This window comes from Colwellia sp. F1 (genome assembly GCF_056238625.1).
Map to the genome: position 1 here is coordinate 9,286 of NZ_JBWDLI010000005.1, position 57,671 is coordinate 66,956.

General features: G+C 39.6%; 47 protein-coding genes (1 of these 47 running past the window's edge). 18 read left to right on the forward strand and 29 right to left on the reverse strand.

The window, feature by feature from the left end:
* From AC0UA9_RS05820 to AC0UA9_RS05855, 8 genes are all read right to left on the reverse strand, one after another.
* The coding region (locus AC0UA9_RS05820; protein WP_475658232.1) for an HvfA family oxazolone/thioamide-modified RiPP metallophore at positions 1-481 on the reverse strand (481 nt) is incomplete at its 3' end.
* A 159-nt stretch (positions 482-640) separates the two neighbouring features.
* A complete protein-coding gene (locus AC0UA9_RS05825) occupies positions 641-1,945 on the reverse strand; it encodes a tetratricopeptide repeat protein (protein WP_475658235.1) in 1,305 nt (434 codons plus the stop codon).
* 2 nt (positions 1,946-1,947) lie between these two features.
* Complete coding sequence (locus AC0UA9_RS05830) at positions 1,948-2,565, reverse strand: energy transducer TonB (RefSeq protein WP_475658237.1); 618 nt, start codon at positions 2,563-2,565, stop codon at positions 1,948-1,950.
* A 3-nt stretch (positions 2,566-2,568) separates the two neighbouring features.
* A complete protein-coding gene (locus tag AC0UA9_RS05835) occupies positions 2,569-2,973 on the reverse strand; it encodes an ExbD/TolR family protein (RefSeq protein WP_475658240.1) in 405 nt (134 codons plus the stop codon).
* A gap of 12 nt (positions 2,974-2,985) precedes the next feature.
* Positions 2,986-3,510 carry a MotA/TolQ/ExbB proton channel family protein gene (locus tag AC0UA9_RS05840; RefSeq protein WP_475658243.1) on the reverse strand — a complete coding sequence of 175 codons (525 nt, stop codon included), beginning with the start codon at positions 3,508-3,510 and terminating at the stop codon, positions 2,986-2,988.
* On the reverse strand, positions 3,510-4,859 hold the full coding sequence (locus AC0UA9_RS05845) for a MotA/TolQ/ExbB proton channel family protein (RefSeq protein WP_475658245.1): 1,350 nt from the start codon (positions 4,857-4,859) through the stop codon (positions 3,510-3,512). The genes AC0UA9_RS05840 and AC0UA9_RS05845 overlap by 1 nt, the downstream gene beginning before the upstream one ends.
* Positions 4,859-5,638, reverse strand: a complete 780-nt coding sequence (locus tag AC0UA9_RS05850; RefSeq protein ID WP_475658247.1) for a DUF3450 domain-containing protein — start codon at positions 5,636-5,638, stop codon at positions 4,859-4,861. The genes AC0UA9_RS05845 and AC0UA9_RS05850 overlap by 1 nt, the downstream gene beginning before the upstream one ends.
* A gap of 522 nt (positions 5,639-6,160) precedes the next feature.
* Positions 6,161-6,535, reverse strand: coding sequence for an MGMT family protein (locus AC0UA9_RS05855; RefSeq protein ID WP_475658249.1), 375 nt, complete (start codon positions 6,533-6,535; stop codon positions 6,161-6,163).
* An 88-nt stretch (positions 6,536-6,623) separates the two neighbouring features.
* Between AC0UA9_RS05855 and AC0UA9_RS05860 the strand changes: the two genes are divergently transcribed.
* Together AC0UA9_RS05860 and AC0UA9_RS05865 are read left to right on the forward strand one after the other, a co-directional pair.
* Complete coding sequence (locus AC0UA9_RS05860; RefSeq protein ID WP_475658251.1) at positions 6,624-7,085, forward strand: YaiI/YqxD family protein; 462 nt, start codon at positions 6,624-6,626, stop codon at positions 7,083-7,085.
* Positions 7,086-7,304: 219 nt separating this feature from the next.
* A complete protein-coding gene (locus AC0UA9_RS05865; protein ID WP_475658254.1) occupies positions 7,305-8,105 on the forward strand; it encodes an ion transporter in 801 nt (266 codons plus the stop codon).
* A gap of 35 nt (positions 8,106-8,140) precedes the next feature.
* Here AC0UA9_RS05865 and AC0UA9_RS05870 read toward each other — a convergent pair whose 3' ends face one another.
* Positions 8,141-10,603 carry a PilZ domain-containing protein gene (locus tag AC0UA9_RS05870; RefSeq protein WP_475658257.1) on the reverse strand — a complete coding sequence of 821 codons (2,463 nt, stop codon included), beginning with the start codon at positions 10,601-10,603 and terminating at the stop codon, positions 8,141-8,143.
* Between the two features lie 238 nt (positions 10,604-10,841).
* Between AC0UA9_RS05870 and radA the strand changes: the two genes are divergently transcribed.
* Positions 10,842-12,212 (forward strand): DNA repair protein RadA, encoded by a 1,371-nt coding sequence (radA, locus tag AC0UA9_RS05875; RefSeq protein ID WP_475658260.1) that lies wholly within the window; start codon positions 10,842-10,844, stop codon positions 12,210-12,212.
* Positions 12,213-12,358: 146 nt separating this feature from the next.
* Here radA and metH read toward each other — a convergent pair whose 3' ends face one another.
* Together metH and AC0UA9_RS05885 are read right to left on the reverse strand one after the other, a co-directional pair.
* A complete protein-coding gene (gene metH / locus AC0UA9_RS05880; protein ID WP_475658262.1) occupies positions 12,359-16,051 on the reverse strand; it encodes a methionine synthase in 3,693 nt (1,230 codons plus the stop codon).
* A 53-nt stretch (positions 16,052-16,104) separates the two neighbouring features.
* A complete protein-coding gene (locus tag AC0UA9_RS05885) occupies positions 16,105-17,052 on the reverse strand; it encodes a homoserine O-succinyltransferase (RefSeq protein WP_475658264.1) in 948 nt (315 codons plus the stop codon).
* A 419-nt stretch (positions 17,053-17,471) separates the two neighbouring features.
* Here AC0UA9_RS05885 and AC0UA9_RS05890 point away from each other — a divergent pair, with 419 nt between their 5' ends.
* From AC0UA9_RS05890 to AC0UA9_RS05940, 11 genes are all read left to right on the forward strand, one after another.
* Entirely contained in the window at positions 17,472-18,953 is a 1,482-nt protein-coding gene (locus AC0UA9_RS05890) for a phospholipase D-like domain-containing protein (RefSeq protein ID WP_475658266.1), read from the forward strand.
* 58 nt (positions 18,954-19,011) lie between these two features.
* A complete protein-coding gene (locus AC0UA9_RS05895) occupies positions 19,012-19,659 on the forward strand; it encodes a MarC family NAAT transporter (protein ID WP_475658267.1) in 648 nt (215 codons plus the stop codon).
* Between the two features lie 353 nt (positions 19,660-20,012).
* Positions 20,013-20,918, forward strand: coding sequence for an urease accessory protein UreD (locus AC0UA9_RS05900; RefSeq protein ID WP_475658269.1), 906 nt, complete (start codon positions 20,013-20,015; stop codon positions 20,916-20,918).
* A 98-nt stretch (positions 20,919-21,016) separates the two neighbouring features.
* On the forward strand, positions 21,017-21,319 hold the full coding sequence (gene ureA / locus AC0UA9_RS05905; protein WP_475658271.1) for an urease subunit gamma: 303 nt from the start codon (positions 21,017-21,019) through the stop codon (positions 21,317-21,319).
* Positions 21,320-21,330: 11 nt separating this feature from the next.
* Positions 21,331-21,666, forward strand: coding sequence for an urease subunit beta (locus AC0UA9_RS05910; RefSeq protein WP_475658274.1), 336 nt, complete (start codon positions 21,331-21,333; stop codon positions 21,664-21,666).
* On the forward strand, positions 21,663-23,366 hold the full coding sequence (gene ureC / locus AC0UA9_RS05915; protein WP_475658278.1) for an urease subunit alpha: 1,704 nt from the start codon (positions 21,663-21,665) through the stop codon (positions 23,364-23,366). The genes AC0UA9_RS05910 and ureC overlap by 4 nt, the downstream gene beginning before the upstream one ends.
* A 22-nt stretch (positions 23,367-23,388) precedes the next feature.
* Positions 23,389-23,931, forward strand: a complete 543-nt coding sequence (ureE, locus tag AC0UA9_RS05920; RefSeq protein WP_475658280.1) for an urease accessory protein UreE — start codon at positions 23,389-23,391, stop codon at positions 23,929-23,931.
* Entirely contained in the window at positions 23,915-24,628 is a 714-nt protein-coding gene (locus tag AC0UA9_RS05925; protein WP_475658282.1) for an urease accessory protein UreF, read from the forward strand. Before ureE ends, AC0UA9_RS05925 begins: the two co-directional genes overlap by 17 nt.
* Before the next feature lie 31 nt (positions 24,629-24,659).
* Positions 24,660-25,283: an urease accessory protein UreG gene (gene ureG, locus AC0UA9_RS05930; RefSeq protein WP_475658284.1), complete on the forward strand. Its 624-nt coding sequence runs from the start codon at positions 24,660-24,662 to the stop codon at positions 25,281-25,283.
* 87 nt (positions 25,284-25,370) lie between these two features.
* Positions 25,371-25,955: a HupE/UreJ family protein gene (locus AC0UA9_RS05935; RefSeq protein WP_475658287.1), complete on the forward strand. Its 585-nt coding sequence runs from the start codon at positions 25,371-25,373 to the stop codon at positions 25,953-25,955.
* Between the two features lie 116 nt (positions 25,956-26,071).
* The gene (locus tag AC0UA9_RS05940; protein ID WP_475658289.1) at positions 26,072-27,334 is read left to right on the forward strand and encodes a RidA family protein; all 1,263 of its coding nucleotides are present in this window, start codon (positions 26,072-26,074) and stop codon (positions 27,332-27,334) included.
* Positions 27,335-27,523: 189 nt separating this feature from the next.
* On the opposite strand, the gene recA is transcribed toward AC0UA9_RS05940, so the two are convergent.
* The gene (gene recA, locus AC0UA9_RS05945) at positions 27,524-28,591 is read right to left on the reverse strand and encodes a recombinase RecA (RefSeq protein WP_475658291.1); all 1,068 of its coding nucleotides are present in this window, start codon (positions 28,589-28,591) and stop codon (positions 27,524-27,526) included.
* Positions 28,592-28,930: 339 nt separating this feature from the next.
* Between recA and mutS the strand changes: the two genes are divergently transcribed.
* Entirely contained in the window at positions 28,931-31,525 is a 2,595-nt protein-coding gene (gene mutS, locus AC0UA9_RS05950) for a DNA mismatch repair protein MutS (RefSeq protein WP_475658293.1), read from the forward strand.
* Positions 31,526-32,035: 510 nt separating this feature from the next.
* On the opposite strand, the gene ribB is transcribed toward mutS, so the two are convergent.
* From ribB to AC0UA9_RS05990, 8 genes are all read right to left on the reverse strand, one after another.
* Complete coding sequence (gene ribB / locus AC0UA9_RS05955; protein ID WP_475658296.1) at positions 32,036-33,145, reverse strand: 3,4-dihydroxy-2-butanone-4-phosphate synthase; 1,110 nt, start codon at positions 33,143-33,145, stop codon at positions 32,036-32,038.
* Between the two features lie 183 nt (positions 33,146-33,328).
* Positions 33,329-34,000 (reverse strand): riboflavin synthase, encoded by a 672-nt coding sequence (locus AC0UA9_RS05960; protein WP_475658298.1) that lies wholly within the window; start codon positions 33,998-34,000, stop codon positions 33,329-33,331.
* Positions 34,001-34,063: 63 nt separating this feature from the next.
* Positions 34,064-35,281, reverse strand: coding sequence for a bifunctional diaminohydroxyphosphoribosylaminopyrimidine deaminase/5-amino-6-(5-phosphoribosylamino)uracil reductase RibD (gene ribD / locus AC0UA9_RS05965; RefSeq protein WP_475658301.1), 1,218 nt, complete (start codon positions 35,279-35,281; stop codon positions 34,064-34,066).
* 109 nt (positions 35,282-35,390) lie between these two features.
* On the reverse strand, positions 35,391-35,870 hold the full coding sequence (nrdR, locus tag AC0UA9_RS05970; RefSeq protein ID WP_475658302.1) for a transcriptional regulator NrdR: 480 nt from the start codon (positions 35,868-35,870) through the stop codon (positions 35,391-35,393).
* Between the two features lie 159 nt (positions 35,871-36,029).
* Positions 36,030-37,286, reverse strand: a complete 1,257-nt coding sequence (gene glyA, locus AC0UA9_RS05975) for a serine hydroxymethyltransferase (protein ID WP_475658305.1) — start codon at positions 37,284-37,286, stop codon at positions 36,030-36,032.
* Between the two features lie 254 nt (positions 37,287-37,540).
* Entirely contained in the window at positions 37,541-38,704 is a 1,164-nt protein-coding gene (locus AC0UA9_RS05980) for an ABC transporter permease (RefSeq protein WP_475658308.1), read from the reverse strand.
* Complete coding sequence (locus tag AC0UA9_RS05985) at positions 38,701-39,486, reverse strand: ABC transporter ATP-binding protein (RefSeq protein ID WP_475658311.1); 786 nt, start codon at positions 39,484-39,486, stop codon at positions 38,701-38,703. The genes AC0UA9_RS05980 and AC0UA9_RS05985 overlap by 4 nt, the downstream gene beginning before the upstream one ends.
* Positions 39,486-40,997, reverse strand: coding sequence for an alpha/beta hydrolase (locus AC0UA9_RS05990; protein ID WP_475658314.1), 1,512 nt, complete (start codon positions 40,995-40,997; stop codon positions 39,486-39,488). The genes AC0UA9_RS05985 and AC0UA9_RS05990 overlap by 1 nt, the downstream gene beginning before the upstream one ends.
* Before the next feature lie 348 nt (positions 40,998-41,345).
* Between AC0UA9_RS05990 and AC0UA9_RS05995 the strand changes: the two genes are divergently transcribed.
* Together AC0UA9_RS05995 and trhA are read left to right on the forward strand one after the other, a co-directional pair.
* Positions 41,346-41,564, forward strand: a complete 219-nt coding sequence (locus AC0UA9_RS05995; protein WP_475658316.1) for an EF-hand domain-containing protein — start codon at positions 41,346-41,348, stop codon at positions 41,562-41,564.
* 79 nt (positions 41,565-41,643) lie between these two features.
* Positions 41,644-42,315 (forward strand): PAQR family membrane homeostasis protein TrhA, encoded by a 672-nt coding sequence (gene trhA, locus AC0UA9_RS06000; protein ID WP_475658319.1) that lies wholly within the window; start codon positions 41,644-41,646, stop codon positions 42,313-42,315.
* Positions 42,316-42,609: 294 nt separating this feature from the next.
* Here trhA and AC0UA9_RS06005 read toward each other — a convergent pair whose 3' ends face one another.
* The 8 genes from AC0UA9_RS06005 to glmS all read right to left on the reverse strand — a co-directional run bounded on the left by AC0UA9_RS06005 (position 42,610) and on the right by glmS (position 56,041).
* Positions 42,610-44,739: a two-component system response regulator gene (locus AC0UA9_RS06005; protein ID WP_475658322.1), complete on the reverse strand. Its 2,130-nt coding sequence runs from the start codon at positions 44,737-44,739 to the stop codon at positions 42,610-42,612.
* Positions 44,736-45,314, reverse strand: coding sequence for a chemotaxis protein CheB (locus AC0UA9_RS06010; RefSeq protein ID WP_475658324.1), 579 nt, complete (start codon positions 45,312-45,314; stop codon positions 44,736-44,738). The genes AC0UA9_RS06005 and AC0UA9_RS06010 overlap by 4 nt, the downstream gene beginning before the upstream one ends.
* A 16-nt stretch (positions 45,315-45,330) precedes the next feature.
* Entirely contained in the window at positions 45,331-46,179 is an 849-nt protein-coding gene (locus AC0UA9_RS06015) for a CheR family methyltransferase (protein WP_475658328.1), read from the reverse strand.
* Positions 46,180-51,156 (reverse strand): response regulator, encoded by a 4,977-nt coding sequence (locus AC0UA9_RS06020; RefSeq protein ID WP_475658331.1) that lies wholly within the window; start codon positions 51,154-51,156, stop codon positions 46,180-46,182. It abuts the gene before it with no gap.
* Positions 51,157-51,369: 213 nt separating this feature from the next.
* Complete coding sequence (locus tag AC0UA9_RS06025; RefSeq protein ID WP_475658335.1) at positions 51,370-52,944, reverse strand: AMP-binding protein; 1,575 nt, start codon at positions 52,942-52,944, stop codon at positions 51,370-51,372.
* 36 nt (positions 52,945-52,980) lie between these two features.
* Positions 52,981-54,210 carry a glutamate mutase L gene (locus tag AC0UA9_RS06030; RefSeq protein ID WP_475658337.1) on the reverse strand — a complete coding sequence of 410 codons (1,230 nt, stop codon included), beginning with the start codon at positions 54,208-54,210 and terminating at the stop codon, positions 52,981-52,983.
* Positions 54,207-55,571, reverse strand: a complete 1,365-nt coding sequence (locus tag AC0UA9_RS06035) for a hypothetical protein (RefSeq protein WP_475658339.1) — start codon at positions 55,569-55,571, stop codon at positions 54,207-54,209. Before AC0UA9_RS06035 ends, AC0UA9_RS06030 begins: the two co-directional genes overlap by 4 nt.
* Positions 55,571-56,041 (reverse strand): methylaspartate mutase subunit S, encoded by a 471-nt coding sequence (glmS, locus tag AC0UA9_RS06040; protein ID WP_475658341.1) that lies wholly within the window; start codon positions 56,039-56,041, stop codon positions 55,571-55,573. Before glmS ends, AC0UA9_RS06035 begins: the two co-directional genes overlap by 1 nt.
* Positions 56,042-56,171: 130 nt before the next feature.
* Between glmS and AC0UA9_RS06045 the strand changes: the two genes are divergently transcribed.
* Positions 56,172-56,651, forward strand: a complete 480-nt coding sequence (locus tag AC0UA9_RS06045) for an RraA family protein (protein WP_475658345.1) — start codon at positions 56,172-56,174, stop codon at positions 56,649-56,651.
* 96 nt (positions 56,652-56,747) lie between these two features.
* Here the strand turns inward: AC0UA9_RS06045 and AC0UA9_RS06050 are convergent, their stop codons facing one another.
* Positions 56,748-57,671: the 3' portion of an amino acid aminotransferase gene (locus AC0UA9_RS06050; RefSeq protein WP_475658347.1), read on the reverse strand. It continues 264 nt past the right edge of the window; 924 of the gene's 1,188 nt are visible here — the last part of the coding sequence; the start codon falls outside the window, past its right edge; the stop codon is at positions 56,748-56,750.

Consider the following 57,671-nt stretch of genomic DNA (forward strand, 5'->3'; position numbering starts at 1 on the left):
TTTTGGCTTTAGCTTTACTTTCACCGCACTTACCTTCACCACATTTCATTTTGGCTTTAGCTTTACTTTCACCGCACTTGCCTTCACCACATTTCATTTTGGCTTTAGCTTTACTTTCACCGCACTTACCTTCACCACATTTCATTTTGGCTTTAGCTTTACTTTCACCGCACTTGCCTTCACCACATTTCATTTTGGCTTTAGCTTTACTTTCACCGCACTTGCCTTCCCCACATTTCATTTTGGCTTTAGCTTTACTTTCACCGCACTTGCCTTCACCACATTTCATTTTGGCTTTAGCTTTACTTTCACCGCACTTGCCTTCACCACATTTAGCTTCTTGTACTTCTTTACTGCTGACTGTGGTTAACGTATTAGCTGCAAATGGATTTGTTTCTGCTTTTGCTATACTGCTGATTCCTAACACAACTGTAAATAAGCTTAGTAATAGCGTTAGTCGGGTTTTCTTTAATATGTTCATGGTGTGCTCCTTATTATTTGTAGTTAGGTACACTATTAATACCATTAAAATTATTATAAAAAATAATTTTTTAAAATGATACTTTTATTCAAACATAAAAAAAACCAGTATCCCTTTAAGGATAGCTGGTTTTTTAATAAACACATCAAATATAGGTAGTTAAATAGCTACATTTTTACGTTTAGCTGTGTCTACAATAAAGCCTTTCCAACCTCTTGCCGCTTTACGCGAATTAGGATCTTCCATTGCTTTATTAATAGCAGCATAAGCTTGTTTGTATTTTTCAAGGTAAAAATATGATTCAGCTATACTCATATACAAGCGTCCTTCATTTTTAATACCTAGCTCTATCGCTTTATTTAACGCTGTAATAGCTTTAGCAAATTGTTCATCTTGCTTCAACAACATACCTTGCTTACTATAATGCTTAGCTTCACCGGTCATTTTAGCTAACTCACCATAATACTTGGCGGCTGTACTAACATGTTGTGCTGCATGCCATGCATTAGCCAAAGTAGAGATATTATTATCATCTCTTTTAACTAAGCCTGAAGCAATATGCTTTTCTAATAACTTAGCCGCTTTATAAGGCGTTTCGTTAGAAGAATATAAGTTCGCTAAGGTTTTAATTTGAGACTCTTTGTCAAGAAATCCCTGCTTATAAGCTAAATCAAGCGTTTGTAATGCTTTAGGATAGTTTTCCACTAGCAAATAAAACATAGGTAATTGTGTCCACCAAGTTTTATTTTCAGGGAAAATTAAAATAACCGTTTCTAATACATCAATAGCTTCTTTATATTTTTTACGTTCATAATAAGAAGTTAACTTTAATATATATGGGTTTTGGTTAGGTTTATCACCAAAAGCGGCGATAGCTTTATCAGCAGGAGCAATCATTTTATCTAACCGCCCTAGCTCATAGTTTGCTTGAGCAACTTTCACCCAAGTAGCACCGTCGTTTTTACCAGTGAATGCCATCCAAGCATCATAGTTACTTAAAGCGCCTTCGTAGTCTTTGGTCTGCATTTGCAAATCAGCCAACAACTTTAACGCCTCGCCATGGTCACCTTCATTTAATATATCTGGCGCTATCGCTTTTTTAAGGTATTTGATTGCTTCTGTTTCATGCTCGCCTTTAGTGGCATACATAACAGCAATAAAGCGTGCAACATAAGCTTCATCATAACCTTCTTTGGCATCAATATCTTTTAAGATAACTAACGCACCATCAATATCATCTTCAGAGTAAAGTTCAAACGCTTTTTGAACTTTTTTACCAACAGATTGACCAACGAGTTGTGTAGGACGCTTCTTTTTTTCTTCTTTAGCACTCGCCGCATGTGCATTGTCTGCAAATGGTACTTGTACCGCAAGAAGAGCTGCAACTACAACTAAGGAAGTAGATAACTCCTTAAAGGTAGAAGGCTTAAAAGAAAAGCGCTTAAGGGTAAATTGTTTCAACATAACTATTGCCCTCCGTCCATTTTAAAGTCTAATTGAACTGTTAAGCCTTCTTGTCTCATTGGCTTACCGTCAACAACCTTTGGTTTATATTTCCACTTTCTAAGTGCGCGTTTAGCTTCTCGGTCAAACACACGCTTAGGATCAGCTTCAATAACATCTACATCTTCAACACCACCAATTTCATTGATAGTAAAAGAAAGCTTAACCCAACCTTCTTTGCCATCACGTGCTGCTTGAATAGGGTATTTAGGCTCTATTCGAACAATTGGCGTTGCTTCACCGTCACGGCCAAAACCAGCACCAGGTGCCGATAAGCCCGTTGACGCACCAGATAGTTGCACACCTGGCATGTTAAATTGCAAACCGCTAGTGTCGTTACTTGCTTCAGGCTCAGGAGTCTGTTGCTTTGGCGGCGCTTTAGGCGGCGGCGGCGGCGGAGGCGGAACACGACGACGTGTTTCTGCAGAAGACTTTGGTGGCGTAGTATTTACTTCTACGATTATATTCTCTTTTGCCTCTTCCTTGTTTCTATCACCGCTAGATACAAGGAAAGCCATAAAAGCAAATAGACCAAAGGTAACTACAGCGCCTAGTAGTATTGATACTAAAAAGCGTCCCATTTTCTACCCCTTCGCTGCAGCAATGGATATTCTAAGACCACTTCCTGCTTCTTTAATTGCATCCATTACTTTAACAACAATACCATGCTTAGCATCTTTATCTGCTTGGATAATAACGACATCGGTCGGTTGTTCAGCAAGCAATTTCTCGATTCTTGCGCCAACACGTTCGATATCAACACGGCCTTTATCTAACCAAATTTCACCATTATCTCTAACTGCGATAAAGATATTGGCATTTTTCTGTTTAGTTTGCTGTGCTGCTTTAGGTTTATTTACTTCAATACCTGCTTCTTTAACAAAAGAAGTAGTTACTATGAAGAAGATCAGCATGATAAATACGATGTCAAGCATCGGTGTCATATCAATTGCTGCTTCTTCGTCCTCACGAATCTTTTTACGTGCCATGAAAATATCTCTCTAGTGATGAGGTAAACTGTCAACCAGTTTAGCCTTTGCTAGTTTAACTTGAGCGTCTAATCTTGAACTAAAAAACACACCAGACAATGCTGCTACCATACCCGCCATCGTCGGAATAGTTGCTTGCGATATACCAGCGGCCATTAATCGCGGATTACCTGTACCTTGTTGTGCCATAGTTTCAAACACTCCAATCATACCAGTTACAGTTCCCAACAAACCTATTAGTGGACACATTGCCACTAATGTTCTGATGGTTACCATGCGTTGTTCAAGTAGCTCATTTGCTTCGGAAATCCAAGTCTCTCTAATACGATGTGCATACCAAGACGTTGTGTCTGTGCGTGCATCCCAACGAGAAACAATATTGTTTTTCATTGTTGGGTAGATAGATGCTAAGAACCAATAACGTTCTATCATCATAATCCACATCAATAAGAGTGCAAAGGCAACAACGTAAAGTACGTTACCGCCAGTCGCAATAAAACCCCTGACAGATTCCCAAAGCTCTATCAGGAATAACATTATTTAGACTCCTTCTCAGCAATCGCTGCGATTAACCCTGCGCTTTGCTCGTCTAGTTTTTGTAAAACGCTTTTCGCTTTACCAGCAACAATAGAGTGGATAAGAATAAGTGGCAATGCACAAATCAAACCTAATGCTGTTGTAACTAATGCTAGTGAGATGTTACCAGCCATAATTTTCGGGTCACCTGTACCAAACAAGGTAATTGTTTGGAACGTCATAATCATACCGATTACTGTACCTAATAACCCCATTAATGGTGCTATAGCAGCAAACATTTTGATTAAATTAACACCACGGTCAACTTTAGGCGTTTCTCGTAAGATTCCTTCATCAAGTTTGAGCTCTAATGTTTCAGCGTCAACCGTTTTATTATCATGATAAATTTGAAGTAAACGACCTAATGGGTTGTTATTGTTTGGTTTATCAAGGTTTTTCTCTTGTGATTTGATTTTAGCGCTCATACTACCTAAAACGATAAGACGTTCAAGAGCAATTAAACAACCAATAATTAAAAGAACCGTGATAGCGTAACCAACTTCTTTACCTTCATGGAAGAACTCTTCAAGCGTTTTCTTACGTGTTTCTAGTGATAAGATACCGCCACGTGAAGGGTCAACAAATACGCCAACATAGCCTGAGCTTGCGTTGAAAAACGCAGATGCTGTCTCTGAGATATAACCTGCTGGTTGCTTAGGTAGTGGTTGAACTTGATCTACTTCATCGTTGTAAGTTAAGTAACCATTATCAGAAACCAAGTTAAATGTACCAATACGCGTGATTGTCTCAGTTGTTTTTGAACCATCTAAGTTAGTGACATTGGCTGTAAACTTAGAAATTTTACCTGACTCTGTCATTTCCGTTTGTAGTGCAAACCATAACTCTTCAAGGTCTTCTAATGCTGGAATTTCTTTTGCGTTAGCAATACGGTTTAATGTTTCGCCACGTCCTGGATATTCTGCACTTACGATTGATGTAGCAATTTGACCATATGCGCCAGCTGCTGCTGCACGAGAAACACCAAACATTTCACCTAAAGTACCGGTAGCATTATCTAGTTCGACTTCTTTTTGTGCTAGTGCAATTTCATTAGCAGCATATTCTTTCGTTAAACGAGCATTACGTGCATTTTGATTGGCAAGTTCAGCTTTCGCTTTATTTAACAATGCTTGTTTATCAGCGCGTGCCGAAATAAATTCAGCTTCGCGTTTTTTATCAAGCTTAGCTTCAGAGATACGCTCATTTTTAACTTGTTTTAATAAATCATCTAACTGGTTGGCTTGAGTTGTTGTAACTATACCAGCGGTCATGATTGCGGCTAGCGTTACAAAATTAATAACTTTCTTCATTATTCTGCTCCTGCTGCAAATACTGGTAATTTAGCTAAGTCCATCGGAAGTTGCTTGCGCGCCATCGCGATAGCATCTTTAACAGGTTTTAAATATTCGTCACCTAATTCTTCCCATGCACGGCTTTGGTTATTCCATAACCAAGAACGCTTGCCATCTAGTGATTGTGCAACAAAGGCAATTCGGCCCATGTGAACGAAATCAGCAGTTAAAGTCGTTCCACCAAAGTCCATTTCTGCTTGATAGGCATCAAAAATTGTACCGTAACCTGCTTCAATTTCGTAAGCTTCTAGTACTAAACGAAACTGTTCAGACGTTGTAACGTTTGAGTTTGTCATCACTTCGCGTAGGTTCGCTAAACGTTCTTTACGACGTTCAATATTCATGGGTACATCAAGTTTGATAAACTCTTCTAAGGTATCGATCATTTTGTACATTAACGGTACAACACCTTGTTTGATTTTATCAATACCATCAATTTGTTTCTGTAATGAGGCAATATTTGCTTTTTGATCATCAACCATACGTTGAACATGGTCGTTATAGCCACGTAAAACATCGGCTTCATCAACAGTATTACGATACTCTGCAAGTAATTCTTGTGTTTGTTCGTAGATGGAGTTGATTTTAGCTTGTGACTTAGCTGACTGCTTAAAAATTTGAGCTTCAGCGTTTTGAAGATCTGTTAATGCATTAGCAGAGGCGATATTGCTACCGGTTAATGCTAGTGCGCCTACCATTGCCGTGGCGATGAGGCTTTTCTTACTTACTTTGGACATAGTTCCCAACCAATTGCTATTTAAATTTTGATAACAAATTTTTGTTACCGCAAATATAAAAATCTGTCGTTTTTTTACTTGTTACTGTTTTTACTTGTTACTACTTTCGAGCAGTAACGGTATGTAACTTTTTTTAATACAACTTATCAATAATCCCAAATGACAAACAAACTGTCAAGAAAGGAGTTCTAAAGTTGGCTATTTTTTCAAGTAATAAATAAAAAACCTCACACTTTAAAGCTGAATATAAACTATTACGAGTGACTTCAACTTCAAGGATGTTCTTTTTTGATTATTACTTAAGCAAAAACCATTAAAATGGAGACAATTTTTTTGCTGTGCATGTTTTACTAATTCATTCGTAGTAAGTCAACTTTTTTTGCACCAATTAACAATTTAAAATACGGCAACCCTTATAATATGTGGTGATAAAGCAACTTAAATAGACTTAAGTGCCTGCTATTTAACCTATTCTGTTGGTTACCTAGCCTTTTAGTAGGCTATTTAACCGAGGGAGGGGTTTTAAAACTCTAAGGAAAATAATAACTCTGATAAGCTTGGTTGCCACTGAAAGTCATTTAGTTTAACTTTGGCACCTACAATCACTACCGATTCAGCTTGTAAATATTGCTTTTGCTTGATAAAAAGCTCACTGTCATTCGGGAAGGATATTTTACCTTGTGCGTTAATTACTCGAAACCAAGGTACAACTGCGCCACGCCAGCCTGCTGCAGGTATATTAGCTAAAGCTGTGCCAACGAGTCTTGCCCTGCCGGGTAAACCGGCAAGATCCGCTATTTGCCCGTACGAGGCCACTTTCCCTTGAGGAATTAACTGCACTGTTTGCCATATTTGAACATACTTTGGTTTTGGCTTACGCTCAAGTGTTTCAGACAAAGAATTAACCTATAGATAAGCGATATAAATAAGTTATTATATCAGTTGAAGGGTTAATTATATTATAAATTATAAAGTGAGAATTTCCATGAGAATTTGGGTTGATGCTGATGCGTGTCCGGTCGTAATAAAAGAAATATTGTTTAAAGCGGCGGAACGAACACAAATTCAAACAACATTGGTTGCTAATCACCATATACGTACCCCGCCATCACGCGTAATACACTTTATGCAAGTCAAAACCGGTTTTGATATTGCTGACGATGAAATTGTAAAGCAAGTGAATAAAGATGATTTAGTTATCACCGCAGATATACCGTTAGCCGACGAAGTAATAAGTAAGTCAGCAACAGCATTAAGCCCACGGGGCGAACTTTTTACTAAAGAAAACATAAAGTCTCGGTTAAACATTCGGGATTTTATGGACACAATGCGTGGTAGTGGAGTACAAACAGGCGGGCCACCTGCTTTAAGCCACAGTGATCGCCAAGCTTTTGCTAATCATCTAGATACGATATTAATGCGCTATCAAAAGAGGCGACAGGGGTAACTTTTAACTTTACCTCTGCATATTTTGTAATTACTTAATTTGTAGTGCTGATATCGCATAAATACACTAATTTTATACTATTTCAATAGCTTGTTTACATAGCATAAACGTGCTTTGTTTTAGCAACATTAAAATACAAATTTCGCTCTCAAAATATTTAGCTTTTACGTTATAATCCCGCTTTTAAAATATACTCTAACGGAATCTTTGATATAAAGTATGTACGAATCTATCAAATATAAGCTAAACAACTTAAAAAACAACAAAGCTTTTGAACTTGCAGTTGTTACTGTAATTATTATCTCTGCATTAGAGATTGGCGCTAAAACCTTTTCTTTGTCTGATAGCGCTATTTCAATCACACATATCCTTGATGTGTTTATCACTGTGTTCTTTTTATTCGAAATTTCAGTGCGTTTTATTGCTGATGAAGACAAAAAGAGTTTTTTTAAAAACGGCTGGAATGTGTTTGACACCCTGGTGGTTGTGATCAGTTTGGTGCCAATAAATGACAGCGAAATGGCACTGCTCGCGCGGTTAGTTAGAGTCTTTAGGGTTTTAAGGATGGTTTCTGTTGTCCCCGAGCTAAGAGTGTTAATTAATTCTTTAATTAAAGCACTACCCCAACTTGGTTATGTGGTGCTTTTAATGTTTATTATTTTTTATATTTACGCTGCTATAGGTAGTTTTATATTTAAAGATATTAACCCTAAGCTTTGGGGCGATATTGCAATATCAATGCTGACACTGTTTCGAATAATGACATTTGAAGACTGGACCGATATACAATATGAAACAATGGAAGTACACCCTTATTCATGGGTATTTTATTTAACTTTTATTTTCTTTACTACTTTTGCATTTTTAAACATGATAATTGGCATCGTGGTAAATGTTATGGAAGAAGAGCACACGGCAATGCGAGCAAAAAAAGAGCCTACATTAACCGAGTTACAAAATGAAATCAGAGAGTTAAAAGCGCTGGTAATAAATTTAACACACAAAAGTGACCCCAACTAAATGCACGGTTCGGCTTGCTACTATTAATATTCACTTTATTGTAAATCGCTTATACCAAGATTAAGTAGTACCTCATGTGTTATATCTATATATTGTATAGTAGCAACAACACTTAAAATATCTTGTTCTATTTGTTTACTACGGTGAATAGCATACGTACTCACATAACTAAGCTCTGGATTCAGGTACTCTAGATCTGGGGGCCCTGTTCGGGAAATTTTTAACTGGAAGCAATAAAAATTACTCTTATTTAAGGCTTGTTTGATAAAGCTCTCTCGAAGCGCTGTACTATGAAGCTCGCGTTCAAACTTTACCTTGACTGCTTTATCAACCTGCTCACTATTTTTGGCTAGGCCAATATACAAAATATCGGTAATTGGCTCAGGGTTCACCACTAACCTTTTTAAACAAGAATCAAGGTAGTTGTCTTTATACAGCTTAGTAAGTAATGGATAAAAATTATAATAGCGCTTTCTATCACTTAGGTGATGTAACTGCTGCAAAAACTCATGATCTTGCTCATTAGTAACTAATGCGTCTACTTTATAGCGGCTACCACTTGTTTGAACAATTAATGTTGGAACTTTCATGCTTTGTGCATAATGTGTTCTCAAAGACTCGGCCAACCCAGGCACTAATAAACTGTACTCGTCTGCTGTTAATTTGTCTTTATTCTTATCAATTAACAACTTAAAAAATGAGCGGCCGACATGCTGATGCGCTTTAATATACACACGACAATTAATAACGGTATTGTTGTTATCAAGTTTTACCACTACGTAAGGCAATTGATGTAGATCATGGGATGAAGTGATTTTTTGCAAGCTTGGAAAAGAAATATTCACTATATCCCCCACACTGACTTGCGCGCTTTCAGTTAACTGCGCTTTTAACCCCGACACGGAAAAGTTAAGGGAATGTCCTTGCCACTCAACTTGATTAAAACCTAACACAATTGGCGTTTTATATATAAACCTAGGCTCTTTGCGTAAGTTTTTGTATGTAATCCCTAACTTTTCTACTACTAGCTTGCTTTTTAAGCGCCTATGGCCAAACTTTTTAATTTTATTTACGTCTAGCGTGCCATGTAAAAGGCCTTGATATCGCTCAATTGATGTTTTATGTGTTATGTCACTGGCCACCACCGAAAAGGCTAAAGAATTAATGCACTCAACAACCTCTTCAGATGGCGGCAAGTTTAGCTGCTGTTGTTCAGCGCCTTGGCTATTAGATAAGCTAAAAGGCGAATATATTTTAGACTTATCAATAGGTATATAAGTTAGTTTTGTAATTGCCAATGAAGGTTTTTTCGCAGCGAAAGTAAAAAAAGTGGATAATAAATCCTCTTCTTGCGAAAGCTGTTCTTCATCTACCGTGTAAAAGTAATCTTTACCTTGGTGTTGATGAATAAAGCTACACACCAGCAAAGATTTACCTTGTTTATGTTTTTTTAATAGCCGAGTTAAACGTTCATCACTCACTAGTAAATGTAAATTAGCGCTGTTTTCTTCGTTTTGCCAGTATTGAAAAACCGCCTGATTATTATTGGTAGTTAATACATAACGAGGAATATAACTATTGTTAATCTGGGCAAAAAATATTGGCAATTCATTTATTTTAGGTAAAACATACTGCTCAAGGCTTCTTGATTGCAGGGCTGAAATAGTATTTTCTAGATTGATTTTATAGCGACGCTTATTGGTTTGAATAAAGTTTTTTAAAAAACTTTCAAACCTGTCATTATCATCTTGGCCTATACGTTGGCAACCAATCAGTTGGGTAGTATCATCACGGTATATATTTTTTATTTTATATACTAGGGTATCAGTTTGGCTTAATGTAAATTCATCTTCTAAGCCTTTAAAAATAATCGTTAGCGTTTGGTCTATATAAAAAGGAGCTTTACTGTTTAACCTAAACTTAACCCCAGTTGGGCTGATATCAATAGTATTGGCCTGCTTGCTTTGATTATCCTCTAAGACTAGGGTTAAAGGCATCACAAAATTCATGCGCTCTTCTAGGCGGTTATAATATTGGTTGAGTGGGAATGGACTCACCGGATATTGTACTTTATCCGCTATTTTTTGCGGTGGTTCAACCGGTTTTTCAGGTAAATTAGGCTGCCCTAAGCCTTGTTGCTCTTTTTGATAGATAACGCGAAAGTTATTTTTAGTATTTTTTACTGCCTCATACACACCAAAGGTAAAGCCTTGGTATTCTTTAACATTCTCTTCAAAAACCGCAATGGCAATATCATCTAGAAAGTGGCTTTGCCCTCTGTATTGATACAGTTTACAATCACCGTCAACTAAACCACGTAAATCAATAGAGCGAGCGCACGCACTCGCTAAACGCTTCAGTTCCATTTTTAGTAGAAACCTCTGCGTTTTATCTAATTGTTTTGTGCGCTGGGTAAATTTAACATCGAAGCTAGGCTTGTTTACTTTACCACGAAAGCTATCAATTATATTTTTGTACTTTGAAAAGTCAGTGCTCATGGAATAATATTTCGTTTGCTCGTTAGGTTAAATTAAACTTGTTAAGTGTTGAGACTAATTACCTAACATTTCCTTGTGACTCAGCTCTATAGTATAAATACAACACTAAATAGCATTATAATTTGATCGCATTAAATTCAGCAACAGCATTTACTAAATAATCTATTGCACTATGATTGTTATGGTTATGAACTTAGCAATTTTTGTGCCTAAATATAATGACTAATAAGGAAAACCCATGGCAAAAAATAAAGTTGTCTATGTCTGCACAGATTGCGGCTCTGAATATTCACGTTGGCTAGGGCAATGTAATGACTGTAAGGCATGGAATACCATCTCTGAATTTAGGCCTGCAAAACTACCCAGCCGTGGAGGGAACTTTGCTGGGTTTGCAGGGGCGGCTCATAATGAGCAGGCAAAAGTACAAACCCTTGACACTATTGATTTAGCTGACTTACCTCGGTTTTCTTCCGGCTTTATTGAGTTTGACCGTGTACTAGGCGGGGGTATTGTGCCTGGTAGTGCCATTTTAATCGGTGGTGAGCCTGGTGCTGGGAAAAGTACATTATTATTACAAACGATGTGCTCTTTAGCGACCACTATGCCTGCTTTATATATCACAGGTGAAGAGTCGCTACAGCAGGTTGCTATGCGTGCTAAACGCTTAGGCTTACCGACTGATAAGCTAAAAATGCTTTCAGAAACCAGTGTTGAAAATATTTGTCAAATTGCCATAAAAGAACAACCTAAAATTATTGTTATTGACTCTATTCAAGTCATGCACATGAGCGACATACAGTCTGCGCCGGGAAGTGTTTCACAAGTCCGTGAAAGCGCCGCTTATTTGACACGCTTTGCCAAACAGTACCATGTGGCAATTTTACTGGTTGGCCATGTAACAAAAGACGGGTCACTTGCTGGTCCCAAAGTATTAGAGCACTGTATAGACTGTTCAATTATGCTTGAGGGCAGTACCGACTCACGTTATAGAACCCTGCGAGGCAATAAAAATCGCTTTGGTGCTGTTAATGAGCTGGGTGTTTTCGCCATGACAGGCACTGGATTAAAGGAAGTGAAAAACCCCTCAGCAATTTTTCTTAGTCGTACGCAAGAGCAAACTGCCGGCAGTGTAGTAATGGTGCTTTGGGAGGGAACTCGCCCGTTACTGGTTGAAATTCAAGCCCTGGTTGATCATTCTGCTTTAGGCAACCCGCGCCGTGTTGCTGTAGGCGCTGATCAAAATCGATTGTCAATGCTATTAGCCATTTTACATCGCCATGGCGGTTTACAACTTAACGACCAAGATGTATTTGTTAACGTGGTTGGTGGTATTAAAGTGACTGAAACTAGCATTGACTTAGCCCTAATTCTCGCCTTAGTTTCTAGTTTTAAAGATAATGCACTGCCACAAGATTTAGTTATTTTTGGTGAGGTAGGCTTATCGGGTGAAATTCGCCCTGTGCCTAGTGGGCAAGAGCGTATCAACGAAGCGGCAAAACATGGTTTTAAGCGTGCGATAGTGCCTTTTAATAATATGCCCAAACAGACAATAAAAGGTATGAAAGTGATTGGCGTAAAAAAATTAAGTGAAGCATTAGAGGTAATATAAGCGTCCATTTCTCAGTATTTCAGTCTTGGCAAAAACAAAGATACTAAACTACTCGCTAACTTTACAATACTGCTTAGCGGTAGAGACCCAACTTAGTTAGCGAGGTAAGCTTTATGTCGATAAGCTTACCTCTCATTCCTAAATACTTAGTCCGGCTCGTAATCTAAATTAGCCGACAGCCAGCGCTCTGCTTGCTCTAAGGTCATGTTCTTTCGCGCTGCGTAATCAATCACTTGGTCTTTTGCTACCTTGGCAACGGCAAAATATTTAGACTCTGGGTGAGCGAAGTACAAACCACTTACTGCAGCACCTGGGTACATAGCATAACTTGACGTTAACTCCATACCAATGTTTTCTTTGACATTAAGTAACTGCCAAATTAGCCCTTTTTCTGTATGCTCAGGGCACGCGGGATAACCAGGCGCTGGGCGTATTCCTTGATAGCTTTCACGTATTAACGCGTCATTATCAAGATTTTCATCTGGCGCAAAACCCCAATATTCTTTACGTACTTTTTCATGTAAGTATTCGGCTGTTGCTTCTGCTAATCTGTCGGCCACCGCTTTAATTAAAATAGAATTATAAGCATCATGCTCTGCATCAAAGGCTTTTACTAATTCATCAGCACCAAAGCCAGCTGACACAGCAAAGGCACCAATATAGTCATTAATTTGTGAGCCAATTGGTGCAATATAGTCAGCTAAACAGCGGTTAAATTGCCCTGAAGGCTTTTTACTTTGTTGGCGTAATTGCTGAAGCCTCATTAACTTTTCGCTACGACTGTCATCAGTATAAAGTTGAATATCATCTTGGTTAGCATTAGCAGGAAACAGACCGAATACAGCTTTAGCGCAAAGTTTCGAGTTGTTAATAACATCATCTAACATAGCGTTAGCTTCATTAAAGAGTTTGGTTGCCTCAGCCCCAATGACTTCATGTTTTAAAATAAGTGGGTACTTACCCGACATTTGCCAAGTCATAAAAAATGGCGTCCAATCGATGTATTTCCTCACTTCATTCAGGTCAATGTTATCAAGTACCGTTACCCCTAATTTATTGGGTTTAGTTGGCGTGTAATCGTCAAAACTCACCTTGACAGCATTGGCTCGGGCGTCTTCAAGGCTGATTAAACTTGAACGTGGCCCTTTTTTGTAATGGCGAGCACGAACACGTTCATACTCCTCTTTTGTACTCGCAAAATAGGCAGCCTTGTGCTCGTTAGACAACAAGTTACTTACCACTGATACTGCACGAGAGGCATTTGAAACATAAACGACAGGCTCATCGTATTGTGGTTCAATTTTAACGGCGGTATGTGCTTTAGATGTAGTTGCACCACCAATTAACAACGGCAATGTCAATCCAGTGCGCTTCATCTCTTTCGCTACATGCACCATTTCATCTAGCGATGGGGTGATCAAGCCTGACAAACCAATGATATCAACCTTTTTCTCTTCTGCTACCCGTAAAATATCTTCACACGCAACCATGACACCAAGATCTATAATTTCATAGTTATTACACTGCAATACGACGCCGACAATATTTTTACCGATATCATGTACATCCCCTTTGACTGTGGCAAGTAACACTGTGCCATTATTGCTTACATCTGTTTTCCCTTCTTCTATAAAAGGATTTAAATAAGCAACGGCTTGTTTCATTACCCTGGCTGACTTAACCACTTGTGGCAAAAACATTTCGCCAGCACCAAACAGGTCACCAACGGTATTCATCCCCGCCATTAAGGGGCCTTCAATTACATCTAAAGGCTGCTCAGCTGCTAAACGAGCTTCTTCTGTGTCTTCAATAATGTACTCATTAATACCTTTAACTAACGCATGTGCTAATCTTTCATTAATGGGCAGTTCTCGCCATGACAAGTCGGTTTGGGTAGCTTGTCCGCCCGCTTGGCCATGGTATTCTTGAGCAAGATCCAGCAAGCGCTCTGTAGCACCGTCATCACTATTTTGAATAACATCTTCTACCGCTTGTTTTAGCTTTTCAGGTATATCTGAATAAATAGCTAACTGTCCTGCGTTAACTATTCCCATGTCCATACCATTTTTAATGGCGTAATATAAGAATACTGCATGAATCGCTTCACGCACTGGGTTGTTTCCTCTAAACGAGAAAGATACGTTTGATACCCCGCCTGAAATCATAGCGTACGGTAGGTTGTTCTTTATATCGCCCACCGCTTCAATAAAATCTACCGCGTAATTATTATGCTCTTCAATACCTGTAGCTACCGCGAAAATGTTAGGGTCAAAAATAATATCTTCTGGTGGGTAGCCAATTTCATCAACCAATATATGGTAAGCGCGATGACAAATTTCATATTTGCGTTCACGGGTGTCAGCTTGCCCTACTTCATCAAATGCCATAACAATAACGGCTGCGCCATAACGACGAAGCAATTCAGCTTGTTGACGAAATATTTCTTCCCCCTCTTTTAGGCTAATAGAGTTAACAATGCCTTTACCCTGAATACATTTTAGCCCTGCCTCAATAATATCCCACTTAGAAGAGTCGATCATAATGGGCACTTTAGAAATATCAGGTTCACCTGCAATAAGATTTAAAAAACGCACCATAGCCGCTTTTGAATCCAACATGCCTTCATCCATGTTTATATCAATGATCTGCGCACCATTTTCGACTTGCTGCAAAGCTACCGCTATAGCTTTATCATAACTGCCTTCTACAATTAAGCGCTTAAACATAGCCGAGCCTGTAACGTTAGTACGTTCGCCTACGTTAACAAACAGGCTGTCTTCTTGAATGGTTAATGCTTCTAAACCCGACAAACGGCAAGCAATAGGACGAGCTTCAACCTTGCGTGGTTGAATTTTAGCGACCGTGTCTGCCATTCCTTTAGTATGAGCAGGTGTGGTGCCACAACAACCGCCAATAATATTTAAGAAGCCTGACGAAGCCCATTCACCAATGTGAGCATTCATATCTTCCACGCTAAAATCATAACCACCAAAAGCGTTTGGCAAGCCAGCATTAGGGTGGGCAGAAACAGCCACATCACAAATACGGCTTAACTCTTGTACATATTGGCGTAATTCAACTGGGCCTAACGCGCAGTTAAGGCCAAAAGAAATAGGTTTAGCATGGCGTAAGGAGTTATAAAATGCTTCGGTGGTTTGTCCTGATAGCGTACGGCCTGATGCATCGGTAATGGTGCCTGAAATCATCACGGGTAAGCGCACACCGAGCTGTTCAAAAGCTGTTTCTACGGCAAAAATGGCCGCTTTGGCATTAAGTGTGTCAAATATTGTTTCAAGTAGAATAATATCGCAGCCACCTTCAATTAACGCAAGTGTTGACTCAATATACGCCTCTTTTAGCTCATCAAAGGTGACGTTACGAAAAGCAGGGTCATTTACATCAGGAGAAATTGAACAGGTTCGGTTAGTTGGCCCTAAAACCCCAGCAACGAAACGCGGACGCTCTGGCGTTTTTTTCGTGTATTCATCTGCAGCTGCTCGTGCTATTCTCGCAGCTTCTCGGTTAATTTCAGCGCTGTACTCTTGCATGTCGTAGTCGGCCATGGCAATAGTCGTCGCGTTAAAAGTGTTAGTTTCTAGAATATCAGCACCAGCTTCTAAATATTCAAGATGAATTTGTTTTATGATCTCTGGCTGAGTAAGCACTAACATATCGTTATTGCCTTTTACATCCGTATGCCAATCAGCAAACCGCTCGCCTCTAAAGTCTTGCTCTTCAAACTTATAGGCTTGTATCATTGTACCCATAGCGCCATCAAGAATTAAAATATTATTAGCCAGTTGCTGTTCAAGTAAGGCAAATGATGGATGTTTTTTCATGCGTTAACGTTTCCTATGGGTAAATCTTTAAATCAAGTAATAAAGCTACTAGTTTATATAGCTGAATCTGGGTTAATTGCCTTAATATTAGAGGCATCTAATTTATATGGGGTAATTTGATAAACATAATAATTAAGCCAATTAGTAAATAATAAGCTGCCATGGCTACGCCAAGAGCCTACCGGCGCATTTTGTTTATTATCATCCTTGTAGTAGTTTATGGGTATTTCTGTACTACTATCATTTAAACTGTCGCGTAAGAACTCTTCGTGTAAGGTGCAAGTGTCATATTCTGGGTGCCCTGTTAAGTAAACTTGTTGTTTGTTCGCACTGGCCGCTAAATAAACACCGCCTTCTTCAGATTCAGCTAATACTTTTATGTGCGGGATACTTTCATAGTCAGCTTTATCAATGTAACCATAACGTGAATGCGGTACATTAAAATTTTCATCAAAGCCACGTGTTAATTGCTCTTTTTCATCCAGGGTTTTGTGTTTAAATACACCCGACAGCTTATTTTTACGTAAGTGTCTATTTAACCCATAATAATGATAGAGCGCTGCATGTGCTGCCCAACAAGAAAACATAGTTGAAGTAACATTTTTTTTAGCCCAGTCAAATACTTCACAAATTTTATCCCAAAAGGTTACTTGTGAATAATCAAGTAACGCCAGCGGCGCCCCTGTTATAATTAAACCGTCGTACTGTTTGTGCTTTACATCATCAAACAAATGATAAAAGGTGTCTAAATGTTCGGTTGGCGTATTTTTTGATTCATTGGCATTAATACGAATAAATTCAATATTAACCTGTAGCGGTGTGTTTGATAACATTCTTAATATTTGTACTTCAGTTTCTATTTTATTTGGCATTAGATTCAAAATAGCAACTTGCATTGGTCGTATTTCCTGAGAAATAGCACGGTGCTCAGACATTACAAAAATATTTTCTTTATCCAAAATAGAGAGTGCAGGTAATTGATCAGGAATTTTAATGGGCATAACGTACCTATTACGAATAAAAACAAATAAAAATAGTGCAAAACTAGCCTGACAATACTACTTTGATCAATAGATTTGTCAACATCTAAACGTTTAGATGGCTAAATAGTTTATCGTGAATAACTTCTCTGCTTTTAACAAAGATTAATTCCACTCTGGAAATATCACCTAATTAATAAAAGTTGCCTCTGCAACACTTTATATTTTGTCGATAAATTATTGTGATATAAATTCATTATTGTAGCCAATAAAGTGTATGCTTAAACGATACGTTATAAATAGTCATTAACTTTATGAGTACTACCTTCAATAAATATCGAGTGCTAAGGTATGCTAAACGTTATTGCTATATTACACAGTGTTTGTTTATATTAATATTTTTAATATCCATAATATTTGTAATGAAAGGAGGCTCTGGCGTGCTTAGTATTCAGCCTCGAACAGTAACAAACTCACTGAGCATTGAGCAAGCCCAACAAACTCGCTTAGGCGCCGCAATCGCGCCAATGGCAAAGCAACATCCACAGCAAAGTGGCGTCAGATTACTTATCAACCCAAAAGATGCTTTTGCCGCCCGTGTTTTACTAGCGGCTAAAGCGCAAAAGACCCTTGATATACAATACTATATTTGGCAAAAAGACATTACCGGTGCCTTGCTGTTTGAGGCAATAACCGCGGCGTCGCAACGAGGCGTGCGTGTGCGACTTTTATTAGATGATAATGGTATCTCTGGACTTGATGAGGTTTTAGCTTCGATAGATAGACTAGAGAATGTTGAAATACGCCTTTTTAACCCTTTTACACAACGCCGCTTCAAATGGCTAGGTTTTATTACTGATTTTTCTAGGGTCAACCGGCGCATGCACAACAAGTCATTTACTGTAGATAACAGTGTCACTGTCATTGGTGGCCGCAATATTGGCGATGGCTACTTTGGGGCAACGAGTGGTTTATTAAGACAGGATCTTGATGTTGTCGCCATTGGCAGCGTTGTTAACCAAGTTTCCCTTGATTTTGATAAATACTGGTCAAGTGCCTCAGCCTTTCCAGTGAAAAACGTAGTGAAATCTTCAAAAAAGAGTACATACACCACTTTAGAATATATGCCCAGCCAGGTTACAAACCCAAAGCGAAGCGTTTACCTAAAAGCATTAAAACGCTCATCTCTCGTAACCTTGTTATTGGCAAATGAGCTTTCATTTGACTGGAAAAAAACGCGGATGATTAGCGATAGCCCCAGCAAAGGGTTAGCTCAACACACTAAACATAACCTACTATTTTATAAACTAAGGCAAATAATAGGTCACCCTCGTTCGTCCCTGTTACTGGTAACACCCTACTTTGTGCCAACTAAAGCAGGGGTTAACGCCTTTATAGAGCTCGCTAACCAAGGCATTTCCATCAATATTTTAACCAACTCAATGGAGGCTACCGATGTTTTGCCTGTCCATTCGGGGTATGCTAAACACCGGAAATCCCTGCTCAACGCAGGGGTTAACTTGTATGAGTTGCGCGCAAGTGCTGAGCACCATGACGGTAATCTAAAAAAACTAGGTTTATTTGGTAGCTCGGCATCAAGCTTACACGCCAAAACTTTTACAATTGATTCACAAACACTCTTTGTTGGTTCATTTAACTTTGATCCTCGTTCAATGCACCTAAATACAGAGTTAGGTTTTGTGATTGAAAGCCCTAAGCTTGTCAACCAAGTTGAACAAGAATTTTATCAACACGCGAGACAAACAGCCTATCAGTTGAGCCTAGATAAACACGATAACATTATTTGGATAGAAACAAACGGTAATACACAAACCATTCACACTACAGAACCAGGCATGACAATAGTTTCACGTGCCGCTTTATCAATACTCAGCATTTTACCTATTGATTGGTTATTATAACTAACTGTTAATAAGCTAATAATAGCGTTAATTATTGTTGAGCTACACCGGAGTTATTATGGAACAAGCGCAAGCAAATTTAACTTATATTTTATTGGTGGTAGCAACCTTAATCCCCATTGCTAACCCATTTGTAACGGCACCAATATTTTTATCACTCACTGCTAGTTTTTCTAAACATGAGCGACAAAAAACTGCCAATTTAGCGGCGATATATTTTTTCATATTTTTAACCGTGTTTTTATTATTTGGTGCCTATTTACTTGATTTTTTTGGTATTCAATTCAGCTCACTGCGCGTTGCTGGGGGCCTTATAATAGGCTACCTTGGTTTTAAAATGTTATTCCCAGCGCCTGATATTATGTACGACGACAAAGAACCCACAACATGCGCAAAAGATATTGCATTCATCCCAATATCTATGCCTTATATGAGCGGACCTGGCTCAATATCCGTTGTTATTACTATGGCAGCTCAAATTAATACAGCAGAAACTTTACGAGATGAAATGTTCGGTTATGCCATGGTTATTTGTGGTATTGCAATTTCTGCATTCTTTGCATGGTTGGTACTTAGAGGCGCACCTAAAGTCGTTAAATTTATGGGTGCTAATGGTATTATCGCGATGACCAAAATAATGGGGTTCTTTCTAATAGGTATCGGCGTAGATATGGTCTTAGACACCATGATACAGCTGTTCAAATAGAAATATAGCGAGCTATTCTTAACAGTTAGCGATTATATAACCAACTAAATATAGGTCGCTTAATTTAAATTACTCAACGCACATATACTGGACGGCAAAAGTGCAATAAAAAATACCTGACTAAGGAGTGCTTCTCACTGTCACTGTCACTGTCACTGAATTATCCCCCTATAAATATATTAAAAAAAATATTGTTTTTGTCCAAAAACAAACTAAACTAGTTAGATATAAATGTCTATGAAACGTGCCTATACCTTAGGATTCATTCAAAGTTTCTTTGCGTCAAATATATATAACAATTCAGAGCTTGATTCCTTTGTTTTATCTTTAGAACAAAAAAGAGTATTTGTTAAATGACCACTTTTTCTACCATCGTTTTACCGCAACAAAAAGTTGTGCCATATTCTGGACACCAGTTTGATGCCAACCGTCACTGGGCTGCTTCTTTGTCCTTGGGCTTTTGTAAAGCCGGTGTTCCTGGTGCCACTCGTATGAATAGTGCTCGTCACTATGGGCCATTACGCGTTCAAAGACCTTTTTATCCAGAAGGTCGCGAGGGTTGTTGCCATGTATATATATTGCATCCACCCGGTGGCTTAGTTAGCGGTGACTCACTCAATATAGATGTCACCGTGGCCGACAACGCCCACACCTTAATTACCACACCATCAGCCAACAAGCTGTATAAAGCTGATAGTTATGGCGTAGCTTGGAGCCAAAATACAAGTTTAAAAGTTGCTGAAGGAGCCACCTTAGAGTGGTTACCCCAAGAATCTATTGCTTTTGACGGTTCACATGGTGAGCAAACGTTTAACATTGAATTGGCTGATAATGCAAAATGCTTAGGCTGGGAAATTCTTTGCCTTGGTCGACCGGCTAGCTATTTACCTTTTGCCAGTGGTCACCTTAAGCAGCGTTTTGAACTCAGCCGTAATGGCCAACCACTGTGGCTAGAGCGACAGTACTTAGATCCAAATCACCCACGCTTTACTGGAAAATGGGGCCAAGGTGGGTCAACCGTACATGCTACTTTGTGGACAGTAGGTCTTAGTCAACCCAATGAAGCGATAGCTGCACTGCGAAAAAATTTACCTGCGGCGAATAATTGGGCGGTTACCTATCGTCGCGGCGTACTGCTATTGCGATATATTGGTGATGATCGTAATCAAGTGTGGGATTTGTTTCAACAAGCGCGGGATATTCTGCGACCTATATTAACCGGAGTTAAGGCTACTGTGCCTAGAATTTGGTTGACCTAACTTATTGAGCTTTGGCATTACCAGGCTGCATAGCAAATATATCTGTGCCTATATTGCATAGATTAACAATCAAACAACGTTGAGGTATGGAGTTAACGATGGAATTGACACCTAGAGATAAAGATAAATTAATGCTATTTACTGCAGGTTTACTTGCAGAGCGACGTAAGGCCAAAGGTCTTAAACTTAACTACCCAGAATCAATAGCCCTCATTAGTTGCGCCATTATGGAAGGTGCTCGTGAAGGCCGCACAGTGGCTGAAATGATGAGCGCAGGCCGAGAGATTTTGACCCGCGATGACGTCATGGACGGTATTGCTGAAATGGTTCAATCGGTTCAGGTTGAAGCTACTTTCCCCGATGGTACCAAACTGGTCACTGTCCATAACCCAATTGTTTAAGGAACTAAATCATGATTCCTGGTGAATACCAACTACAAAATGGTGACATTGAACTATGCGTCGGCCGTGAAAGCATTTCTATTAATGTTGACAACACTGGTGATCGCGCCGTACAGGTCGGTTCTCATTATCATTTTGCCGAAACGAACTCTGCACTGCGATTTGATCGTAAACAAGCTTATGGCTACCGTTTAGCGATTGCTGCTGGTTTGTCGATTCGTTTTGAACCTGGACAAAGTCGAGCAGTGTCATTAATCCCATATTCAGGATCACGTAGACTCTATGGTTTTCGTGGCGAGGTAATGGGTTCATTGGATCAGCCTTTACCCCCGGAGGAAACAACATGAAAATTTCACGACAAGCCTATGCTGATCTGTATGGACCTACCACTGGGGATAGGATCCGACTAGGTGATACTGAACTCTGGGTAGAGATAGAAAAAGACCATACCCATTATGGTGAAGAAGTTGTCTTCGGTGGTGGAAAAGTTATTCGTGATGGCATGGGTCAAAGCCAACGCTGCGATGATACCGTAATGGATACCGTGATCACCAACACCATTATCATTGACTGGTGGGGCATAGTAAAGGCTGATGTTGGTTTGAAAAACGGTCGCATCGCTGCCATTGGTAAAGCTGGGAATCCGGATACCCAACCTGACATTGACATTGTTATCGGCCCCGGTACCGAAATTATAGCAGGTGAAGGCCAAATTCTTACTGCTGGTGGAGTCGATACCCACGTTCACTATATTTGTCCACAACAGGTAGACGAAGCACTAATGAGTGGGTTAACCACCCTGATTGGCGGTGGTACCGGTCCAGCTACTGGTTCGGTTGCCACTACCCATACGCCTGGCCCTTGGCACCTGGGTACAATGATGCAGGCCGTGGATGATTTACCGATCAATATTGGGTTCCTCGGAAAAGGCAGTGCAAGTACACCGGCAGCGCTAGAGCAACAAGTTAAAGCTGGGGCGATGAGTCTAAAAATTCACGAAGATTGGGGTGCAACACCGGCCACTATTAGTAATGCATTAGATGTAGCCGATCGTTATGATATACAGATCGCTATTCATGCAGATAGCTTAAACGAGTCAGGTTTTGTGCAAGATACTATAGCGGCGTTTAAAGGCCGTTGTATTCACACCTATCACACAGAAGGTGCTGGGGGGGGACATGCGCCTGATATCATCGTCGCCTGTGCTATGCCTAATGTACTCCCCTCATCCACTAATCCGACTCGGCCTTACACCATTAACACCGTTGATGAACACCTCGATATGTTGATGGAGTGTCACCATCTTGATCCAAACATTCCAGAAGATGTTGCTTTTGCCGACTCACGCATTCGCCGTGAAACAATCGCAGCCGAAGATATCCTCCACGACATGGGGGTGATTTCAATGATGTCTTCTGACTCTCAAGCGATGGGTCGCATTGGTGAAGTGGTCTGTCGCACTTGGCAAACAGCGCACAAAATGCGTCTGCAACGTGGTCTATTAACAGAAGATAAAGCACGCGGCACCGATAATTTTCGCGCTAAACGTTACATCGCAAAATATACTATCAACCCAGCAATTACTCACGGTATCAGCCATGAAGTAGGTTCAATCGAAGTGGGTAAACTGGCCGATTTAGTCTTATGGAAACCAGCGTTTTTTGGTGTTAAACCCTCTATCATTATTAAAGGCGGCATGATTGCCGGAGCCGCTATGGGCGACCCTAACGCAGCCATTTCGACACCTCAACCTGTACATTATCGCCGTATGTTCGGCGCCTTAGGCAGAGCTGCTGCTACAACACGCATGACCTTTGTCAGTCAAGCCGCGATCAACACCGGTTTGGAAGAAAAGCTTGGGCTTAAAAGTCAATTAGTCGCGGTTAAGAATGTTCGACATGTAAACAAGAGCGATATGAAGCTGAACGATGCTTGCCCTGATCTTACTGTCGACTCTCAAAGCTATGAAGTACACGCTGATGGCCTATTACTGACCTGTGAGCCTTCAACTGAGTTACCGTTAGCTCAACGTTACCACCTGTTTTAAAACCGTTTTAAGGACTTTGAAAATGCTTAAATTAACACAGAGAATCGATGGTAATAACCAAGCCGATGCGCACGACACTCTGACCTTAGCGTACGAACTACGTATCCGCGGGCGCTTACGCGCTGTCACTGACAACGGTGTCGAAGTCGGTTTATTCCTCGACCGCGGTCCGGTTTTGCGTCATGGCGATCTACTGCGCGCTAGTAGCGGTGAAATAATCCGCATTAATGCCGCTGATGAGCCAGTAACCACAGCATATATCGACAAGGGTTTGCCGTTAGCTCGACTGTGCTATCACTTGGGTAATCGCCATGTTTCTCTTGCTATTGGCATAAATGCAGACGATCGTCACTGGGTGCGTTTTCCGCCAGATCATGTCTTGGAAGAATTAGCCGTACTTTTAGGCGCAACCCTTGAGCATCATGAGGCACCATTTGATCCTGAGTCTGGTGCCTATGCGCATGCGGGCCGCGAACATGCACACAGTCATGAACACAGTCATGAACACACGCATAATGATAACCCTATTCATAATCATAGTGATGAACATGACCACTCATACTAACAACCAAGCAACTATGCCCAGCGATTTGGCGTTACTGGGGCTAATGCAACTAGTAAGTCCGGCACTACCAATTGGTGGTTTCGCTTGGTCACAGGGGTTAGAAAGCGCATTTGAGTTGGGGTGGGTGCGCAATGAACAAGAGTTAGCCGCCTGGCTTGAGGGGGTGCTTGACGATGGCATAGCTCGATGTGAACTCCCTTTACTTGCACGTTTACAAAATTGCTGGGCAAATGGCGATAGCAAAGGCCTCTCATATTGGAATGAATGGTTACATGCTAACCGAGAGACCGCCGAGCTTAGCGATGAAGACACACGACTAGGCTTAGCACTATTACGATTGCTCACCAATTTAACACTGCAACCACAACAAGAAAAAGGCCACGCACAATTACCGCACGAGCCTGCTTATGTAACCGTGTTTGCTTGGGTGGCACAACAACGCAATATTTCTGTACGCCAAAGCTTACTCGGTTTTGCATGGAGCTGGCTGGAGAATCAGCTTGCTGTTGCATGCAAAGCAATGCCATTAGGGCATACCGCTGCGCAAAGGTTAATAGAACAATTACGGCCAAAATTAGTGCGTTCAATAAACACGGCGCTGGCTTTAAACGATGACCAATTAGGGGCAATTCTGCCAGGTTTAGCGTTAGGTAGTGCCCAACATGAAACCCAATACTCAAGATTATTTCGAAGCTAATTAGCTTCCATTTCACAAAAGGAACAGCTTAATGAAACATTGTTTACGTGTAGGCGTTGGCGGCCCAGTTGGCTCTGGAAAAACAGCCTTACTGCGCCAGTTATGTAAAGCCTTAAAAGATCACTACGATATTGCCGTTGTTACTAACGATATATACACCCGTGAAGATGCTGACTTTTTGCTCAAACATGATGCACTGCCTGCTGATCGGATTTTGGGGGTAGAGACAGGCGGTTGCCCACACACCGCCATCCGTGAAGATGCCTCGATGAATTTAGCCGCCATTGACGATTTACAAACTCGTCATCCAAACTTAGAGCTAGTGTTAGTAGAATCAGGCGGTGACAACTTAGCCGCCACATTCAGCCCAGAGCTTTCTGATCTAACTTTGTATGTAATTGACGTTTCTGCCGGGGATAAAATTCCGCGTAAAGGAGGCCCTGGCATTACTAAGTCTGATTTATTGATAATCAACAAAATTGACATTGCCGAATATGTACATGCCTCATTAGAAGTGATGGAGCGAGACTCCAAAAAAATGCGTGGTGAGCGCCCATTTATTTTTGCCAACCTTTATGACGGTGTTGGCGTTGAAGCGATAATCAGCTTCATTCTAAAACAGGGAATGTTGCCCGAGCGCAGACCCGGAAAATAAGCAGTACCAAAGCAACGGTTACCCCCTTAATTAAAAGAAAACTGTTAAATACCAATCTACACACAAAAAATACCAACGGAGTACAAGATGAAAATAATTACAAAATTGCTTATGGCTGTAGGCTTAATGTTAACTACTACCGCCGTTTTAGCACACCCTGGACATGGTACAGCTATTCATAGTGACTTTCTTAGTGGGTTGTTACACCCAATGATGGGGCTTGACCATATGTTGGCAATGGCCGCTATCGGGTTTTGGAGTGTCCGCCAAAATGTTTCGATGAAACGCGATGCCCCATTATTTGTTATTGGTGGCATGATACTGGGCGCAGCAATTGCTTTTTCTGGTATCAGCATAGTCGGCGTAGAAACAGGCATAGCTATGTCAATATTACTGATGGGTATACTCATCGCTACGATGACAAAATTGTCTACCGCTATTGGTGGTACGCTTGTTGTATTGTTCATGATCACACATGGCTATGCACACGGTGCTGAAATGACCCAAGGCGCAAGTTTACTAGCCTATATGGCTGGCTTTATAATCGCTACGTTAGCGATTACCTTCTTAGGTCGTTACTTAGGTACTATTACGCTTAGTGCTAATAACCGCGTAACCAGAAGTTTAGGTGTAGTTATTGCGGCAATTGGCCTAGCATTTACCGCAGCTTAACTAACAATATATAGGTAAAAGTGTATCGCTAACAGCGTGGGTAAAGTAACAATTAAGTTTACATTCACAGGTGCTTTACCCCACGCATACGTATTAAACATCACAGGTATATCAATATGAGTGACAATATCATAAAGCTTTCAAGAAACACAGAAAATGCCCCTATGAGTGTAGTATCGACACAAACCGTCGCTTTTTCTCATTACAATAATATTTCAGCACAATTACCGATAGATCCAAAAACGGGGACAATAGTCTCTGGGGATATAAGCACACAAGCAACACAGTGCTTAGCCAATATTAAAGCTATCGTTGAAAGTACCGATCATGTTATGGACGATGTTATCAAAATAACTGTATTTTTAAAAAATATTTCAGACAGTGACGCAGTAGATGCTGTGTATGCAAAGTTTTTTAACAACTATCTACCGACAAGAACAATAATAGCTGTTGCAGACCTACCTTTAAATGACGCTTTACTACAAATAGATGCGCTCATTTCAAACGGAGAAGGCACTCAGCCACAGACACCTTGTGATCTTAAAAAAGTGGCAGTAAATACTGATAATGCACCAAGAAGCTCAATTTCTACACAAACAGTCGCATTTTCTCATTACAACAATATCTCAGGCCAACTACCTATTGACCCTAAAACGGGAAAAAAGATAGCTGGTGGAATAAAAGAGCAAACTGCACAGTGCCTTAAAAATATTAAGGCTATTTTAACAAGTATCGACGTGCCGTTTGACGATATAGTTAAAACAACCCTCTTCATTAATAAGCTCTCAGATATCGATGTCGTCAATGAAGTCTATAGCACCTTCTTCCCTGACTCAGCCATTGCTAGAACAGCCGGTTATGTGCCAGCTCGAACGACTGTTGTGGTGTCGGCTTTACCGCTCGATGCTTTGGTGCAAATAGATGCTGTTGTGTCACATGGGGACGGCACACCGCCACAAGCTGTTGAAGATAGACACGGAATTGTTATAAAAGCGAATAATACACCAAGTGCACCAAAAAGTGCTTACGCTACACAAACAGTGGCTTTTTCGCACTATAATCATATTTCTGGGCAGTTACCTATCAACCCAAAAACAAATGAAAAAGTAGTAGGTGGTATTAAAGAGCAGACTGCACAGTGTCTAGAAAACATTAAAACTATTTTAGAAAGCATTGAGCACGTTATGGACGACATAGTAAAGGTAAATATTCAGGTGAGAAATGCTGCTGATATTGATGCAGTAAATGAAATTCTGACTACGTTTTTCAAACACGAACTTCCTGCCAGTACTATTATAGGAGTAACTGATATTGCTCTAGATGCTTTGGTACAAATTGATGCAGTTGTTTCTAACGGTGAGGGTACACCACCAAAATAAAAGTAGTGCTGTATTTTAGCATTTGAAGTTTGTCTTACGGGAAAATAAAATCAGTTAGTGAACGTATTTTTACCAATGTATTTAGTTTAGCGCGGTGATCTCATAAGATTACCGCGCTGTGCTTTTCGTATCAGTAGTCGGCAAGAAACACCGCAAGCTAAGTAGCGTTTAGCTTATCTTATGCCAACCTTATTCTTCAAGAATTTTTGTATCCGCTTTGGCTGCTGATTTAGTGTCAACTCCGGCTTCAGCATTTTGTGCTTCAATACTTTTAGTCAAAAACATGTCACGTAATTTAGCGTCGACATCTTTCGCCATCTCTGGGTTTTCTTCCAGATATTTTGCCGCATTTGCTTTACCTTGACCAATACGCTCACCATTACAACTATACCAAGCACCTGCTTTTTCAACAAAGCCATTTTTAACACCTAGGTCAATCAACTCACCTAAACTGTTTATACCTTGCCCGTATAAAATTTGAAACTCTGCTTGTTTAAACGGGGGGGCTATTTTGTTTTTGACTACTTTAACACGGGTTTCATTACCGACAATTTCATCACCATTTTTAACGGCACCTATACGACGAATATCTAAACGGACTGAGGCATAGAATTTTAACGCATTACCACCGGTTGTTGTTTCAGGGTTACCAAACATCACACCAATTTTCATACGAATTTGGTTAATAAAAATTAACATCGTATTAGATTTTTTCAAGTTACTGGTAAGTTTACGCATGGCTTGCGACAACATTCGTGCCTGAAGCCCCATGTGTGAGTCACCCATGTCTCCTTCAATTTCAGCCTTTGGCGTTAGTGCCGCTACTGAGTCAACCACAATAATATCAATAGCGCCAGAGCGTGTTAACATGTCACAAATTTCTAATGCTTGCTCACCAGTATCGGGTTGTGATACGAGTAGTTCATTTATATTTACGCCAAGCTTTTCGGCATAAATGGGATCAAGTGCGTGCTCAGCATCAACAAAAGCACACACTTTCCCTTCACGTTGTGCTTGTGCAATAACCTCTAGCGTTAACGTTGTTTTACCACTTGATTCTGGCCCATATATCTCAACAACACGACCAAAAGGTAAACCACCAGCACCAAGAGCAATATCCAAGCTTAACGAGCCAGTAGAAATGGTCTCTACGTCCATTGTGGTATTGTCACCCAGTTTCATAATTGACCCTTTACCAAATTGTCTTTCTATTTGGCCTAAGGCTGCTTCTAATGCTTTTGCTTTATCGTCTTTCATAGTTTACTCCGCTAATCGGGTCTGTGATTTTGTTTAGATATGGCAAGTATACTGTATAACGATACAGTATCAAGTTTTTTAACGACTTATTTTATTTTAATTACAAACACAACAAACCTATACTTTCAAGTGATTGATTTATAGCTGATTATAATCCATTAATAACTTTTTACTTTTATCATCAAAAAAGTTACAACCTAAGTTACCATGCACTATTTTCAAGCGGAGCCTGTCGTTGCTAGTTCTTTGTACTTTTTTAAAAATGTTAAATAATTTTATCAGCTATATAGTATAATATCCTTACACAACCTTATTGATTAGATGAGTTGCAGCATTTAAATGACCACAACAATTTCAGACCTTTCTTCTCACACCCCTATGATGCGTCAATACCTTACGATTAAGGCTGAATTTCCAAATATTCTGATCTTTTATCGTATGGGGGATTTTTACGAATTATTTTTTGATGACGCAAAAAAAGCCGCTGACTTATTAGATATTTCTCTGACCGCACGTGGTAAAGCAGGCGGTAATGCTATTCCTATGGCGGGAGTACCCTATCATGCAGTCGAAAATTATTTGGCCAAACTAGTACAGTTAGGTGAGTCTGTTGCTATTTGTGAACAAGTGGGAGATCCGGCCACAAGCAAAGGACCAGTTGAGCGTAAAGTGGTACGTATTATTACACCGGGCACTGTTAGCGATGAAGCACTGTTGCTAGACCGACAAGACAATTTAATTGTTGCTATTGTAGAAAATAATGCACGAAGTAAAAAAGGCTCTGATCCTAGTTTTGGCCTGGCCTACCTAGACATAACCAGTGGGCGCTTTGTCATTACTGAGCCACAAACAAGCGAACAGTTACAAGCCGAGTTACAACGTTTATCACCCGCTGAATTGCTCTACCCTGAAACCTTGTCATCAATGCAATTTATAGAAGCCTACAAAGGCTTGCGCCGTCGTCCTGAATGGGAGTTCGACCTTGACACCTCCTTGTCATTACTTAATAAACAGTTTGGTACAAAAGAATTAACGGGGTTTGGCGTTGACGAGAAACTCTTAGGTTTATCAGCTGCGGGCTGTTTATTTCAATACGTTAAAGATACACAACGCACTGCACTACCGCATATTCGTGCAATAGTGTCTGAGTCTGCAAGTGCTGGGGTTGTTCTTGATGCAGCAACAAGACGCAATTTAGAGTTAACACAAAACTTGCAAGGAGGAACTGACAACACACTCGCTTCAATATTAGATCGCTCGGCCACGCCAATGGGCTCGCGTTTATTAAAACGGTGGTTACATTTTCCACTGCGTGATTTAACTATTTTGTCGGCTAGGCAAGAAGCTATTGAACAAATCATTGCAACGGAATTGCACCTAGATGTTCACCCTATTTTAAAAAGTGTAGGGGATATTGAACGTATTGTTTCTCGTGTTGCTCTCGGCTCAGCAAGGCCACGAGACTTTGCTCGGTTACGTCACGCTTTACAAGTACTACCTGAACTACAAGGGTACTTATTAACAGCAGCTAATACTGGCTATGTTGAGACATTATCAAAATTAATGGCACCTATGCCTTCTCTGCAAACATTACTTGAAAAAGCGCTCGTCGATAACCCACCTGTACTGATTCGCGATGGTGGTGTCATTGCGCCAGGCTATCATCAAGAGCTTGATGAGCTGCGTGATTTAAGTGATGGTGCAAGTGAATTTTTAGCACAACTAGAACAACGAGAAAAAGAGCGTACCGGTATTAGCTCGTTAAAAGTTGGTTATAATAAAGTTCATGGCTTTTTCATTGAGATGAGTCGAACTGCAGCAGCTGAAGTACCTGACGACTATATACGTCGCCAAACGTTAAAAAATAATGAACGTTTTATTACACAAGAGCTAAAAGAGCATGAGCACAAGGTACTTAGTGCACAAGGTAAATTTCTAGCATTAGAGAAACGTTTATATCAAGAATTATTTGACTTAATACTCCCTGAAATATCAAATTTACAAGCACTAAGCCAAGCTATTGCTGAATTTGATGTACTCAGTAATTTTGCTGAACGCGCAATTAGCTTAAATTATGTTAAGCCGGCTTTACATAGTGATTCTGGCATAAATATAGTTGCGGGCAGACACCCTGTTGTTGAACAAATGACACCAGATGCTTTTATCGCTAACCCAACGGTTTTAACACAGCAGCGTAAAATGTTAATAATAACGGGGCCTAATATGGGGGGTAAATCAACTTATATGCGTCAAACTGCCTTAATTGTGCTACTGGCCCACATTGGCTGTTTTGTACCTGCTAACTGTGCCGACATCGGCTTAGTTGACCGAATATTTACTCGTATTGGCGCATCAGACGATTTAGCCAGTGGCCGCTCTACTTTTATGGTAGAAATGACCGAAACAGCAAACATACTGCATAATGCCACCGATAAAAGCTTAGTATTACTTGATGAAATAGGGCGTGGAACTAGCACTTATGACGGCCTATCTCTCGCTTGGGCTTGTGCTGAGATGTTAGCGCTAAAGACAAAAGCCTTTACTTTATTCGCCACCCACTATTTTGAGCTAACTTTACTTGCACAAGAAATCCCTACCTTAGCCAATGTTCATTTAGACGCCGTAGAGCACGACGATAATATTGTCTTTATGCATGCAGTACAAGATGGCGCAGCAAGTAAAAGTTTTGGTTTGCAAGTAGCGCAACTTGCAGGGGTACCCAAAGGGGTCATTAACCGAGCTAAACAAAGGTTATTAGAGTTAGAAAACCAAGAGGCTGCTTCTATTTTACCGGTACAAGGTGACAGCTTTGAGCAATTAACACTAGTGCCTGACGAGCACCCTGCTCTTGAGTCACTGCGTAATACCGATGTAAATGACTTATCACCTAAACAAGCGTTAGATTTTTTGTTTACCTTAAAAACACAACTATAAGTTGTTATACGTTGTAATGTCAGGCGGTATCTGGTTTATGAACTAAAACGGTACCGCCGCATTTTGCTGCACACAAAAGACCTTACTCAGCTATATACTCTACCACTTCTAAACCAAAGCCTGATAATGAATGGTATTTGCTTGGTGAACTAAAACGGTACCGCCGCATTTTGCTGCACACAAAAGGCCTTACTCAGCTATATACTCTACCACTTCTAAACCAAAGCCTGATAATGAATGGTATTTGCTTGGTGAACTAAAACGGTACCGCCGCATTTTGCTGCACACAAAAGACCTTACTCAGCTATATACTCTACCACTTCTAAACCAAAGCCTGATAATGAATGGTATTTGCTTGGTGAACTAAAACGGTACCGCCGCATTTTGCTGCACACAAAAGGCCTTACTCAGCTATATACTCCACCACTTCTAAACCAAAGCCTGATAATGAATGGTATTTGCTTGGTGAACTAAAACGGTACCGCCGCATTTTGCTGCACACAAAAGGCCTTACTCAGCTATATACTCTACCACTTCTAAACCAAAGCCTGATAATGAATGGTATTTGGTTTGTGAACTAAGTAAGCGCATTTTACTTACGCCCAAATTAGACAATATCTGTGAGCCAACACCAACATTTCGTGAACCCACATGGCGGCTCACTTCATTAACCTCTTCGCCTGCATCAATTTTAGCGTACTTCTGCACTAGGTTAATTAACTCTGTCGGTGACTCATGTTTACCGAGTAAAACTAATACACCACCTTCTTTGGCAATTCTTTCTAGCGCATTGGCAATTGGCCATTTTGCGACACTTTCGCGCTGGCTAAATAATAAGTCTCTGAAGGTGTTTTGTAAGTGAACGCGTACTAACGTTGGCTCGTCTGGTTTAATGTCACCTTTAGTTAAAGCAAAGTGGGCACGGCCATCTATGGTATCTTTAAAAATAGTGAGATCAAACTCGCCAAATGCAGTGGGAAGTTTGCATTGTGAAACGCGCTCAATGGTTGTTTCAGTTGCGTTCCTAAACTCTATTAAATCGGCAACTGTGCCCATTTTTATGTTATGTTTTTTAGCAATGACTTCAAGATCAGGGCGACGTGCCATGGTGCCGTCTTCATTTAGAATTTCAACTATAACAGCCGCCGGCTCTAAGTTAGCCATACGGGCTAAATCAACCCCAGCTTCAGTATGGCCGGCACGGTTTAAAACGCCGCCGTCTTTAGCTATTAAGGGAAAAATATGCCCAGGCTGTACTATGCTCAAGTGGTTTGCATCTTTCGCTACTGCCGCCAGTACAGTTGTTGCTCTGTCTTTAGCTGAAATACCTGTGGTAACACCAGTTGCAGCTTCAATAGAGACAGTAAAATTAGTACTAAATTGAGCATCGTTTTTATCAACCATCAAGGGCAGCTTTAATATTTCGGCTTTTTCACGGCTCATTGGCATACAAATAAGGCCACGGCCATGGGTTGCCATGAAGTTAATTGCTTCGGGCGTTACCATTTCAGCCGCCATGATGAAGTCTCCTTCATTTTCACGGTCTTCATCGTCCATTAAAATAACCATTTTACCTAAAGCAATATCGCTGATTATTTCTTGTGGGGTATTTAAGTTCATGAGAGTCTCTTTGGTTATTTATTTAAAATTTTTAAAATGTTGCTTAACAATGACTTGGTATAAATATGTCAGTCCTTTATGGGCTAAAGCCCAAGCTAGATTCAAAGTTACCTTTAAAATGAAGCTTTGATGTTATCTTATATTCTTTAGTAAAACTTATTTTTCGCGCGATTACATATTTACCTACTTAATAAAGCCAGACTTTTTCAATAAATCTTCGGTAATATTTGATTTAGCTACTGGCAGTGCAGCAGCTTCTTTACTGAGTAGACGTTCTAAGTACCGGGCAATTAAATCCACCTCTACGTTGACTTTAGTACCCACTTGATAAGTGCCAAAAACGGTTTCTTTTACTGTGTGTGGCACTATGGTTAACCTAAACTTACCAGTATCGGTGTCATCTAGGGCATTCACCGTTAAGCTGGTGCCGTCAATAGTTACTGAGCCTTTTTCAGCAATATAGTGCGCTAAGTTTTCAGGCATTGTGAGCCAGTATTCAATACTATTACCATTATGGGTGATAGATAATACTTCACTGATACCGTCAACATGGCCTGATACAATATGACCGCCAAAACGAGTGCTGGCTAACATGGCTTTTTCTAAATTAACTTGCATACCCACATTGTAATGGGCAAAACCGGTGCGCTGTAATGTTTCATTTGAGACGTCTGCGCTGTAGCTGTGCTGGTCAAAATCAACCACGGTTAAACAAATGCCATTGGTTGCTATGGAGTCACCTAGTTTAACGTCGCTCATATCAAGTGTGTTGCTAGCGATCACAAGGCGCGCTCCTTGGGCATTTATATTAATGGCTTGAATGGTGCCAACTGCTTCAATAATTCCGGTAAACATTATTTCTCTCTATTTGTCTTTGGTCTAAGTTATAGGTGCTAGGCTCTAAGTGCTGCTTGTTTTTTACTCTCTATCTAATTTAGCAGTGATACGAATATCACTGCCCACGGCGCGCACATCAGTAAGCGACAGTGATTTTGCTTCTGCTAATGCAGCCACACCCGGCATTTCTACTAAGTTTTTCCCGTCGCCTCCCATTAACTTGGGCGCTTGGTATAAAATCAACTCGTCGACTAAATTTTGCTCTATAAAAGCACCAGCTAAATGAGCGCCTGACTCTATCAGAATATCATTTAAGCCTCGCTGGGCTAATAAGGCTAATAGTGCAGCTAAATCTATTTTTGCTGGTCCTAACGCATTTTTTACCGTCGGTAGTTGCACTTCTTCTACAAAATGAGGCCATGGCGGTAAGTTTTCAAGGTCTGTATCATTTGTTTTATTGGCGCTTAGCTTTTCTTGGCTTGGGTTATCATCATTCAACCTGGCCCGAATTAACATCACTGGAGAGTGTGTGCTAAAAAACACTAAGTTAGGTGTCAGTCGCTGTTGGCTGTCAATAACCACACGAACAGGCTGACGAATAGATTCTTCTTGGTAGCTTTCTTTTAAATCCCCTAATTCAGACCAGCGCACAGTCATTTTAGCATTATCGGTTAAAATAGAATCTGCCCCCGTAATAATCGCGCAGCTTTGTGCTCTAAGCCTTTGTACATCACTTCGAGCACTTTTTGCGGTGATCCATTTACTTTCGCCGCTTTTCATGGCGGTTTTACCATCTAGGCTAGCCGCTAGTTTTACTCGAACATACGGTAGTTTTTGCGTCATCACTTTGATAAAACCAAGGTTTAGGGCTTTTGCTTCACTTTCTAATAAACCACATTCGGCTTGAATACCGGCTTGTTCAAGCATCGCTAAACCACGCCCTGACACTGCTGGGTTGGGATCAACCATGGCGACCACAACACGCTTAACTTTTGCATTTATCAATCCTTGAGCACAAGGGGGCGTTCTACCAAAGTGGCTACAGGGCTCTAAGGTAACATAGGCAGTTGCGCCTTTAATAAGTGCGGGGTAATTATTGCTGGCATCAAGTAAAGCATTTACCTCGGCGTGCCCCTGCCCTGCTTTTTGATGAAAGCCTGTGCCAATTATTTGCGTCTTGCCATTTATTTCATGAACAAGCACACAACCTACACGCGGGTTTGGCGATGCAGTATAATGGCCTTTTTTGGCAAGCTTGATCGCTAGCGCCATGTAATGATGATCTTGTAAACTAAACACTTGGCTTCCTATACTTATATCTGCTGGCTTTATACTGTTTTGTAGCGTTTTGTTAATTGGGATAGTTGTTGATTTAGCCTAATTACAGGTTTTTTCGGTTTTATCGCCTTTACTTACCAACTTTCCCTCTTGTAGGGCTTTCTTTACCTAAGCGCGCTATTTCATCGGCAAACTCACTAATATCTTCAAATGACAAATAGACGGAAGCAAACCGCAGATAGGCTACTTTGTCTAATTCTTTCAATTGCGCCATTAATAGATTACCCAACATTTCACTGGTGAGCTCTCGTTCACCGGTCGCACGCATTTGTGATTTTAGCTTATTAATTGACAGCTCAACTTGCTCAGTACTGACTGGGCGTTTTTCTAACGCTCGCATTAAGCCACTGCGCATTTTGTCTTCGTTGAACGGTTCTCGTGTGCCATCTCGCTTGATAATACGTGGCATGACTAATTCAGCTGTTTCAAACGTTGTATAACGTTCATGGCATGCCAAACATTGACGACGACGCCTTATTTGGTGGCCGTCTGAGACTAAACGTGAATCAATTACTTTCGTTTCTTGTGCGCTACAAAATGGACAATACATGGTTTACCTACAATAGATATAAGAGACAAAAATGGTCGCTAATTGCGACCATTTTAATATAAATTTACCTGTATTTGTGAATTAGTTCACTGCGGTGCTAAGTAGCTAATATAACTCTCAAGATAAGCACCTAAAATATACACAATACTTGGCTTAGTGTTACTTATACACAGGGAAACGTGCACATAACTCTTTAACATTTGCTTGTACTTTAGTGATCGTTTCTTCGTTATTGATGTCGTCTAGAATATCACAAATCCAACCTGTTAGTGCTTTGGTTTCTTCAGTGCCAAAACCACGACGGCTGATGGCAGGTGTACCAAGACGTAAGCCAGACGTTACAAAGGGAGAACGCGGATCGTTTGGTACAGAGTTTTTATTCACTGTGATGTGCGCTTTACCTAAAGCAGCGTCGGCATCTTTACCTGTGATATCTTTATCGATTAAATCAAGCAATAACAAGTGGTTTTCAGTACCATTTGATACCACTTTATAACCACGTTCTTGTAATACCGCCACCATCGTTTTGGCATTATCAAGTACACTTTGTTGGTATGCTTTAAATTCTGGCGCTAATGCTTCTTTAAATGCCACAGCTTTAGCCGCAATAACATGCATTAATGGGCCACCTTGACCACCAGGGAAAACAGCACTGTTTAATTTTTTGTAAATAGCTTCATCGTCACAAGCAGAAACAATTAAACCGCCACGTGGCCCAGCTAAGGTTTTATGCGTTGTAGTAGAAACAACATGTGCATGAGGTACTGGGTTTGGATAAAGGCCGGCAGCAACAAGGCCAGCAACATGCGCCATATCAACGAAGAAGTAAGCACCAATTGAGTCGGCAATTTTACGCATACGTGCCCAGTCAACAACACCTGAGAAGGCAGAGAAGCCACCGATGATCATTTCTGGCTTATGTTCAAGCGCTAGACGCTCTAGTTCTTCATAATCAATGTCGCCAGTGTCTGGGTGTAAACCGTATTGAATTGCTTCATAAGATTTACCTGAAAAGTTAACACTAGCACCATGGGTTAAATGCCCCCCATGCGCTAAGCTCATGCCTAATACTTTGCCGCCTGGCGTCACTAATGCTTGAAAAACAGCAGCATTCGCTTGCGAGCCAGCATGAGGTTGTACATTGGCATAAGTTGCGCCAAATAATTCTTTTGCGCGGTCAATGGCCAATTGCTCAGCGATATCAACATATTCACAACCACCGTAATAACGCTTGCCAGGGTAACCTTCTGCGTATTTATTTGTTAATTGTGATCCTTGTGCTTCAAGTACACGTGGACTACAGTAATTTTCAGAAGCAATAAGTTCAATATGCTCTTCTTGGCGAACAACTTCATTGCTCATTGCTTGGGATAGTTCTGGATCAAAATCGGCAATATTCATATCACGTGTAAACATGTTTTTTCCTCAAATAAGCAAGCCTGATGGGCTGCATGTTTTGGCTACATTGTTAATCATATAATTAAAAATGCTATGCAATTAAATTACTAAAAAAAGTACTAAAAATAATGCCAAGTATTTTGCCTGAATAAGCGTAAAATGTACACGACGTTTTAGCGCATTTTCTCTTGTTTCACACTCGATTAATAACGAATGAGCTAAAAGCCTTAAAATAAAGCGGTATGACTGTGGTAAGAACAAGCATAACGCGCTTAACTCAAGGCTAAAACTACTTTTTCAGAGCGTAGCTTTTTCGCCATTAGTAACACTAAAAGCACTGTGATACTTACGGTCACTAACCCGGTAAAACCTAGCAGAGCCCATGAAACAGGTAAGCCTTTAAACAGGTCTTCCATAATTAATGACTGCCCTGAAATAGGGAACCAATTAAGCCATTTTGGTTTGTCGTCAACAAACATCATGATGACTGGTACCATAGCTGGTAGCATAATAATCATTGATACCATCGACTGTGCTTCTTTAAAGTTTTTAGAGCCAAAGGCGACAAAAAGCTGTAACGCGGAAGCAAAAAAACAAATAGGCAACAGCAGTAACAACAAGGCGATAACAGTGAAAAAGTCTAAACTAAAACTGGCACCAATTTTGGTAAGGTCGATAAAGCCAACAGAAAATGAGGTTAGCCCTAAGGTTAATAACACGCCAATACAGGCAATAATACTTGCACAGCAAAGTTTAGCCGAAATAATTTTAACAGTACTCACCGGTTGGCATAACAACATTTCGAGTACATTTCTCTCACGTTCACCTGCGCTAGCGTCAATAGCAACGGGTAAGCCCGACATAAATGCAGCCATTAATAAATACAAGCCTAGCATCATTGATATAATCATGGCATTGGAGTTGGGTAATGAGGTATCTTGCTCTATAATTTTTATTGGTTGCAACAAGCGCACATCAATGCCTCGCACAAGTAAACGTTTATAACCAATGGCTTGTGCGTAGTGATTAATTGCATATTTAATACGGCGAATCGGTGACATATTGGCTTTTTCGCTGTAGTCTGCGCTTAAGTAAAGGTCAATGGTTTTGCCTGCTAGCATGTCTTGGTTAAAGCTTGCTGGAATTGTTAACCTGAGGTTACGATCATCCCAAATACCTTGTTTATCTTTTGACACATCGCTAAACAGGTGGATATTGTCATCACTTAAGGCTTTAACCAGTTTAGGAGCGTATTCTTTGCCTGTTATTTTAATGTAAATAGCAGGCGTTTCCACGGCTTCTTTTATCATGACCTTTGACATAGCAAAAATCATCACTGGCGCCATCATCGCCATCATCATGGCCATCATAATGGCTCGTCGGTCTCTAAATGCCTCTTTTAGCTCTTTCGACAATAACGCTTTAAATTGGATCATGCGGCGACTCCTTCATCAGAGCCAATTATTTTAACAAAGGCTTCTTCTAATTGTGTTTCTCCTGCTAGCTCACATAACTCAGCGGGTGTGCCTTGTGCGGCAAGCTTGCCGTTGGCAACAATAATGACCCGATCACATAAGGCCGCGACTTCTTGCATTACATGGGAGGAAAACAAAATACAATGTCCTTTTGCTTTAAAGCGCGCTAAATAGTTTCTTAATACTCGGGTACTCATTACATCTAAACCGCGTGTTGGCTCATCTAGTACAAAGTTTTTGGGTTGATGCACCAAAGCTTGTGCTAAGGTTACTTTCATACGTTGTCCTTGTGAGAAACCTAAAGTTTTTCTGTGCGCTAGCTCTGCCATGTCTAAATCATTAATAACCGTTTCAATCGCTTGATGTTTTGCTTGCCCGTGTAAACCATGAATACTAGCAAAATAGTCGATTTGCTCATAAGCTGTTAAGCGTTCGTACAAACCGAATTTATCTGGAAATATTCCCAAGCGTGATCTTGCCTCAAGTGGATTTTTCTCTATGCTAATCCCATCAATGATAGCGCTGCCTTCGTCTGCTTTTAATAAGCCATATAGGGTACGTAAACAGGTTGTTTTCCCTGCCCCGTTCGGTCCTAAAATGCCGGTAATTTCACCGTCATTTGCGGTAAAAGATAAGCCGTCTAAGGCAATAACTGGGCGCTGTTCTTTGCTTTTATTAACACTTTTAAACAGAGTTTTTTTAGTGCTACCAAATGTTTTACGCAAATTATTAACTTCTATCATTAGTCTTCGCTTCCTTGCACTTTTGCTGGCGTTGTTTGGCTGCTTGTTTCATCAACTAAAACACCACCATTTAAGTTTGTCATAAAGGTTTCTTCTGGTATATCTTGTAAACACGACTCGTCTAATGCTTTAGGCGCAAGTGTTATAAGAAATTCATTAATAATATCACTGGCACAAGTGCTCATTGCAACTGTATGTGCTGCATTTTCAACCACAATGTGGTGATTATTCGGAAGTGATTTAGCGCTATACTCACCATTACTAGGAGGGGTAACAGGATCTAAGTTTCCTGATAAAATAAGTGTGGGGATATCGGCAGTTACCGGTTGGTAAAACGCTTCACTGGGGCGGTATTGTGGCCAAAGCGGGCAAACCATTTTAAAACCAAAGTGGCTGTCGCCCGCGCCAAAGCTATTGTTTGCGTCGTGTGCAAAGTCTGCTGCTGATATTTTTGGAAAATCTTCATTACAAGTAATATTAAATAATAAGCCAAGGTAAATGCCTTGCCCGCCTTCTGATTGTGCAACCAAGCCAGCAAGTGGCATATAGTTACCTAAATAAGCTTGATGAATAACCAGTGGTACCAATGCACGTGTGGCAACAGAGTAAAGTTGCATGCGTATTGTACCTAACAATTTTGCTGCACTAATGACAAATTGGGTCGGAGTTCCTAAGCGCGGATGCACTATGGTGACTTGTGCTGGAGCTTGTTTCAAACGTGCTACGAGTGTATGAAATTCTTGCTCAAGATCGGGGTATGCCCTTTGACAACTTACTTCCTTTCTACAATGTTCCAATAATAACTTAAACGATCTTGCTGTACTTTGCCCAAATAAACCTATCGGTACTTCTATTGGGCCAACACTGTCAAGTACAACACTACGTAGAGATTCCGGGAACATACGCATATACACTAAGCCAGCACGCGTCCCGTATGAACCACCATAGATATTAATTTTTTCGTGCCCTAACGCAGCCCGTATTGCATCAAAATCACGAATGGCATTTTCGCTATTGTACTGACTTAGGTCACCCGTAAAGCTTGCAAGACAATCGTTAATGTCTTGTGCCGAAAGGTCTTCTGGTGTGAGCGCGTAAATATCTTGTTCAACCGCCTCTTCACATTGCAGTGGATGCGACTGACCTGTACCTCGTTGATCAATTAAAATGAGATCTCGTGTTTTACGTACTTCATTAAAAACAGCATGTAACGTTGAAGCTAGCTCTGCCGCAGCCTGTCCTGGGCCGCCTGCTAAAAACATTAACGGGCTGTGCTTCTCGCTATTGTCTATTGCCGGTAGTACCACAAAGTTAATATTAATGTTTTTGCCGTCACTTTGCTGGTAGTTTTCTGGTACTGATAAGTTGCCACACTTTACCTGTGCTCTAATGCCGTCAACATGACAGTTTTCAAGGGTAAGTTGTTGCACGCTGCTATCGGCTACCGAGCTATAAAAAAAACAGCTCGCAAGCAAAGCAGTTAGCAGTATAGCTTTGCATTTATTAATCATTTTATTGTTCCATGTTGTTTATTATTATGTCGCTATCTAAGTGTTAAGTGTTAAGTGTTAAGTGTTAAGTGTTAAGTGTTAAGTGTTAAGTGTTAAGTGTTAAGTGTTAAGTGTTAAGTGTTAAGTGTTAAGCAGGTTATGAAGCTTGATAACACAAGCAAGGAGTAATAACATTTAATTTACAACTAAATCATCTCACTATGTTACCTAAGCTAACCACGCTAGTAAATTTTTTAATTTATTGTAATGTGTAAATATTTATAAATAGCCATTCCCAAATGCATGAATAAAAGATACAGTTTAGTTTCATATGTATTGATTTCCCTCTAAATGACCTAAGGAATGCTCATGGAACTGAACCAGTGGGTGGATGAACTATTTGAAGTGTTTGATGAAGATAATGACGGTGTGATTAGCCGCTCTGAATTCGTTGAGCTTATTGATGTGCTATTACAGGATAAAGGCATAAATATGTGTGAGTCTATTTTTAATCGTTTTGACAAGGATCACAATAATTCTATTTCTAAAGGTGAATTAAAAGAGATGGTGATAGAATTAGCATTATAGGTTTTATAAATAACCTTAGTCGCGCTATATTTTCCTATTCTTTGCTAAGTGTTAACTGTGTTATACCGACTTAGCCATTATGACTGATAAAACGCGCAGCTCAAGCTATAGCAAAAATGAGGAGCGAGCAAACACTCTAAGCCATGGTTTGGGAGTTTTGTTGAGTATTCTCGCGCTTTTTTTATTACTCGGTGAAACAAATGCTGTGCATAGCTCGGTAGATTTTTCAGCGAATAATAAGCTAATACGCGTTATTAGTTTTAGTATTTATGGTGTAAGCTTGCTAGCACTTTTTCTTGCTTCTGCTTTTTATCATGGCGTAACAGGCCAGCGGAACAAACAAATATTTAAGCTACTTGACCATTGTGCAATATATATTCTTATTGCCGGTACTTACACGCCATTATTATTGCTAAGCATACCGGGTACACTAGGTTATACTTTTATGGTGGTGATATGGTCGATTGCATTTGCCGGTATATTTTTTAAAATTAAATTAGGCCATAAATACCAAAAAATATCGTTAGCAACCTACCTTGGTATGGGAGGGATCTCGTTTACAATTCTAGATGAATTATACCAAGTACTCCCCAATGAAGCATTAACCTTACTGCTTGTAGGTGGTTTAGTTTATGTTGCTGGTGTATTTTTCTATGTACAAAAGCAAGTCCCTTTCACCCATGCGGTTTGGCATTTATTTGTGTTAGCTGGCGCTGCCTGTCATTTTTTTATGATTTATTGGTACGTCTAATTACAGCAATGTTATACCATTGATACCTGTTTTATTAAGTGTGTGATCTTGTTGAGCCTAGGAAAAATATTTCAGGGCATAGGTTATTGGTTCCAGACATAACCTAAGTATCTACTATTATCCATGTAAGCAATGCGCTTATTTGAGAGCAACGACGCCATGGCGTCGTTTAACCAGCACAAAATGGGCAATAACTTAGTGACATTGGTATTATTTTAGTCACTATTTACATCCTATTAAATTCAGCTTCGTCGCCTCTTGTTTGCTATTTCCATTAAGTATTTAGAAAACTAACTAGCCATTACCCGCTTCATATTTTGCCAACCAACGAACAAAATCTGCTGCAGGAACGGGAGCACTATATAAAAAACCTTGGGCAATATCACAATTGTGCTGACGTAAGTAATCTAACTGCTCTGGTGTTTCAACGCCCTCTGCAACGGCTTTCATGTTTAAGGTATGTGCAAGCTCAATTATTGATTGGAATATTTTAGCAGCAACAACATCATGACTCACATTTTCAAGCAATTTACGGCCAATTTTTAAAAATTCCGCTGAAAATTGTTTAAGCGTCATTATTGTGGAAAAACTGGTATCAAAACTGTCAACGACCAATGATAAACCTTGGCTTTTTAATAACTCAAGCACCGCTTCTTTTTTCGCTGAATCTGTGTCTATCAATGTTTCTGGGAGCTCTAAGCCAAGGCCTGCTGCCCCTGATGATAGGCTTGATATAACATTGCTAATCATCGCGGTAAAATCACTATGGTTTATCTGGTTTAGTGATAAATTAACGGCAATTTTAAAATCACATACGCCCGCTTTGCGCCAAGCATTAATCTGTGTTTTCGCCAACTCAAAAATTAACTCTCCCAGCGGAATAATCAGGCCCGTTTCTTCAGCTAAAGAAATGAAGTTTTCTGCGGCGATAATACCTTTATCTGGGTGGTTCCAACGAACTAAAGCTTCTACCCCTACGACCTTAAATGATTTAAGATCTATTTGCGGTTGGTAGTAAAGGGTAAATTGCTTATTCTCAATAGCATTCGCCAGTTGCTCTTGTGTTGTGATTTTGTGCTTAACCGTTTCTTGCATGGCAACATTATAAAAATGATAGTTGTTTCGGCCTATTTCTTTTGACTGGTACAAGGCTAAGTCTGCACATTTCATTACTTCTTCTTGAGTAACACCATCATCAGGAAACAAAGCAATACCAACACTGCCGGAAATTTTAACCGTGTGTCCTTCAAGCTTAAAGGGTTTAGCTAACGCTGCTAAGCAACGCTTTGCTAGGGTATTAATCAGCAATGTTGTGTGAGTTTCAACACCAATAATAGCAAATTCATCTCCGCCTAGCCTCGCAACTGTGTCGCTATCCCTCACACAAGCAAGTAAACGCGAGGCAACTTTTTTTAGTAATAAATCTCCAATTGGGTGTCCTAGACTATCATTAACCTCTTTGAAGTAATCAAGGTCAATTAACAGTAAGTACACTTTTGTTTTTAACCTTTTAGATGTAGCAAAAGCCACTTCTAAGCGGTCGTTAAATAAGTAACGATTAGGTAATTGTGTTAACGCATCATACCGCGCCATTCGCTGTACTGTATGCTCAACTTTCTTTCGCTCTGTTATGTCTTGTATTGCGCCAACAAATGAAATAGTTTTATCTTGATCTTCTAATGCGTTAATGATGATATTAGCAGTACGTAGTTGTTCGTCATGACCAATAAACCTAAATTCAAAAGCGATTTCATGCGCTGGTTGTTTAAACGCCTTATTAAAGGCTAACATTGCTGCTTCTCGGTCTTCTTGGTAAATCTTTTTAAGAAATTCATCTATCGGTATTTTTTGCTCTGGTAAATATTGACTAATATTTAGAATTTCTAGTGCTTGCTCTGATAACAGCACAGATTGAAAGTCAAGGCTAAGCTTCCACCCGCCAATACTTGCTATTTTATTGGTTCTCCGTAACTCTTCTGTGCGCGCTTGTACCACTAGTTCAAGATTATTTGTTAGTGATTCTAGCTGGGCTCGCTGATTATACAGCTCTAAAAACACATTGACTTTAGACACTAAAATACGGTCTTCTATCGGCTTTTGTAAGTAGTCGACTGCGCCTACTTTATAACTTTTTAAGCGGTGTATTTCATCTTTATAGGCGGCAGTTACAAAGATAATAGGAATGTTTTGAGTACCTTCCGTTGATCCTAATATTTCAGCTGTTTCATAGCCGTCCATATCTGGCATGTGAGCGTCTAATAACACTAGCGCAAATTCATGCTCTAGGGTGAGCTGTAAAGCCTCTGCACCTGAATTAGCTTTAATCACCTCAGCATCAACTTTTTTTAACAATAACTTTAAGGCTATTAAGTTGGCCAAGATATCATCGACAATAAGTATTTTTGGCTTGTTTTCTTTCTTCATTTAGACTTCCAGTTAATCAGCTCTAACAACTTGGCTGAAATAGCATGCAGGGGGGTAATATAATCAGCATAGCCGGCTAAAATAACGCTTTCAGGCATTGTTTTTGCCTCGGCTGTTTCAAGGCTTTGTGCAATAACCAATCCCCCATAGTTTTTCACCATTTTAGCACCTTGCGTGCCATCTGAGTTAGCTCCAGTTAAAATAATAGTAATTAATTTTTCTCGATAATATTCAGCGGCGGTTTCAAAAGAAACATCTAACGACGGACGAGAAAAACACACTTTAGGGTCAACATTGAGTGCAAAAGTACCGTTATCATCAATCAATAAATGATAATTAGCCGGTGCTGTATAGACATTTGAGGGGCTAGGTAACACATTTTCTTCAGCATCTTGTACTATTAATTCACAATGATGAGCCAAGACACTGGATAATAAACTTTCCATATGAGGAAACTGATGAGAGACAATAATAATAGGGAGCGGAAATGCTTTCGGTAGTTTAGACAATATTTGACAAAGTGCGTTAACACCGCCAGCAGAGCAGCCGATAATTACCGCTTGATAAGGACTCATGTTATCCCCCTTTACTTTAACTTGTCGCCGATAACAGCTTATGATAAATTTTATTTTTTTGCGAAATAACGTCAAGTTTATCTTTTTGATCAAAAGATCGTAATGACTCTTTAGTGCCTAAACAAAGAAACCCCCGTCGCACTAAGCTTTTATAAAACAAAGAAATGGCACGATTTTGCAAAGTTTGATTAAAGTAAATTAACACATTTCTGCATAACACTAATTGCATTTCGCCAAAAACATTGTCGGTGGCTAAGTTATGTTCAGTAAAAACAATAGGGTCCAGAATATATTGCGGTAGTTTTGCACGAGAATAGCGAGCATGATAGTAGTCAGAAAACGAGCCTTTACCGCCCATTGCCTGATAGTTTCGTGTGTAAGCAGGCACATGCTCTAAGGCAAATATACCGCTTTTGGCAATAGCTAAATTTTTTGTGCTTATATCGGTTGCATAAATAGTTGAACGTCTTAATAAGCCTTCTTCATGTAACAGTATGGCTAATGAATAAACTTCTTCGCCTGTTGCACAACCGGCTACCCATATATTAAGTTGTGGATAGGATTTCAGTGCTGGGAGAATATAGGTACGTATATCTTGAAAAAACTCAGGGTCTCGAAACATTTCAGTGACAGTAACCGATAAGCCATCAATGACTTTTTTCAAAAAACCTTCTTCGTGAATCACCTTAGGGATCAAGTCGCTGATTGAATTAACCTGGCTATTATTTTTTAGTAACCGTAAGCGCCGTTTTAACGAGGTACGCACATAATCTTGATAGTCGTACCCGTAGCAGCGTTTTACCGCTTGAAGAAATAGATCTATTTCTACCTCTTCTGTATTACTCAACATTAGTGATTCTGGCATTTATAACCAAGCCCTCATCATCGACAGTAATTTATCCATATCAATAGGCTTAGATAAATAATCACTCGCCCCTGCCGCCATACTCATTTTTTTATCCCCTTTCATTGCTTTGGCGGTAACCATTAAGATAGGGAGGTTTTTACCGTTTGTTTGGCTTCGAATAATTTTTGTTGCTTCATTACCGTCCATACCTGGCATCATAGTGTCCATTAATATAATATCAATCTGTGGATTTTTTTCTAACATAGCTAAGCTTTGTGCACCATCTTTAGCCATTAACACTTTCAACCCTTTATCACTTAAGGCTCTTGATAATGCGAAAGTATTTCTCATGTCATCGTCAACTACGAGCACCGTTTTACCGATTAAATCATTTTCAGCGCTAGCGGAGGATGAATAATTATATTGTGTCAGCTTTTCAGACTTGGTATTGGTTGGTAGACCTGGTGTTGATGAATCTGATACGCCATCTTGATTAGCTTTAACGCTGTCTAGAAACAGCATAACTTCATCTTGCAATCGTTCAGTAAAGCTACCGTCTTTTAAAATTAAACTGTCGGTAAATTGTCTTAAATGCCTTATTTCCTCTTCTGATAAGTTTTTCGAAGAGTAAATCACAACTTGCGGCATGGTAATACCTGGTAATGCTTTTATTTTTTCAAGTAAATCTGTGCCTTCAACATCAGGTAAGTTTAGCTCTAAAATGATACAGTCAATACTATGTTGCTGTAACTGCGCTAATGCGGCTGCACCGGTCGCTGCTTGAAAAACTTCTATGCCAGCTTTTAAATTAAACTGCTCACAGGCAAAGCGACGTGTTTGTGCGTCACTATCAATCACTAATACGCTTTGTAGTTCATTGTCACAATTAATAGAAAACCCCTTAATTGCTTCATCTATCTGCTCTTTGGTGACTGGTTTAGTAAAGTAATGCTCACTCCCTACCGCTTTCGCTCTTAATTCAGCATTAGAAGCTGACATAAAGTGAATAGGGATATTGTTTGTTTTAGCAATATTTTTTAACTGTTTATAAACTTCAATGCCATCCATTTGGGGTAGTTCAACATCAAGCACTATACCCATGGGGTGTAGTAATTGTGCCAAACACAGGGCATCAAATGGATTGTCGGTAGCAATTGCTTTAAAGTCTTGTTGTTGAATACGTTTAACTAGTATCTTGGCGAAATATGGGTCATCTTCCACCACTAAAACAACTTGTTCATTGTTCGCTAAGGCTGCTCTGTCATCGGCAATAAATGGGGGTATTTCAGCGAGTGTTCGGTTGTCTTCAGGTAATGCAACTAACTCATTTTCATTTGCGTTATCGTTGGTTTTTTCAGCTTTGTGTTCGCTAACATTGTCGCTTGTACTTTCAATATCGTTATTGTTTTTGTTGTTATTATTGTAAAAGTCTAGTGTTTTATCATATTCAGCTTCAGCATTATTCGATGTTTTCTTGGTATCGTCTTCTTGTTCGGGGTTTATCTTACTGGGTAAATAAAGGCTAAATACACTCCCCTTTCCTTCTTCGCTTTCAATGCAAATCACACCACCAAGCAGCTCTGCAAATTTTTTAGAAATCGAAAGCCCTAAGCCCGTACCACCATATTGCCGACTTGTTGAGCCGTCAGCTTGGCGGAAGGGTTCAAAAATGGTTTCTATTTGATCTGCTTTAATTCCAATGCCGGTATCAATAATAGCAAACTGAATGGGGGCTCTTATATTTGCCCCTACTTCGTCCGGTAAGCTCGTGGGGATTTTAATTGAGAGCGTCACCCTGCCTTGTTTGGTGAACTTAATTGCATTAACAATTAAATTATCTAAAATTTGCATGAGTTTATCGGCATCTGATGTGATGCTTGCTGGCAAGTTTTCTGCTAATACCACAGCGAAATCAAGTTGCTTTTCTGCGGCAACATGACTAAATGACCGCTTAATACCATGGCTGATCTCACTGAATTGAACCGTACTAGTATTCACTTGCATATTGCCTGATTCCACTTTAGATAAGTCTAAAATTTCATTAATACGCTGCAATAAAGACGTACCACTTTCATAAATAATTTCTGCTGCTTCTACATTGTCTTCATTTAGATCACCGTCTTCATTATCTGCCAGTGATTTTGACAAAATTAATAAGCTATTGAGCGGGGTTCTTAACTCATGGGACATATTGGCTAGAAATTCAGATTTATAGCGGCTAGATTCTTTAATTTCTTCAGTTTGGCGCTGGTTATCAGACAGTGCTTTTTCCAGTGCCTGCTGCTGAACAGTCATCGCTTCATTGTGCTTTGATAGTTCGTCGTTTATTTCTGCTTGCTTAATTTGAGCTTGCTCAAGCTCTTGTGTTTTAATTTCTAAACCACGCGCATTTTCAACAAGCTCTTCATTAATAACGCGTAGCTCTTCCTCTGAGGCCCTTAACTCTTCGGAAGAGGCATTTAACTCTTCTGCAGAGGCTTTTAATTGCTCTGCTTGACGTTTGGTTTCTTCAAGTAATGTATTAGCATTTATGACTTGGTTGAGTTTTTCTAAACTTAATGCCATGGTTGGCATTATTTCTTCTAATAGTTCTTGGTTTAGTTTTGATAAGGGAGAAAAGCTGGCGATTTCAATTACGCCTAATAAATTACTTCGATACAAAACAGGCACTACTATTAAGGTAGCAGGCGTTGACTCTCCCAGTGCAGAGCTGATATTAATAAAGTTTTCAGGTACTGGCGAAAGAATGATATTTTGTTGCTCATACGCAGCTTGGCCAATAATACCTTCTCTTAGCTTGAAGCTTGTTTTGTTGCTTTTTCTGTTTACAAAACTATAGCTCGCTTCCATTTCTAACAACTGAGTATCCGTGTTATAAACGTAAAAAACCCCGACAGCGCCTTTAACAAGTGGCGTGAGCGTATCTATAACCTCTCGACAAAAATCAACTAAAGAGTCAGCTTGCTGTGCTTTTTCTGACGCATGCGCTATTTGCGTTTTTTTCCAGTTTTCATCTTCTGTTTTCATATTCGCTTGCTGGAAAACACTGGCAGCTTTAGTTAAAGCGCCAATTTCTCCTGTTTGCCCAGTATCTTTAATGGCTATATTGGCATCACCCGAGGCAATAGCCGCCATTGCTTGGGTGATTTCTTTTAGTGGCGCTGTAATTTGTTTTTCGGTTTTTTTACCTATAATAAAGGCGGTAGCTAAGCCAGCAAATAATAATAGCCACTGCATAGTAACCAGTTGCGTAATTGAGCTAGCATTATCATCACTCATACTGACTAATTGTTCACGTTCATTGCCCACTAGACCACCTTCACGTACACCTTCCTCATTACGCTCACCCGCAAGCAGCCCTAATATTTTCTCTGTTAAAGGTGCGGCTTTGGTTGTCATTAAGTAATTAGCCATATTCCACTGTGCAGAGCGGCGAATAGTAAACATTTCTTCTGATAAAGGGGCAAAAACAGCACGAGCTTTAGCTAGTGACTCAAAAGCTTTGGCTTGGTCATCTAATAGTAGGTATTGCATGCTCTCTAACATTAAAAACCATTGCGTATTAGCACGCCAATGCTGTTGAAATAACTGGTAATGGCTTTCTTGTCCGGTAATAAGAAAAGCTTGTAATTCACTAAAGGTGGCACTTAACGTGTTTCTAAAATCAGACATTGCACCTAAAAGCCGTGCACGGTCGTATAATGTTGCTGATTTAAGCTTTGTGGCTTCTTCAGGGTCATCCAGTGCTTTGGTAATTGATTTATCAATAAAGGCCAAGGCTTTTAATGCGGGCTGGTCGTCAACTTTAACCTTGATGTCAATTTGTTTAGCATCGGCGCCTATAGCAACAAGCCTAGCGGCCTCAGCTAATGCATGACGGTATGCGCCAAGCACCCTGTCTAAATCTAATAGTGCTGAGTTTTCTCTGGGGGTTAGTGCATGAAGTCGGTATAAATCTATTACTTTCTCAACTTCATTTAGGCTTTGCTCTGCACGTTCTTTTCTGCTCTGTGCTTTACGTAAAAGGTAGTTTTTAAAATGATGAATAAAGCCGTTATACCCTAACAAAATGCGAATTTTGGAGGCGATTTGTTGCTTACCTAGCCTTTTTGAAGCATTAACATTGTCGAGAAACGTTAACGCGCCAACCAGTATATTTTCATCAACTTTTACTTGTTTATCTATTACTTCAGGCGAGTTACTGTTACTTTGATTAATAAGGGTAATATTGTTGACATAAATAGCAATGACTTGATTAATAGTATCTATTGCTATGAGTTCGTCATCACTCATTGGGTAACCTGAATATTGCTCAAGCAATGCCCGTGACTTATTAACTGATGCATCAAACGCCGCTTTCGTTACTGCTGTGCCACGTAAAAGGTAGTTTTTAAAATGATGTACCATACCACCATACCCAGTTGAAGCTCGCAGCGCAGTTAATATTGCTGCTTTATTCATGCTATTGGGAACATGGTTTTTTTCAGCGTTTATCATAGATGATATTAAGCTAAACATTTCGGCTTTTATTGGGTTAGCTTGTTCTATTAAAATTTTATTGGCGGGCTTTTCATCTAGGGTATGCCCTATGTCTTCAACCTGTTGTTGTACCTGTTTAAATTGTGCTAAAAAATGCTTTGCTTTATTCCACTTTTCAGTACTGTCTGCCGATTGCCACCGGGTCGCTAACATGTCCATTTGTGTACTGGTTAAATCAATTTCTTCCCAGATAGCGCTTCTGTCTGCTTTAAACGTTTCATCGCCCGTTAATAACCAACCGCCAAGCACCGCTAAAGAGGCATTGATTTGAGTGACCATTTGCGTACTTTTGTCAGCTGACGGAATGCGCTCTTCAACAATTTCTTGGCTGGTATTGTTGATCGTATTGGTCAAAATTAAGGTGGTGAATACAGCAGCAAATAAAATGGCACTAATAGCAGAGAAGCCTATTATTAAATGCTGCTTAATGGTCATGTTCTTAGTGTTTTTGATCACAGAAAATGTCTCTAAATTATTGTATCGTGATGAGAAATAGTGGGTACTTTAGCCGCTAATTAATAATACCAAACTTATATGCGCTAGTTTTAGAATATGTTATAAGTGCGATTATGTCTAGGTATTCGTTTGTATCAATATTTTTGTAAGGCAACAGCAAATTGATTAAGCTTTTTAGTAACTTAATCAATTTGGTATAGAGGGTGCTGGCAGTTAGCTAACAGAGAGTAAGCTTTTTTTAAGGGCTTCTTTATTGATTTGGTTTTTATCACTTTGCACTAACGGGAGTGACTTTTTGTACACTATTTTACTGGGTATCATGTAAGAGGCTAAATGCTTTTTCAGCTCGAATAATATTTCTTCTTCGCTTATTTCGTTTAAAGCTGAATAAACCATGACTATTTCTTCTTCAATCAGCTCATTATCAATACCAAATACCGCGCATTGTTCAATTAATGGCATATTTTTGGCGACAACTGATTCAATTTCAAAAGGAGACACTCTAAAGCCACGTGTTTTAATCATGTCATCTCGCCTTGACACAAAGTACAAATAACCTTCTTCGTCTTTATATACGTAATCTCCTGAGGCAACAACTAGTTCGTCGGTTAATTGCCCTTCAAGGTTAATTACGTCTTTTAAAATTTGCACCGATTTAAAACGTTCGGCGTTTTGCTCTGGCGCATTCCAAAAGCCACGATAAATATAACCACCGCGATGAATTAGCTCTCCGACTTCACGCACGCCACATTCTTGGCCTGCCTCATTAATAACATAGAGTTCTACATCGGCAATCGCTTTACCAATTGAATCAGGCCTAATTTGCACTTGCGCTGGGTCAAGGTAAGTAGAGCGAAATGCTTCTGTAAGACCATGCATTGAATAAAAATCAGCTTGTTGGAAGGTGTTTTTACAGTCTTTGATCATTTTTAAAGTAACATTGCCACCTGACGAGGTAATGGTTTTAACGCTAGAAAAAAGCGCTGCACTGGGCACTCTATGCAGATCTTCGTCAAACATTTGTGAAATATTGACCGGCATCAGGGGTAAAACGGTGACTTTATCGTTTATGATATGGTTAAAGAAATCTTCCGGTAAAATAAATCGGTGTAATGCTAACGTTGCCTTTTTATAAAGCGTACAAAATATTTGATTTAACCCGTAATCCAAATTGAAAATTAGTACGCCTGAGATGACGTCTTCGTGCTCTAAATGCAAATATTGTGAAACCACGCGAGCAGAATCTATTAAATTACGGTGCGAAATAACAATGCCTTTAGGCGTACCCGACACACCAAAAGAATAGGTAATTACAGCATTACTATGGCCGTTAATTTCACAGGTATAAGGCTTGTTATAATATTTAAAAATCTCTTCAAATGACGCAATACTTTTATTGGCTGTTTGATATGAAATAACATGGCCGTTAAAGTTAATTTCTTTAATGTTTTCAAGCTGAAGCTGGTCGGTTATTAGGCACTTAATGTCGCAGTCGTTAATAATGTATTTAACTTGTTCTGATTTTAACAAAGTCGTTAATGGCACTAAAATATAGTCAGTAGATAAAATTGCTAATATGGCAATAACCTGTTCAATACCTTTATTAGAGTAAAGCCCAATGCGCGAATCTTTTGGTAAGTCTAATTCATTTAAATAAAAAGCAACTTGGTTTACCTTAGTAAATAGTTCAGCGTAAGTTATGCTTTGCTCGTTATAAACAATGGCCGTTTTATCGCTATGTCCCTGCACTGCACCTTCAAGCAGGGTTCTAATACAGTTTATTGACATAATAGTTTTCCTTCGTTGAAACTTGTTGTTTGTCTGTTATGCATCGATAGCTCCAAGTGTCCAAATATCGTAATTAGTATCAAGTACGGTCACTGGCTTATGTGCCGAGTTAAGGATTTTTTTATAGAAAAATGCAATAATATCTTCAATTTCATCGTTTGATAGCACTTTAGTAATACCGCCGGTTAGCACAATTGAGTTGATAGCAAGTAGCTTTAAGTTTATATAGGCAGTTCGATAATGTGACATTTTACATAGCACCAAAAATATAGCTAACTGCATTAAAATTTTGGTTGCTTTAGTACTTTGCTCTTCAAAAATATTTTCTGTTACTTTTAAATGCATTAGTAGTTCGTAAACAAATTCATTATTTTTTGCCGCAAAAATTAATGATTGTTTTGATTTATACACACCCAACTTTTTAAAGACGAGTCTGTCGTATTCATTTTCAGTGACTATGTTGTCGTCAACCAAGTCTTTTGAATAATGAATATCAGTTGTTGCACCACCAATATCAAGTAAAATGAATGGGTTTACCACTGAAAATTTTGCATTAATAAGTGGCAAGGTTTTATTCACTATATAAGGTGTGGGAAATATTTGATTTGAAGTAATGTTGTACAAGTGCTTAATATCTTCTTTTCCTTCAATATCTTTTTGATAAAGGTTGGTTAAGTATTCCCGTAAATGTTCTTCAACAATATGTAGCCTGTCGTCAATGATATTGGGTAATACTTCAACCGCTTTGATGTTATCTTTTATAGCTGGAGCATCAAGCTCATTACCGACAAATACAATATTTGAATAGTTTAGTTGTGCTAAGTAGTTGTATAAGCTGTTAGTGAAAACATTGCCGTTTGAGTTAATACCACCAACAATAATAACTACATCTATTAGATCGCTCGGCAGAGAGTAATCTTCAATATTTTGCAATAAGACGGTATCAATAATATTAATACCTGAATTAAAGGCAATATTGGTGGCATATTTTATTGAAAAGGTATGGGTAATACCAATAATAAGCGTGGTTAAGCCGCCGTTAGCAGAAGAACAAATATGTACATCTTCTTTGGCAAACCCTGCTATGGTTTTGCCACCTTTATGGGTTAAATCGTCTAAAATATCTTTATTAAAATCGCGAAGATGTTGTTCAATGTGTGCAGGCGTACTTAGCTTAAAATAAGTGCTACCTACATCAATTAATAGTTTGTCTTTTTTAACTTTATTTTTACTATTGTCGTTATTACTGCTTACTAAAGTGCTCATTGCATAATTCCTATATCGTGAATAATATCATTGACGATACTGGTAGTATCTTTGGTTAAATCACATTGCGCTTTATCATAGGCATAACAGCGATCAGGAATAGGCACATTCCCCCTTTTTATTATTCTAATATTTTTCTTCGCATCTCTGATGGTGATCATATTATTGTGGTTAATAATATGCGGCGAAAATGGTACGTCAATAATGCCGTTTTTAATCGAGTTGAATACTTTACGCCATAAGGTGTCTGCCGGGTCGTTAAAAACTGCCTCCATGATAGCTTTGACTTGCAGCGTTAGCACTTCTTCTTCTTCTTCATCAACAACATTGGGCAAACCATTTAAAATACCTAAGGTGTACTGGGTATTAGCAACTGTTTTTGCATTGGCTTCTTTGGTAGGTATACCTGAGGCTTCTTCTCTGGTTTTAGTAATAATTTTGTCTGCTCCGACCATAGACGCGATGACGGTCGACATATTAATTAACTGCTCTGCGTAGTCTTTATTCATAGGAAACGCTCCCATCCATTGGTGATACACCAAATGAATTGCAGCGTCACTGCAGTTTATTTCTGCAGCATAATATTTAGCTAGTTTTTTTAAGACCGCGCCAGTAACTATGTCTTGGTTCATTGAACCTTGTTGAGCAAATGACACTGAAAAAGATTTAACACCTTCTTCTAATGAAAGTAGCATTTCAAGTAATTGAATAACAATGGTAATTGACGGCGGTACTAAGGTCGCTGTTAGTGGCCCAAATGACTCTCTATTAATCGGTTCATTTAATTTAGAATAATTAGCACACACTCTTTCTACATATTTCCAATATAAAAAGGCTTTATCTAAAGGAAAGTTTTTGGAATAAGGTAAAAGGTAAGTGATTGGCCCTCCTTCTATCTCAAAAATGCCTGACGCTATGGCTGTTTCAATTAATAGTCGGGCATCGGGCGTACCATGGCGCAAACTTACCGGTTTATTAAAGTGCGTGATCATTTTTCGCGTAGTACGATAACCATGGTTCACTAAAGGGTAACCATTAAGCATGTCAATGTCGTTTTCTTCGCTTAACCGTAGCATTTTTTTTGATGTAGCGTAATCGTTTAAGCGTGTATTGGAGTCAATAGTCAGTGGTAATACATCCACATTGGCGTCAACAAAGAATTCATATAAGGCAAATTGCTTTTTATACGTAGGGAAACCACCACGTGGCTGCACTAACATTTTATTTTTCTTTTTAAAGTGATGAGATATAAATAAATCTTTGCTCGCACTTTTCACAAACTCTGCCACTTCGGCAAAGTCAAAGGTGTCGACGTACTCATTACTTAAAATTATTTCTCTTTCTTCTTGCAGCAAACTCATTAACTTACTCTCTCTTTGGTCGAGCTATCTTCAAGCGCGTTTATTTCGAGGCTGCTATTTTCAAGGCCTCTTTCTTCAAGTAAGGTTTCTAACATGTCTAGCCCTGTGTTTAAATCAACTTGGTGGCAAACAATATCAAAACCATAGTTTTTATACCTTGGTACAATATCTTCAGCATTACCGGTGCCTACCACTAAATTGCCACCAATCATCATGATCAGATCATCTAACGTTTTATATTTTGCTTTAAGTTGCTTAACTTCCCGACTCCAGCCTTCTGCTTCACCATTAAGGGATGATATTAGTAAAATTTCAGCGCCGGTTTCTACAGCGGCGTCAAAAAACTCTTCTAAGTACGTATTTACACCTAAGTTAAATACTTCGTATCCTCTGGCATTGAGGGAGAGCTCAATTAAACGATTCGCGACCACATGGATATCGTTGCCTACTACACCTGTTACTACCTTCATATTATTTCACGCCTAACGTATAACTATTCATTATTGCTGAATATATAGTATCAAATTTTAATTAAAAACACTCATTTAATGCTAGAATTGTCGCCTATACCGTAATATAAATAAAGAACAGGAAAATTTTATGACATTTTTTACTGCTGATATCTGTGACGAGCATAGCGAGAAGGTATCTGTATTAGGCACTGGCTATAATAATTATGGTGGCGCAAGTAAGTGCCAAGGCGAAGTAGTCACCATCAAGCTGGAAAAAAATAATACTGACTTGATCAAGCTACTAAGAGATGAAGATGGTACGGGTAAAGTGGTGGTGGTTGATGTAGACCAAGAATATTTTGCTGTCGTAGGCGAAAATTTAATGAAGTTTGCCTACCAAAATAATTATGCTGGCATTGTTGTTAATGGTTATATTAGAGATACTTTTCAAATAACCGATATTCCTGTTGCCTTATATGCTTTAGGAACTTGTGCTAGAAAAGCTATTCCAGTGACATCCGCAGAGCGTGGTATTAGTTTATCATTTGGTGGCATTACCATTAATCAGGGTGATTACCTTTATGCCGACACCGATGGTGTAATTGTTACTGCGAATAAAATTGTGTAGCGGTTAACATTATTGGTTAATGATTAACATTGGTTAGCTATTAAAAAAGCCCGACGTTAGGTAATAACATCGGGCTTTTGCATGCCACCTATGGCACTAAAGCACTTTAGCAATTGACTGCGTTAAGTACTGAACATTGTCAGTTGAAATACCAGCAAGGCTAATGCGACTTGAGCCAACAATATAAATGCTAAATTCATCTTGTAAACGCTGTACTTGAGCTTTATCAATACCTAAGAAAGAGAACATACCATTTTGTTTGGTAATAAAGCTAAAGTCCCGTGTTACGCCATTAGCTGCTATTTGGTCAACTAAAAGTTGACGCATACCGTTAATACGGTCGCGCATTTCTTTTAACTCGCCATGCCACTGCGTGGTAAGTTCTGCTGAGCTTAAAATAGTTTCCACAATAGCAGCACCATGCGCTGGAGGCATAGAGTAGTTAACGCGAACCACAGACAATAATACCGAGTTGATAATATCAGCCGCTAATGCACTTTTGCCAATAATAGAACACGCACCAATGCGCTCACGGTACAAGCCAAAGTTTTTCGAACAAGAGCTACAAATAATCATTTGTTCAACGGTATCAGCCATTAAACGTAGGCCGTATGCATCGCTATCTAAATCTTGACCAAAACCTTGATAAGCCATATCAACCACGGGCATAAAACCAACCTGTTTAGCAACATTAGCAACTTCCTGCCATTGTTCTTTAGTCAAATCCATACCGCTTGGGTTATGACAGCAAGCATGTAATAACACGGCATCATCTTTTGATACTTGCTTTAATGCAGCAAGCATACCGTCAAAGTCTAAGGTGTTGTTTTCATAGTCGTAATATGGGTAAGTTTTTACCGTTAAGCCCGCTGCTGCAAAAACACCTTGATGGTTTGCCCAAGTGGGGTTGCTTACCCAAATAGTAGCGTCTGGTGTGCAGGTTTTTATAAATTCGCCCGCAGTACGTAAAGCGCCAGTACCACCAGGTGTTGATACGGTACGAATGCGGTTTTCACTAAT

Coding starts and splice junctions, on each gene's coding strand:
- AC0UA9_RS05940 (WP_475658289.1), top strand. CDS start 26,072: ATGAGTGACAATATCATAAAGCTTTCAAGAAACACAGAAAATGCCCCT.
- AC0UA9_RS05900 (WP_475658269.1), top strand. CDS start 20,013: ATGACCACTTTTTCTACCATCGTTTTACCGCAACAAAAAGTTGTGCCA.
- AC0UA9_RS06045 (WP_475658345.1), top strand. CDS start 56,172: ATGACATTTTTTACTGCTGATATCTGTGACGAGCATAGCGAGAAGGTA.
- AC0UA9_RS05935 (WP_475658287.1), top strand. CDS start 25,371: ATGAAAATAATTACAAAATTGCTTATGGCTGTAGGCTTAATGTTAACT.
- AC0UA9_RS05825 (WP_475658235.1), bottom strand. CDS start 1,945: ATGTTGAAACAATTTACCCTTAAGCGCTTTTCTTTTAAGCCTTCTACC.
- AC0UA9_RS05985 (WP_475658311.1), bottom strand. CDS start 39,486: ATGATAGAAGTTAATAATTTGCGTAAAACATTTGGTAGCACTAAAAAA.
- ureA (WP_475658271.1), top strand. CDS start 21,017: ATGGAATTGACACCTAGAGATAAAGATAAATTAATGCTATTTACTGCA.
- glyA (WP_475658305.1), bottom strand. CDS start 37,286: ATGTTTACACGTGATATGAATATTGCCGATTTTGATCCAGAACTATCC.
- AC0UA9_RS05865 (WP_475658254.1), top strand. CDS start 7,305: ATGTACGAATCTATCAAATATAAGCTAAACAACTTAAAAAACAACAAA.
- AC0UA9_RS06005 (WP_475658322.1), bottom strand. CDS start 44,739: ATGAAGAAAGAAAACAAGCCAAAAATACTTATTGTCGATGATATCTTG.
- ureE (WP_475658280.1), top strand. CDS start 23,389: ATGCTTAAATTAACACAGAGAATCGATGGTAATAACCAAGCCGATGCG.
- recA (WP_475658291.1), bottom strand. CDS start 28,591: ATGAAAGACGATAAAGCAAAAGCATTAGAAGCAGCCTTAGGCCAAATA.
- radA (WP_475658260.1), top strand. CDS start 10,842: ATGGCAAAAAATAAAGTTGTCTATGTCTGCACAGATTGCGGCTCTGAA.
- AC0UA9_RS05885 (WP_475658264.1), bottom strand. CDS start 17,052: ATGCCCATTAAAATTCCTGATCAATTACCTGCACTCTCTATTTTGGAT.
- AC0UA9_RS05840 (WP_475658243.1), bottom strand. CDS start 3,510: ATGTTATTCCTGATAGAGCTTTGGGAATCTGTCAGGGGTTTTATTGCG.
- AC0UA9_RS05850 (WP_475658247.1), bottom strand. CDS start 5,638: ATGTCCAAAGTAAGTAAGAAAAGCCTCATCGCCACGGCAATGGTAGGC.
- trhA (WP_475658319.1), top strand. CDS start 41,644: ATGACTGATAAAACGCGCAGCTCAAGCTATAGCAAAAATGAGGAGCGA.
- AC0UA9_RS06030 (WP_475658337.1), bottom strand. CDS start 54,210: ATGAGCACTTTAGTAAGCAGTAATAACGACAATAGTAAAAATAAAGTT.
- ureC (WP_475658278.1), top strand. CDS start 21,663: ATGAAAATTTCACGACAAGCCTATGCTGATCTGTATGGACCTACCACT.
- AC0UA9_RS05980 (WP_475658308.1), bottom strand. CDS start 38,704: ATGATCCAATTTAAAGCGTTATTGTCGAAAGAGCTAAAAGAGGCATTT.
- AC0UA9_RS06010 (WP_475658324.1), bottom strand. CDS start 45,314: ATGAGTCCTTATCAAGCGGTAATTATCGGCTGCTCTGCTGGCGGTGTT.
- AC0UA9_RS05860 (WP_475658251.1), top strand. CDS start 6,624: ATGAGAATTTGGGTTGATGCTGATGCGTGTCCGGTCGTAATAAAAGAA.
- AC0UA9_RS06035 (WP_475658339.1), bottom strand. CDS start 55,571: ATGAGTTTGCTGCAAGAAGAAAGAGAAATAATTTTAAGTAATGAGTAC.
- AC0UA9_RS05895 (WP_475658267.1), top strand. CDS start 19,012: ATGGAACAAGCGCAAGCAAATTTAACTTATATTTTATTGGTGGTAGCA.
- AC0UA9_RS05870 (WP_475658257.1), bottom strand. CDS start 10,603: ATGAGCACTGACTTTTCAAAGTACAAAAATATAATTGATAGCTTTCGT.
- AC0UA9_RS05835 (WP_475658240.1), bottom strand. CDS start 2,973: ATGGCACGTAAAAAGATTCGTGAGGACGAAGAAGCAGCAATTGATATG.
- AC0UA9_RS05910 (WP_475658274.1), top strand. CDS start 21,331: ATGATTCCTGGTGAATACCAACTACAAAATGGTGACATTGAACTATGC.
- AC0UA9_RS05925 (WP_475658282.1), top strand. CDS start 23,915: ATGACCACTCATACTAACAACCAAGCAACTATGCCCAGCGATTTGGCG.
- AC0UA9_RS05960 (WP_475658298.1), bottom strand. CDS start 34,000: ATGTTTACCGGAATTATTGAAGCAGTTGGCACCATTCAAGCCATTAAT.
- metH (WP_475658262.1), bottom strand. CDS start 16,051: ATGAAAAAACATCCATCATTTGCCTTACTTGAACAGCAACTGGCTAAT.
- AC0UA9_RS06025 (WP_475658335.1), bottom strand. CDS start 52,944: ATGTCAATAAACTGTATTAGAACCCTGCTTGAAGGTGCAGTGCAGGGA.
- AC0UA9_RS06015 (WP_475658328.1), bottom strand. CDS start 46,179: ATGCCAGAATCACTAATGTTGAGTAATACAGAAGAGGTAGAAATAGAT.
- glmS (WP_475658341.1), bottom strand. CDS start 56,041: ATGAAGGTAGTAACAGGTGTAGTAGGCAACGATATCCATGTGGTCGCG.
- mutS (WP_475658293.1), top strand. CDS start 28,931: ATGACCACAACAATTTCAGACCTTTCTTCTCACACCCCTATGATGCGT.
- AC0UA9_RS05990 (WP_475658314.1), bottom strand. CDS start 40,997: ATGATTAATAAATGCAAAGCTATACTGCTAACTGCTTTGCTTGCGAGC.
- ureG (WP_475658284.1), top strand. CDS start 24,660: ATGAAACATTGTTTACGTGTAGGCGTTGGCGGCCCAGTTGGCTCTGGA.
- ribB (WP_475658296.1), bottom strand. CDS start 33,145: ATGAACTTAAATACCCCACAAGAAATAATCAGCGATATTGCTTTAGGT.
- nrdR (WP_475658302.1), bottom strand. CDS start 35,870: ATGTATTGTCCATTTTGTAGCGCACAAGAAACGAAAGTAATTGATTCA.
- AC0UA9_RS05845 (WP_475658245.1), bottom strand. CDS start 4,859: ATGAAGAAAGTTATTAATTTTGTAACGCTAGCCGCAATCATGACCGCT.
- AC0UA9_RS05995 (WP_475658316.1), top strand. CDS start 41,346: ATGGAACTGAACCAGTGGGTGGATGAACTATTTGAAGTGTTTGATGAA.
- AC0UA9_RS05830 (WP_475658237.1), bottom strand. CDS start 2,565: ATGGGACGCTTTTTAGTATCAATACTACTAGGCGCTGTAGTTACCTTT.